This is a genomic window from Nocardiopsis salina YIM 90010, from assembly GCF_000341025.1.
In the GTDB taxonomy this organism is placed as follows: Bacteria; Actinomycetota; Actinomycetes; order Streptosporangiales; family Streptosporangiaceae; genus Nocardiopsis; species Nocardiopsis salina.
The window spans coordinates 1-49,801 of record NZ_ANBF01000087.1; the positions used below are offsets into that span (position 1 = coordinate 1).

The following is a 49,801-nucleotide window of genomic DNA, read 5'->3' on the forward strand; positions in this document are numbered from 1 at the left end:
GGGCGCGGGTGCACACCGCTGCCCGGCCACCGCAGTGGTGCGCGAACTCGTGCGTACTGCCATCGACACGGCCTTGGACCGCCTGCGCGGGCTCATGCTCTCCGTCGAGGCCGGGCACCTGCGACGCGGCCCCGACCCGGGTGTGTGCGGACCGGTCGAGCTCCCGGTGCGGTTCACCCCCACGGGCGAACCTGCGCCCGAACCCGCTCCCCAACCCGAACGCACCGGGGCCGTACGCCGGTGGGTGCGGCGCAAACGCAAACCGGTCCCGCGCGGGGCCCGCTACCAGGCACCGATGGCCGAGGACGGTGAACAGGGCGACACGACCGTGCCCGTGGCCCGCCCCCGACGCGCGGCACCGGCGGGCGCGGGCGCCCGCTACCGGGCGCCCTTCGCCCAGACCGAGCCGGAGCCGGACCCCTTGGAGCAGCTCCTGCGGGACTGGGGCCGCTGACCGCCGGGCCGGTCGGTCACCCGTCCGCGGCCACCACCAGGACCTCCAGTGTGCGGGGCCCGTGCACACCCTCGACGCGGTCCAGTTCGATGTCGCTGGTCGCCGAGGGGCCGCTGATCCAGGTCAGCGGACGGGTCGGCTCCAGCATCCGCACGGCCTCGGGCACCGCGTCCACGACCTGTTCGGCCCGGACCACACACAGGTGGTAGTCGGGCACCAGCGTCGTCGCACGCCGCCCCTGGTCGGGCTCGCCGTCGAGCACGATGGTTCCGGACTCCGCGACCGCCACCGCGCACCCGGTCACCGCCCCGTCGACACCGTCCAGCGCTTCCAACGGCAGCGGGTCCTCCCGGGAGTCGGGCACGCGCTCGACCCCGGTCTCGGCGAACCACCCATCGGGGGCGCCCGAGGGCACCACGACGCGCTGTGCCCCGCGCCTCTCCAACGCGGCGGCGACCTGCCCGGCCAGCTCCTCGGGCCGGACCCGGCGCACCAGCGCCTTGTAGTCGTCCAGCCGGTCCACGAGTACCTCCAGGGTGGGGCCCATGCCGTGGCTGTCCGCATAGGTGCGTTGCAGGGAACGCTCGGCGGGTTCGTCGGCGGGCACGTCCTGCAGGGCCGCGCGCACCCGGCCCAGCACACGCTCTCGTGCGGTCGTCAAGAGCGCTCCCCTCCTCGTTTCTTCCACCACCGGCGGAACGACTCCTCCGGGATCTCGGGCACCGAACGGGTGTCGGTCCAGTTCCCGGCCAGGCCCGGAAGGTGCTGGGGCACGGCCCCGCGCGCCAGGGAGGCGGCCCGCTGCGCTGCGTCCAGCGTGGCCGGGGACGACAGTGCGGCCTCCGCGCCGGCCATCATCGCCTTCTCACCCGTGTGCCCGGGCCCTTCCGCGACCTGTTCGCGCAGGTGCACCAGCACCTCGGGGATGTCGATGGCCACCGGGCACACCTCGTAACAAGCCCCGCACAGCGACGACGCGTACGGCAGGGCCTTGTCGACCTCCGAGGACATCCCCTGCAACTGGGGCGTGAGGATCGCGCCGATCGGGCCCGGATACACCGACCCGTAGGCGTGCCCGCCCGCACGTTCGTAGACCGGGCAGGCGTTGAGGCAGGCCGAGCAGCGGATGCACCGCAGCGCCTGGCGCCCCACCGTGTCTCCGAGCACGTCGGTGCGGCCGTTGTCCAACAGCACCAGGTGGAACTCCTGCGGCCCGTCTCCCGGGGTGATTCCGGTCCACATCGACGTGTAGGGGTTCATGCGCTCGCCGGTGGAGGAGCGCGGCAGCAGCTGCATGAACACCTCCAGGTCGTCGAAGGTCGGCACGATCTTCTCGATCCCGACCACGGAGATGAGCGTCTCGGGCAGCGTCAGGCACATGCGCCCGTTGCCCTCGGACTCCAGCACCACCAGTGTCCCGGAGTCGGCGACCACGAAGTTGGCTCCCGAGATCGCCGTGCGGGTGCTGAGGAACCGTTCGCGCAGGTGGACCCGGGCGGCCTCGGCGAGCGCACGCGGGTCGTCGGTCAGCCCCGGGGGAGCGGGAACGCCCCACTCGGCCATCTGCTGCAGGAAGATCTCCCGGATCTGGGCCCGCCCCAGGTGGATGGCGGGGACCAGGATGTGCGACGGGAGATCGTCGCCCAGCTGCACGATGAGCTCGGCCAGGTCGGTCTCGTAGGCGGTGATGCCGGCCCGCTCGAGCGCCTGGTTGAGCTCGATCTCCTGTGTGGCCATCGACTTGACCTTGACCACGTCGCTCTGCCCGGTCTCGTGCACCAGCCGGGTGACGATCTCGTTGGCCTCGGCAGCGTCGGAGGCCCAGTGCACCGTCCCGCCGGCCCGCTGCACCGAATCCTCGACCTGCTCCAGGTAGTGGTCCAGGTGGCGCAGGGTGTGTTCCTTGATCGCCGCGCCCTCGGAACGCAGCGCCGACCAGTCGTCGCCGAGCTCATCGACGACCTGGCCGCGCTTGTCGCGGATCGTGTGGGTGGCCTTGCGCAGGTTGTGGCGCAGTTGGGAGTCCTCGACGGCCGTGTGGGCGGCCTCGGGGAAGGGCGGGATGCCCAGGAACGTCGCACTCATCGGCGGGCCCCTTCCGTGGCTGGGGAGGCGGTCGGCGGGACGGCGGGAGCGCTCGTCTCGGTGTGGGCGAGGATCTCGGCGATGTGGGCGACGCGCATGCCCGAGCGCTGGCGCTCCAGGATCCCGCCCACGTGCATCAGGCAGGAGTTGTCGACCATGCACAGCACCTCGGCCCCGGTGTCGACGGCGTGGCGGGCCTTGTCCGCGCCCATGGCCGAGGACACGTCGCCGTTCTTGACCGAGAACGTGCCGCCGAACCCGCAGCACTCGGTGGCCTGTGCGACCTCCACCAGTTCGAGGCCGCGGACCGCGCGCAGCAGTCGGTGGGGCCGGTCGCCCAGCCCGAGCATGCGCAGCCCGTGGCAGGTGGGGTGATAGGCGACCCGGTGGGGGTAGTAGGCGCCCACGTCGGTCACGCCGAGCACGTCGACGAGGAGCTCGGTCAGGTCGTACACGCGCGGCGCCAGGTCGGCGACCTTGCGGGACAGGCGGCTGCCGCCNGAGGCGGAGGGGACCACCACCGCGTCGGCGTCGCCGAAGGTCTGCACGAAACGCACCGCCATCTTCGCGGCCGGGCGGCGGTAGCCGGTGTTGTAGTGCATCTGCCCGCAGCAGGTCTGCCCCTCCGGGAACACCACCTCGTGTCCCAGCCGCTCCAGCAGGTCCACCACGGCCCGCCCGGTTCCGGGGAACAGTGTGTCGTTGACACAGGTGATGAACAGTGCGATCCGCATGTCCCTCCTTCGTTCCACCCGTTGGTGGTCGGACCACTCTGGCACGCAGGTGAGGGAGGTGCAAGGTACCTGCTTTTCTCAGACAGATTCTGAGGTTTCACTGTGTGCAAGGGGAAAATTGGTATGATCTCTCAGGGAAGTGAGAAGCTGCCACGATGGGGCCCCGCCCCGGCCACCTGCCCGCCGACCACGCCTGGAGACCCCGTGACCGACCTCGACGCCCGGCGCACCCCTGTGACCCAGAGGGCCGTCGAGGAGATCAAGCGCCGGATCTCCGACGGTCGGTTCGGTCCCGGCGACCGCCTGCCCACCGAGCGCGACCTCGCCGCCGACCTGGGTGTCTCCCGTAGCTCCATGCGCGAGGCCATCCGTGCTCTCATCACCCTGGGTGTGCTGGAGTCGCGCCACGGAGCGGGGGTCTACGTCACGGCCCTACGCCCCTCGGACCTGTTGGAGACCTTCTCCGTCCTGGCCGAGGTCTCCCAGGGCGCCACTCTGCTGGAGGTCCTCCAGGTGCGCCGCATGCTCGAACCCGCCGCCACTGCCCTGGCCGCCGCCCGCGCCGATGACGCCCAGCTCGCCCACATCGGCACCCTGCTGGAGGACATCGACGGCGGGGACGGCACGGTCTCGGCCGACCTCGGCTTCCACCAGGCCATCGTCGCCGCCACCGGCAACGCCACCCTCGCCGCAGTCAACGACGGCCTCAGCTCCGCCAGCTTCCACACGCGCGTGTGGGCCGGGCACCGCCAGGCCGGGCTCACCGCCAAACTCCGCGAGGACCACCACCGCATCCACGAGGCCCTGCTCGCCCGGGACCCCGACGCAGCCCGCGCTGCCGCCACCGCGCACGTACTGCGCGTCGAGGACTGGCTGCGCACCGAGCTGCGGGGCCAGGCCGCACCAGGCGTCGAGAGTGCGGTCCGGGCCGACCGGGAACGGTAGCGGCCGGTCGGGCTCACTCCTGGCCGCGCACCCGGTCGGCGAACTCCTCTGCGCGCAGCAGCCGCGCCAGATCACCGCGGCGCGGCACCGGAGGGCGCTCCTCCTCCGGCTCGGGCGCGGGGTCGGGGACCTCACGCGGCAACTCGGCGTCTATGCCCAGCGACCCACGGTCCTCGATCTCGTCGATGCGGTGGTTCTCGGGCCGTTCTTCCAGGTACTCGGCCACCGCCGAGTCCTGGTCCGGTGCCCCGGCATCCATGACCGCGTCCACGTCGTCGATGTCCGTACGGCCGGGGTTCTCGGGATCGCGTCGTGCACTCACCGGCGCCCCCTCGCCATCGGTCCTACTACTGCATCATTCCCGGTCGGAGCGGTCGTTATCAGTCCTGGCGCGGGGCCTGACGCGCGCCTGCCAGTGCGGTGAATCGCACGCCCGGGGGCGAACCCGCACCACGGTGACCGGGGGTAAGCTTCGACCGCCGTCGAACCAATCGTCATGAACGGAATTCCACGAGCAGTGACCGTACGCGAAGGGGTCCGCAGGACCGTCGAGGCCTCCTGGTTCCAGTCCGTCGTCATCACGCTGATCCTCGTCAACGCCGTCATCCTCGGCTTGGAGACCTCGCCACGGATCATGGCCGAACACGGCGACAACCTGATGCGTGTCGACCGGGTCATCCTCGCCCTGTTCGTCACCGAGCTGGCGCTGCGGCTCTTCGCCCATCGCAGGCGCTTCTTCAAGGACCCCTGGAGCTGGTTCGACCTCATCGTCGTCGGTATCGCCCTGGTCCCGACCGGCGGCCCCTTCTCCGTGCTGCGTGTGCTCAGGGTGCTGCGCGTCCTGCGCCTGGTCACGGTCGTGCCCGCCCTGCGCCACGTCGTGGCAGGCCTCTTCCGCGCCCTGCCCGGCATGGCCTCCATCCTGGTGCTGGTCGTGCTGCTGCTCTACGTCTCGGCGGTCATCGGGACCAAGCTCTTCGGCGCCGACTCCCCGCAGCACTTCGGCGACCTCGGCACCTCGCTGTTCACGCTCTTCCAGATCTTCACCGCCGACGGCTGGGCCACCATCGCCGACGACGTCATGGCCCACCAGTCCTACGCGTGGATCTTCTTCGTCGTCTTCGTGCTGGTGTCCACGCTCATCGCCCTGAACCTCTTCATCGCGGTGGCGGTCGAGGCGCTCAACAAGACCGGCGACGACGAGCAGCCCAAGGCCGAACCGGTGCTCGGTCCCCGCAGTCCCCGGGGGCCGCGCGGGGACGACCACCAGGAACGCATCCTGGAGGAACTGCGTTCGCTGCGGACCGAGGTCGAAGCACTACGCAGCGAACGCGCTTCTGTGGAAAGCTAGGGTCTGTTCGGTGGGCGCCTTCCGTTGCTTCGACGAGTACTGCGCCGTCAGGCGTCCGTTCAGGGCGGTGGCGGGCGACGGGCGGGACAGTGGTGCTGTCGCAAGGCCGAAGAAGGAGTCGGACCGAGGGACGCGCCGTTGACCGATGAGAACGCAGCGAGAGTGCTGCTGGGGCGCCGCGCAGCAGGTAACCGGGTGCTCGCCGAACAGGCCCTGGGCGAGCCCACACCGTACGGACAGGAGCGACCGGATGTCCGCCAGCACACCCCTGCCCCGCGCCGAGGCCACCGGTGAGCGGGCCGAGGCCGCCATCGCACTGGACCGCCGCGACGAATGGAAGGCCCTGGGCGAGCACCGTTCCAGGTTCGACTCCACACGTCTGCGCGACCTCTTCGAATCCGACCCCGAACGCGTGGACCGCAACAGCCTGCGCGTGGGCGACCTGCACGTCGACCTGTCCAAGAACCTCGTCACCGACCGCACCTGGCAGCTGCTGGCCGACCTCGCCCGCGCGACCCGCGTCGCCGACCTGCGCGACGCCATGCTGCGCGGGGACCGCATCAACGTCACCGAGGACCGCGCGGTCCTGCACACCGCCCTGCGTGCCCCGAGCGAGGCCGTGATCCGCACCGACGGGCACGACGTCGTCCCCGAGGTCCACCGGGTCCTGGACCACATGGCCGGTTTCGCCGAACAGGTCCGCTCCCGCACATGGCTCGGGCGCACCGGACGTGCCGTCACGCGTGTGGTCAACATCGGCATCGGCGGATCCGACCTGGGCCCCGCCATGGCCTACGAGGCGCTGCGCCCCTACACCGACCGCGGGCTCGAGTTCCGGTTCGTCTCCAACGTCGACGGTGCCGACCTGCACGAGGCGCTCGTCGGCGCCGACCCCGCCACGACCCTGTTCGTGGTCGCCTCCAAGACCTTCACCACCCAGGAGACCATCGCCAACGCCACCGAGGCCAAGCGCTGGCTGCTGGACGCACTGGGCCACGAGGGCGACGACGAAGCCGTGGCCCGCCACTTCGTCGCGGTCTCCACCAACGCCGACGAGGTCTCCCGCTTCGGTATCGACACCTCCCACATGTTCGAGTTCTGGGACTGGGTGGGCGGACGATACTCCTACGACTCGGCGATCGGCCTCTCGCTCATGGTCGCCCTCGGGCCGGAACGCTTCCGCGAGATGCTCAGCGGGTTCCACCTCATGGACGAGCACTTCGCGACCGCGCCCCCCGAGACCAACCTGCCGTTCCTGCTGGGGATGCTGGGCGTCTGGTACGGCGGGTTCCACGACGCCCACAGTCACGCCGTGCTGCCCTACAGCCACCACATGGGGCGTTTCCCCGCCTACCTGCAGCAGCTCGACATGGAGTCCAACGGCAAGTCCGTCCAGCGCGACGGCCGGCCCGTGGGCTGGCACACCGGCCCCGTGGTCTGGGGCACCCCCGGAACCAACGGGCAGCACGCCTACTTCCAGCTCCTGCACCAGGGCACCCGCTTCGTGCCCGCCGACCTCATCGGGTTCGCCCGTCCCGGCCCCGACCTGCCCCACCACCTGCACGGCCAGCACGACCTGCTCATGGCCAACCTCTTCGCCCAGGGCCAGGCGCTGGCCTTCGGCCGCACCGCGGAGGAGGTCGCAGCCGAGGGGGTGCCGGCCCACCTGGTGCCGCACCGCACGTTCCCGGGCAACCGCCCCACCACCACGATCCTGGCCGAACAGCTCACCCCCGCCGTGCTCGGCCAGCTCGTCGCGCTCTACGAGCACAAGGTGTTCGTGCAGGGCGCCGTGTGGAACGTCAACTCCTTCGACCAGTGGGGGGTCCAGCTCGGCAAGGTGCTCGCCGAGCGTGTGGAACCCGCGCTCACCGACGGCGAGCAGGTTCCCGGCCTCGACGTCTCCACCGCCGCCCTCGTCGAGCAGTACCGGCGCATGCGCCACCGCGACTGAACTGCATCCCCGGGCGGGGCGTGCGCGAACACCTTTGCGCGGCCCGTCCGGGGCGGTTGATCTGAACACGTCATGCGCAACTGACATTGAGACCGACCGCCCGAGTGTGCGGGGCTCGCCGAAGGGGCTGGAGCCGACCCCGCTCGGGCCGCCACAGTTCTCAGCCCGTGGTGCGGTCTCGATGTCGGCGACACCCTCGCCCCAGCAGACCGCCGCCCACGGGCACCTGCGCATCGAGGCCCACCCCACGACGAAGGGTGGTCCCACACCGTGAATCCGCACACCACATCGACCCCCAGCGGCGCGGCCACGCTCAGCGCCCGCGACCTGTCCCGCGCCTACGGCACCCACGTGGTCCTGGACGGGATCGGCCTCGACGCGGCCCCCGGTCAGCGCCTGGGCGTGGTCGGGGAGAACGGTTCCGGAAAGTCCACGCTCCTGCGCCTGCTCGCCGGGGCCGAGGAGCCCGACTCCGGGAGTGTCGAACGCCCTGACGACACCGGGTTCCTGCACCAGGAACTGCCCTACGGTCCCGAGGCCACGCTCGGGGACGTCGTGGCAGACGCGCTCGTGCCCGCGCGCGAGGTCGAACAGCGCCTGACCCGCTGTGCCGAGGCGATGAACGACGGCCCCGGAGACGAACGAGTCCTGGCCGAGTACGCCGAGGTCCTGTCCGAGGCCGAGCGCCTCGAGGTCTGGGACGCCGACCGGCGCGCCGATCTCGTCGTGGCGGGCCTGGGCATCGACGGGCTGGGCGCCGACCGCACCGTGGAACGCATGTCCGGCGGCCAACGCGCCCGCCTGGCCCTGGCCGCCCTGCTCATCCGGCGTCCTCGTGCCCTGCTGTTGGACGAGCCCACCAACCACCTGGACGACGCTGCTCTGGAGTTCCTCGAGGGGTACCTGCGCGACCTGCCGAGCCTGGTGGTGCTGGCAAGCCACGACCGGGTCTTCCTGGACGCGGTCTGCACCGGTCTGGTCGACCTCGACCCCGCCGTGGACGGTCCCGTCTTCTACGGCGGTGCCTACTCCTACTACCTGCACGAGAAGAAGCTCGAGCGGGAGCGGTGGGAACGGCGCCACCAGGACGAGCAGGAACGGCTGAAGGCACTGCGGGAGTCCGTACGCACCACTGCGCGCAAGGTGGGACACAACCGTCCACCCAGGGACAACGAGAAGATGAGCTACGACGCCTCCGGGGAGCGGGTGGCCCAGCAGGTCTCGCGGCGGGTGCGCGACGCACGCGGGCGCCTGGAGGCGCTCGAACGCGACCAGGTGCGCAGACCTCCGCGCAGGCTCTCCTTCTCCGGACACCTGACCGCCCGGCCCGGAGCCGCAGGCGGCCAGGCGCTGATGCTCCGGGACGTGGAGCTGCCCGGTCGGCTGCGCTTGTCCCACCTGGATGTGCCCGCGGACGGGCGGCTGCTCGTGACCGGGCCGAACGGGGCCGGGAAGCCCACAAACAGTTTGTGACGTCAATGTTATGCAGGCAGGCATGTGGCTGATGCGACTTGGCCACCTGTATCCAGTGCCTTCGCGACGTGATCAGCCCCTGGGTCGAACTGGGGCATAGACGTCTGGGACGCATTGCTATGCACTAGCTCTAAGTGACACGCCATCAGTGGTCCGTGGCCCCGCTCGGCATCGCCAAGTCCTGTTCAGAGGTCTTGGCTGAACCCCGGTGCGGAGCCGCCGCTCCGCAGGGGCCTACCAGCCAAGATCGGAACGCAGCCGCTCCACCATGTCATGCCGCTCGTACCGTTTGAAGATGATCATCAGAACCTCTAGGGAATCTCGCTTCTCCTCATGGCTGAGGTCATTGATGAATTCAAGAAGAACTTTCGCAATCAAGGACCAAGATTGATTCGCGCCATGAAAGGTCAATCTGTTGATTAATGTTTCGATGTCCTCCAGGGTCTGACTATTCAGGCTCTGGGGGTCATTCATGAAACTATAAGCCAAAGCCATGCCAGGATCTTCGAGTACTTTTCGACGAAAATTAGCTATAAGTCTAAATTGGTCTTCTTGCTCCCTTTCGTCTTCTAATCTCTTAAGGCGGCTCTTCTCGAGCTCAAGCGCAGAAGCAAGCGAATCTGGGGATATATCCATACGCCCGCGCCCCCAGATGTGGCGCACACCGCCTTGCGCGAGGTCCCTCTCCATGCCCAGCGAATAATTGATCTTGTCTTCGACAGACTGGAAATCCTTGAGCGATTCGCCCTTGCAAAGTTTTTGTGCGCGATCTCGAACAAAACTGCGGACGACTGCCTCTGGGTTATAATGGCGCTGTGTACCACTGGAGGGTCTCCAAAGTGCTCGGATCTCCATCCGAAAGAACAGCCCAGGATCGATGCTTCGCAGATCGGATGCGACGAATAGCAGTTCCTGATTTCTGCGCTTCTCTCGCCACTCTCGAAGGATTTTAATCATAGGTCTTGTCGGCCGCAGGGGCAGCCTCCAAATGCCGGATTGGATCCAGCCCGGACGCTCGCTCGATAATGCGGTCCCTGACGCCTGCTCGGTCGTCGCTCACACTTGCGGGTGCCCAAACAAAGAGCATCCTGGTCAGGGCGGAAATTCTATTTCCTGTAACTTGCCCACTTGAGGCCGACGAACGGATTGATTCCTCGATTATCCTTGTGCATACCGCCTCGTCGATATTAGATATCAGAGCATTGCTCATCCACAAAGCGAAGGCCGTATCGATGTTCGTACGCCTTGGCTTCTTTTCTAGGGCTGCCTTCCAACCGGCGGCATAGAAGGACCATTCTCCAGTCTGTGCATCTTGAGAGTTTGCAGCCGTCCTGAATCCGTTCGTCACGCGAGCGATTGCAATAAAAGAACTGAGCCCTACTTCTCGACGGCTTGGATCATTTCCGGTGAGCCACTGCGTGATCGTATCCCGAATTCTGGGGCGAGTATGTTCCGCGCTCCAAAGTGTCTCGAAAGACTTCAACGACGCTTCTTTTACCTGCTGGTCAGGTGATTCTACCAAGTGGCCCAGTCGATAGATCATGACCCTGTCAAAGACGGTTCCAAGCGGCCCGCCGCAGGCATGAGCGATTACTGATTGCAGATGCACGTCATTCGTGTTAGTGCTTTTAGACCATGTCAACATTTTATCTCGAACTTGTCTTCCAATTTCAGGATCAAAGGCTGCGGCGGTCAGTAGGTCTTGTGCGCTATGCCTTAGGTTCTCATTGCTGGACCAAGCGAATAGTATCTTCTCCAGATCACCGATGTCGCGGCGCTGGGAGGACCATCGAAGAATGTAGTCACCCATGCGTTCAAATGTCTCGGAGTCGTAATTCCCACCCTTGTTCTTTGAGGTGTCGACCAGCCAGTTGATGAACTTTGGCCTAAGGTGCATACGATCCACCCAGAAGTACTCGATAATGGATCGAGCGTATCCGGATTTTGGAAAAGTAAGATAGTCTCCGTTCTTCAGAACTGCCTCTGAGATATCGACTAGCTCATAAATCCCTGGGCCACCCTGGCCGATGTCTTTCTCTTCTTGATCTTCACTTAGGAAGGAAGAAATATTCTGTGATTCACTATAGATTTCACCCGCTCGGCAACCGTCTAGTACTGCGGCAGCAAGAATGAAGTTGCGGCAATGCGGGGACTGGTTGGTTTTGTGCCATTTTAGGAGATCTTCAAGCCAGTTCCTTCTCGCCTGAACAGCATTCTCTACGCTCTCCGTGGGGAGTTCTATGTAATCAGATTCTTTCAGGGCGATAGAGTGTTCGTTTCGTATGTCGCTGGACCAGTCCACAATTTCCACTGGTGTCAGGCCAGAAAGCTCCTTTGTTATCTCCGAGTTGTTCGACCAGAGGTGTGCGTGATGTTGCTTTAGGGGCGACGTTCCAGATTGTAGGTGCCTAATCAGAACTTCCTTCGGCGGGGGCTCGGTGAGGGACGATTCAAGCTCCCGGCCTCCATTGCCAATCTTCTCCCAGAGGTCGGTTCGCGCAATAACGACGAGATAGGATCCAGCCTGCTTTAGGGCAGTCTTGGTTTCTTCATCTGCGATCGAACGGCCGAAGTCGATGGCTAGATCGGCATCTTCGCTCCGCAGGTCTAGTATCCAACCCGCTTGACGATCGCTCAATATATCGCTTACGTTGAATGGTTCCGTGGGCTCCCTGCGGACCTCGCGAAGTCGAATGTCGCTCAGTTGGTCAAGCAACCAAATCGCGGCGGTGTGGCGGCCTATTCCTCGAGCTCCAGTAAGAACGATAACTCGGTGAGACTTGAGAATCTCTAGGCACGACTCCGCTTGTGGATGTTGCACATAGACTGAAACACATTCGCTTACATAGCTATCTGATAGCTTGTGAGAGTCTAGGAGCCTACGCACTGTCTGGTTAAGTACTCCAATTACATCTCCATGGTTATCTCCTTCGATCTCTTGCGTGATTGAATTAGGGGGTCGGCGTATCCGTGGTCATCCTTTTTTGGTTGATTCTCGCTTCTATATTCCCGGCCCGTTTCGGCGGTCCCATTTGGGTCTTGGGTATTTTGTGTATTGGATGATACATCAATTGGAGACTCAAGAGCAGTCGAGTCGCTCACTTGGGGCCGAGGGGCCTCATTGTAAGGCTCGGGCAGTATAATCCTATTATCGCGGCTTCCTGTGCTGGAGTGGTTGTCATCGTACATGTTTTCTCCTTCTTCGAGAGTTGGCATCTATGAAATCTGAAACAGTCCTCTCATTCCATTTTCTTGAATTTTGCACCGATTATTTTTGCGCCTTTGTTCACGTTCTTCACGGTTTGGTTTACATGGGCATGCGCAGTCCCTTGAAATTCGTCCGCCTCTACTCCCGTCACTTCTCCTGATACGCGATCCATCTTCTGATCCACCACTGCCTGTGGTGTCGAAGCATGTTCCTCGCCAAAGGCGAACCTGTGATTGTGGACGGTTTCAAGTTCGTCTCGCAGTCGCCCCAGGGAACGCAGCAGCTGTTCATTATCTGATCTAATCAGCTCTGGATTGTTTGCGTACACCCCCAATGCGTCATCCAGGACTCTCAGTAGGTTCATTCGCTCATCGGTCAGAGCAGACTCGTCTACTTTGAGAGATGCGACATCTATCGAAGAACTCTCTGCGGACCTTTCGATATCCTTGCGTTCACTTGGAGAGAGTTTTCGATCCAATACGACTGCCAACCTCCCATAGAGAAAAGTGAAAGCCTGAGTCAGTGCGGACGTTGCGAGTGCAGGGAAACTGAGTTCATCGGACATCGCTGCGTTCTCCTAGTTCTTCTGAGGGGTCATGCGACACGGTCTAAATTAGCGCATCTTGACTAGTCTAAAAATGTTCTTTCGCCTGTATGGCCGCATGCGGCCACCGGTGAACCGGAGGACGGAAGACCAGTTTGTCTCTTCGTCAAGTGGGTAGACGGGGGCTTCTCTAATATTGGATTCAATTCGACCAGCCACCTCGCACCCACGCATCGGGGGTCTTAAAGCGCCGCTTGCGGATCTTCCAGACTGGCGTGGAAAAGCCCCAAAAGTAGAAAACCTACAATCAGTTTGTGACTCTGTTGTTAGGTGCAGGTCGTAGGTTCCTTCGGGTTTCTCCGCCCTACGCTGCGTCCAAGACTTCCCGCACTTCGGGCACGTCTCGGAAGGGCCTCAGGGATGCGCGCACGACCTGGGCTCGCTCGCTTGTGCGGTCGCTGCCAAGGTCCTCCGACATCTCCAACATCCGCCGTGCCACGTGTGCCGCCTGCTCAGGCTCGTTGGCGTCGGTGTAGGCCACAGCCAACCACGACAGGTAGAGCGCCATCTCTCGTGTATGCGTCGCGTCGTAGTGGGACAGCACGTCGTTGAGCAGTGGTACCGCTCGCAGCGGACGCCGGAGCTCCGTGTAGGCGCGCGCCTCCATGACCTGGAGTTCTCCGGCGTCCACCCAGTAGAGCCACGTCGGTTCGTCCTCTTCGCCGTGCTGGGACAAGGCTTCCTCTGCCTCGCCGAGCGCGAGCATGGTCGCGCGCGCGTCGCCTGCTTTGGTGCGGGCCCATGCCACCCGATCCCAGAACAGCGCGCGGGCGCGGGGCGGTGCCTGCGTGCCTGCTTCTGCTAGGGCGGCTTCGGCGAGCGCTACCCCGTCGGACACCCTGCCGATGTTCGACCATTGGTAGGCGAGGCATCCGGCGAGTTGTCCGGCCAGGGTTCCATCCCCGGCCTCCCGGGCGGCCGACAGCCCGAGGCGATACGTGCGCTCTGCCTTGTCGTGCTGGCCGGCGTCGGAAGCGATCCACCCGGCAATCTGTGCGAACTCACCTACGGCCGTTCGCAGGGACCTGCCCACAGCTTCCGTGTGTGTGCTCTCCCGGAGGAGTTGCACGGCAGAGTCCAGTTCACGGAACGCGGGAACGATCAGATCTTGCCCCGCTATGACGTCGTCGGCCAGCCTGAGCGCGTGCACGCGAGCGTGGAGGCGTTCCGCCGCTGTCCTGCCAACGTGGCGCCCTTGATGCGCTGATAGCTCCACTTCGGGTCGCTCTCCGGGCAGGAGCTCAGCGAGGGTCGGTGACGGCGCATCGGATGTGGCGAGGGCGCGTTCAAGCTCGTCTCGGTCCACAGCGAAGACGGTCGCGATGAAGGGCAGCCAGAACTTCGGTGCGCGGAGCCCACGCTCCCAGCGGTACACCTCCTGCCGGGTCACCGTGGCTCGGCCGGATACTTCGCATAGTGCTTCGGCAAGTCGCTGTTGCGACCAACCTCGCGACTTGCGATGCCGCTTGAGCATCTGGGGGAAGGTCTCGGGAGCCATGTCTCCATGGTGGCCTACAAATTGGCCTACAGGTAGGCCGATCCAGGATCAGTTGGCGCGGACAACAGTGGTTCTACGACAGACCCCGGCGAGTGCTGGCGGGCACTCCCGGGGCGTGGCCAACGCTGACTTGGAGCGCTGACATGAGAGACCATATCGCCGGATTGCTCAGGCAGATCACACGCACCATGTCCCCGCCGGGAGGCCGCCACCGACGCCGGACGCACACCTGCCCGAGCCTGTCCTCAGCACAGCAGTACGAGGGGCTCACGGCCCTTCTCGCTCTGGCAGAACCGGTCCCAACGCGCGCACCGCGCCCCTCCCGGCTTCGGCTCCGTCGTGCGCCGATCGCGCTGACACCCCCGACCGCACCCATCCTGATGGACGGCGCAGACTCACGCCGGTACCGGCTCGTCCGGCCCTCCTACGAGGACTGGGAGCGCCAGCATTCGCAGCATCTCGGGGAATGGGGGGAGCTGGCGGATCTCGTCCGTGTGGCGCTTTCCATGGGGATCGGCCGGTGATCTTCATGGAATACCGAGAACTGAGCAGCAAAGACGACCTGGACAGCTGGGCGCGCACCCGTGGTGTGCGTGTGCACATCGCAGATGAGACCTGGGAGTCCATCACCTACGCCGCGACCGCACCAACGAAGGACGGTGCCTGTGAGCAGTGTCGCTACCGCCAACGCTTCCCCCTCTCGTTGGCCCTGCGCCGTCGTGAACGCACGTTCATCGTGGATCTGTGCCACTCGGTAGGCGGGGCCGAATGCCACCACGTGCGCCCGGTCATTGCCGGTCTGAGTACTGCATCGGAGGCCGAAGCCAAGCGGCAAGCCGTCGTAGTGGCCAGTGCCAAGGTGCAGATGCAGCGGCAGGAGGTCTGCGGCGCCAAAGCCGAGAACATGACCGCCTGCACAGTGCAGCCCGCCGTCTCATGGAAGGGCTGAGACCACCGGGGCGGATCACCGGGCACCCACCTTCAACCCGAACGTGTGATTGAGCTGCGGACGTCTCCGCACACGAGCGCGCCACGTGTGCGTTCCCGCTATGGTCCGCATCGCTCGGAATGAATTGCCAAGCCCCGCACACCATCCGGTGTGCGGAATTCCGGCCCTGACCAGGGTTGGACTACTGCAAGTGAAAGGAACCAACGTATGCAGATGGCTTCTCCCTCGGCCGTGGAGTCCGAGGAGATGGTTGTCGATCTGGGTGACGCAGCCGACCTGACCCTCGGTGAGGGCCAGTCGGAAAACGAGGACAAGCGCAAGATCTACAACTAGCCGCTTCACTGATCACCGCAGAAGGGGTGCCCTCTCACGGGAGGGGGTGCCCCTTCGACCTTCGACAGGAGAAGGAAAGACGTGTTCGGAGGAACCAACCACCCGTCCCACAACAGAATCCCTCTGGGAGCACGACCCGTTCCGGGGGTTCCCTCGACATGGATGGACGACACAGAAGATCCGCCCCTGATGGCCGCAACAGAGACCGGAACTCTTGTCGTCGCAGGATTGTGTGCGGCCACACGCGAAGAGGTATCCCATGCGGTCCGCTCAGGTGTTCCCGATGATGTGGCATGGCGTTGGCCCGGCGCCTACATCGTCGTCCACGTCGAGAAAAAACACGTCACCCTGTGGACTAGCCTGGGTGCGCTTCCTGTCTATGTTCACCGCGTCCACGGTTACCTGTACTGGTCGACCAGCGCTCGGTTTCTGGCCTCCCTGGCCGGATCACTGGAATTGGGCATGGAAGAAGTAGCCAGATTTATCGACGGTTGCCCGATTACACATTCCCTATTCACGAATGTGGAACGACTGCCCGTGGGGCACCGCATCCGCATGTACCAAGAATCATGGTCGGCGACCCCGGTATGGAAACCTCGCCGCTCGCCTGTCCCCACGGCGCTGCGGCTTCGTCGGGCTCTGGAACAGGCTGTAGCCGCCCGCGTCGACCGATTTCCCACCCCTACGTGTGACTTCTCCGGAGGGCTCGACTCCACGACCCTGGGCCTTCTGGCCGCGCGCCGCCTGCACTCGCAGGAGCGCACCATCACGGCGACGACGCTCCACCCGAAGGGGATCACGACGGGCGGGGATCTGAGCTATGCACGCGAAGCCTTCCACACACCCGGTTTGGCCCATGCGTGGATTGGTCGCGACCACACCCACGCGCCCTACGGCGATCTGGCTTTGGTACCCACCGATGAGCCGCCCGTGAGCACGGTCTCTCTACCGAGCTTCCGTGATCACCTGCGATGGTTGGCTAACCACGGTTCCGGCGTCCATATGACGGGGGACGGGGGTGATGCTCTGCTGCTGACCCCTGCGGCGCACTTCTCGGAGATGGTCCGCGCGCGCCCTCTGAAAACCTTGGGAGCGGCCTCACGCTTTGCTCAGGTACGACATATGTCCCTGTGGCAGGCGTTCGGCCACGGCCGCAAAGTCCCACCCGCTGGCACCAGGTTGGAGCTGCCGAGCCGGACCCACCACACGATGGCCGCGACCCTGATCGACAGTGCGCGATCCGCGCGTGCTGATGTGGAGTTGGCCGCTGCCGTCGGGGTGCGCCTGGACAACCCGTTCTTCGACGCGCACGTCATCGATGCATACCTGTCGATGGGTGTGCGGGAGATGCCCGAGCCCGCCCGGTACAAGCCCGCACTCAAAGAGGCCATGGCCGACCTTCTGCCCCCGGCGTTGCTACGCAGGACGACCAAGGCCACCACCAGCGCCGACCACTATGACGGACTGCGCCGTGCCCTGCCACAGATCACGGAACTCGTTGACGGACACCTCGCCACACTGGGACTGATCGACCCCCGGGCCGTACAGGGTCGGTTGGGTGCGCTCGCGGTGGGCGCGGATGACCTGGGACCGGTTGAGCGCATCGTCTCCTTCGAGGCGTGGTGGAACGCGCTCACCCCGGTTGCCTGGAGGGAGACGGCTCATGGGCACACGTGAGCGTGCATGTCTGCTGGATCTGGGGTGGTTGTTGGTCGTGGACTACGAGAGCGGTCGGACCCGACTCATGTCCCCGACGGCGGCTCACACGTGGGCGCGCACCAGATCGGTACCTGCGGTTGAGCGGGTGGGGTGGTCACCGTCGCTGAGTACCCACGAGGTGCCGTTGGAAGGCGAGCCCTCACCGCGGGCCGGTGGGCGTGCCTTGATCACTGCGGCCCTGGGAGTGGTGCTGATGGTGATCGCTGCCAACGTGGGGGCGCGAAGGAAGCGGATGCGTCGGATGCTGGCCCTGCTGCGCTGGGCCTCCGCCTTGGCGCGGGATGGAGCTTCCATTCCGGAGGCTACCGAGGCCGTGAATGCGGTGCGGCGCTTCGGTTTTCTGCCCTGGCGCATGGCTTGCCTGGAAACATCGGTGGCCACGGTCATTGCCCTGGCCCTGCGGGGGCGGTCGGTGACCTGGCACCACGGGGTGCGCTGCGATCCGCTCGTGTTGCACGCCTGGGTCTCGGTCAACGGCATCCCGGTGGCCGAACCGTTGAGCACTCTGCGATGCACCACCCTTCTGACCATTGCTTCCAAGACGGATGAGGAACACCCATGAGTGAGGACACCCCGTGGATCTGGCTGCGCGGCGACGTCGCCGGACTCGGACCGATCCGAGACGATCTTCTGGAAACGTACTGGCGATTGGACCAGCAGATCAGCACCATCGTTGGTTACAACCGGCAGAGTCCGCAGCCCTTGCGCACCACCCGAGCGATCTTGATCGACGGTGGGAGCAGTGACGAGCCTCGATTCACCATCTACGACCTGACGCAGGCCGCCCCCGTCCCGGTAGGGGTCGCCAAGCTCGCCATGGACACCGCTCGGAGCAACGCCGAGTACATCGTCTCGATGGACCCGGAGCACCACGGGCGCGGGATCGGAACCGAGGCGACCCGCCTGGTGTTGGACTGGGCCTTTCACGTGGCGAACATGGCCTGTGTGTGGCTCACCGTGCTCGAACCCAACGCCGGGGCAATCCGCGCTTACGAGAAGGCGGGCTTTTCGCGGCAGGGCATTCGCCGCGACTCCAGCATGTGGCTCGGACAGAGGGTCAACGAGGTGTACATGGACGCCGTCCCGGCAGAGTTCCCGGGGCCGTCGATGGTCAAGCAAAAGTTCCAGTGATCGCCCTGGCGTTGAAGTATCGACCGGCGTGGTGATCTGGTCGGCGAAACACTCAAGGGTGGTGGGTTGCGTACGCAGCCCACCACCCTCTTTGTGTGCGCAGGTGGTCTCCGTTCGCAGCGCTGGTTCGCAACCAAGAGGCGAAGCGGCCCGCGCACACGACGTGTCTTGAGGTCCGGGGCTCGTACTTCTTCGTTGAACCCGCCTCTCGCAGCTCAGAGTCGGGCCCTCGACATCCATGGCTGATGTGGGTCGGTCGCGACGCTCGGCACGATCGAGTGATCCGTCGCTTCGGGGTGAGCGCTTTCGGGGCTCTCGATCCCCTGGATAGAGAGAGCCCCCGTAGCAGGGGTGGTGACATTCCTGCTCACCCGTCCGGGTGAGCGTAATCGGGGGTCTCGGCGCCATGGGTGGATAGGACCTCGATTCGCAAGGCAGGTGATGAACCCGGTGTCGCCTTCGTCGGCAAGCCACCATCCACGACTGAAACAGCTTCTTCGGTCAGCCGACCGGTCAGAGGTTCCCTCTGAGCCCGGGTTGGCGGTTCTGATCCGCTGGAGCCTGCTCACGCCCCGGCCCAGCGCAGCCCATACGCAGCCTCAGCCGATGATGTCCGCGACTTTCCTCCGTGAAGGAGGAGATACCAAATGATGCGGAGGAGCCCCCGGCGGGGCCATGCCGGCACAGAGCTGCTGCGGCTGGCACAACGGCTCACCGACCGCGACCGCTACATCCTCTCCCTCGTGGAACAGCACCGTGTGCTGACCACACCACAGATCACCCAAGCCTGTTTCGACCACCAGCACACAGCGGCCCAACGCTTGCGGGTGCTCGCTGGTCTGGGATTGCTGGCGCGTTTTCGTCCGCGGTTGGATCGCGGGTCGGCGCCCTGGCACTACGTGTTGGACAGCTACGGAGCGATGGTTCTGGCTGTGGAGCGCGGCCAGGACGCCGACCAACACCGGGTGCGCAGGGATCGGCAACTGGCGTTGGCTTCCAGCTCCCAACTGGGCCACCGGCTCGGCGCAGCTGGCTTCTTCACCGCGTTGATCGCCCATGCGCGCCGCAGTGAGGGCACCGCCGAACTGGTGGACAGCCACAACGAAGCCGCCCTCGACGATTGGGTGTCCAGCCTTGGTTGTCGCTCTATGGTCCGTCCGGACGGTGGCGGGCACTGGCGCGAGCACGGGCGCGCAACCGTCTTCGTGCTGGAGTGGGACACCGGCACCGAACCCCACCGGCGCCTGCAAAGCAAGCTGGAACGCTACGCCGCCTTCTATGCCGAGCTACGCAGCCTCATCGCCGGGGGCTGGAACGAGACGGTGCCGTGGGTGCTGTTCTCCTTCCCCGGCCACCAACGCGAGCTACAGGCCCGCAAAGCCCTGAGCGCCTACCCAGGGGCCCGTGACGTGCCCGTGGCCACCACGTGCCTGGTGGGCGACCAGAACCCCGCAGAACGCGTGTGGAGCGTTCTGCGTGACGGCGTGGCCTTCCGTCGCCGTCTCGGTGAGTTGGCCACACCAGGACAGGAAGCACCCGATGCGGAAGGAGAACGTCCGAGGCGGTGACGAGCGAACCCCGACACAGCGACCGCGAGGAAAGGACCCAGACCCAGAGCCCCGGTGACCGGGACGCCGACGCCATGGCGGAGCGATCCCAGCGAGAACGCGAAATCCAGCAGTGGGCAGAGCGGGTGGTCGATGCAATGCCGCCCCTGACCCCAGAACAGCGCGAACGCCTTGCCCTGCTGCTACGCACCACACGCTAACCACACGCAGGGCCGGGGTGAAGAACCCCGGCCCTGCCACTGCCGACTGCCGTGCCGCTCACCCGGCACCGGCATCCGTCGCGGTCGGATCAACGCGGTCGATACGGATACGGTCACTGCTGAAACGCCCCCCACGCCCGATCGGCAACAGCGTGATGGTGATTGGCAACAGCTTCAGGATCTCGCGCTTGCGCCCCAGCGGCAGACTGCGCCACAGGCGGCGGGCGTCGGTGGTGTAGGCGAACTCCGCCAACGGGCTCTGCGCGGCGCTGTCGGCCAGCTCGGCGCGGATCGCGCCCATGCGTTGCTCCAGCGTGGCCGTGATGGTCTCCAACTGCGTACCGTCGATACTTCCAGCGGCGAACCGTTGAGCGGCATCGACCTTGCGCTCATCCAGGATCCGCAGTTCCTCGCGCAGCGCACCCACGTCCACCTCGCGTGCGCCCGGGATCAGATCGGCCGCGTCAGCGCGCGAGAGCCGTGCGACCACGATCTCTTGTACGTGCTCGTCGACCATCGTGACCGGGTGCTGGGAGTGGTTCCTAGCGTGGCAGCGGTAGCAGGGCGTGCCCCGGGAGTTGTTGCGCACACTCACGCGCGCGCCGTCATCGCACACACCGCACCGGTAGATCAGCGACCCCAGCCACTTGGGGGTGTTGCCCGGCGTGTTCTTGCGTGCCGGGTTGGAGAACAAGGTGATCAGCGCTTGGCGCTTGTCTTCGTCGATGATGGGCTCATAGGCGTAGCGCCTGACGATGCGCCCGTGGTGGACGCGGTGGCCCGAGGTGCGGGGGCTGGTCAGGATCTGGCGCAGCGTCGCGGAGTTCCAACCGCCGTGGCGGCTCTGCTTACCGTTGCGTCTGAGCGAGCGGCCGTCGGTTTGGCTAACCGTCGGCACTTGGCGCTTGGCCAGATCACGGAGTACTTGAGCCAGGGGGACCCCGGCCAGGATGTCGTCGGCCCACGAGCGGATCTCGGCTGCTTCGGTGGGGTTGTGCTGGCTCATGTGCAGCACGGGGCGTTCTTCGTAGACGCGCTCCATGGCCGGTGCCTTGGGGTTGGTGCAGACCGAACGCACCCGCCCGGTGTCCACACCCCACCCGTAGGGGCGTACGCCCCCGCCGAAGTCGCCATTACGGGCTTGGCGCTTGCGTGCCAAGGCGATGCGATCGCCGCGTTCGTCGGACTCGCCCTGGCTCTTGAGCGTGTCGGACAAGAAGTCCTGGCGCCCGGCCGAACGGTTCAGGTTGTATTCGCCGCCCTTAGCGACCGAGAACAGGCGTACGCCGTGCGTACGCACCAGGCGCAAGAACTGGCTGGCCTGTTCGATGTCGCGGTGCAGCCGGTTCGCGTGCCAGAACGTCACCGACGCGATGGCTCCGCGTTCGATGTCGCGGCACAGCCGCTCGTACTCGGGGCGCTGCACGCCGCTGTAGGCAGAGACGTCGTTGTCGACGTAGCTGGCTGTGATCTCGCGGTCGAAGTCCTGGGCAAGCTCCACGTTCTCCTCATGCTGGGAGCCTTCCCCTTCGCCTCCGTGCGCACGGTCCATGGAGACCCGGCAGTAGTCCACATCCGCCTGCTCACCTGCCACCACGGTTCCTCCTCTCTGTCGCCCGCGTACCTTCCACGGTAGGAGCGGGGAGAGTCATAAACCAGTAGTCGCGAAGTCCACGCTCCTGTACACGCTGGCACGCCGCCTCACCCCGGCCTCCGGAAGGGTGAGCTGGGCGCGTTGCCACCGTCGCCCTGCTGGAACAGGAGGTGGAGTTCACCGATCCCGAACGCACACCGCGCTCGCTGTACGAGGCGCTCAACGCCGAGCGTCCCGATGCCACCGCGGCTCGTGGAGCTCGGGCTGGTCGCCCCGCCCGACCAGGACCGCCCGGTGGGCCTGCTCAGCGTGGGGCAGCGCCGCCGTCTGGCGCTGGCCATGCTCGTGGGCCGTGCGCCCGACGTCCTTCTGCTGGACGAGCCGACCAACCACCTGTCGCTGTCCCTGTCCGAGGAACTGGAGGAGGCCCTGGGGACAGCGCCCGGTGCGGTCGTGGTCGCCTCGCACGACCGGTGGCTGCGCCGCAACTGGGCAGGGGAGGAATTGCGCCTGGTCGGCGGCGCCGCCGACCGCTGACCGGTGCCGGCGCGGTCACTGGAAACCCCCTGTACGCCTCGTGCAAACTCTCGGTAGTCAATTGGTTTCCCAGAGTTGTAAGCGGGGGGCTACGGTACATGACCACGCCCATGGACGCGCCGGAGTCGTCCCGGAACGCCGCCCCCGAGTCCCTGGCCGCCGGGGGCCGGGGTGCGGCCGGACGGTCTCTGAAACAGATCGCCTGGCAGCGGTTCCGGCGTGACAAGGTCGGCATGGCCGGCGGGGTGGTCGTGCTCCTGCTCATCCTCGTGGCCCTGTTCGCGCCCCTGCTCGTGTCCTGGTTCGGGTATCCGCCGAACCAGTTCAACCAACAGCTCGTCGACCCCCTCACCGGGGGAGTGTTCCGGGATCCCGACCGCCCCGAACTGGGACTGGATCCCTGGGGCGGCATCAGCGCCCAGCACCTGCTCGGCGTCGAACCCGTCAACGGCCGCGACCTGTTCAGCCGCATCGTCTTCGGCGCCCGCACCTCGCTGCTCGTGGCCACCGTCGCGACCGTGGTGTGCGTGGTCATCGGGACGGTGCTCGGAGTCGTGGCCGGTTACTTCGGGGGCTGGATCGACACTGTCATCAGCCGGGCCATGGACATCTTCCTGGCTTTCCCCCTCCTGCTCTTCGCCATCGCCCTGGTCGGAGTCATCCCCGACGGCGCCTTCGGTCTGGAGGGCAACGAGCTGCGCATCGGGGTGCTGGTCTTCATCATCGGGTTCTTCAACTGGCCCTACATCGGCCGGATCGTGCGCGGGCAGACCCTCACCCTGCGCGAACGCGAGTTCGTGGAGGCCTCGCGCAGCCTCGGGGCCGGGAGCGGGCACATCGTCTTCCGGGAGATCCTGCCCAACCTGGTCACGCCGATCCTGGTGTACTCCACTCTGCTGATCCCCACCAACATCCTCTTCGAGGCCGCGCTGAGCTTCCTCGGTGTGGGCATCAACCCGCCCATGGCCACCTGGGGCGGCATGCTCGAGAACGCGCTGCAGTTCTACACGACTTCACCGCACTTCGTGATCATTCCGGGCCTGGCCATCTTCGTCACCGTGCTCGCCTTCAACCTGTTCGGCGACGGGCTCCGCGACGCCTTCGACCCCCGCTCCTCCGACTGACCGGCCGGCGACCCGCCCGAGCCTGCCGTGCCCGCACGGACCCGCAGCGAACCCGATCAGGAGGCAAGGTGAGTACCCACCACGTCACACGCGCGGCGCCGCGTCGAAGGCACGCCGTCCGGGGCCGGGGAACAGGGCCGCCGGCGGCTGCGAGCGCCCTGGTCGTCCTGCTGGCCGCCTGCGGTGGCGGCGGGCAAGCGCAGGGCGAGGGCGAGTTCAACGAGGGTGAGGACTCGGTGGTCAACGCCTCCGACGAGGCGGGCGGCACTCTCCGTTACGGGCTGGCCGCCGATTTCGACTCGCCCGACCCCGGCAACACCTATTACGCCTTCAGCTGGAACTTCAGCCGCTACTACGCGCGCACCCTGCTGACCTACGAGCAGGAGCCGGGGGAGGCCGGGACCGAGCTCGTGCCCGACATGGCCGAGGACATGCCCGAGTCCAACGACGACTCCACCGAGTGGACCGTGAACCTCAAGGAAGGCCTGGCCTTCGAGGACGGATCGCCGATCACCGCCGAGGACGTCAAGTACGCCATCGCGCGGTCCAATTTCGGTGACCAGGCCCTGCCCAACGGGCCCAAGTACTTCGTGGACCTGCTCGCCGACAGCGACGGCTACGAGGGCCCCTACGCGGCGGACGGCGGAGACGACCCCCTGGAGGGTTTCGGCGGTATCGAGACCCCGGACGACCACACGCTGGTCTTCCACCTCGACGAACCGTTCTCGGAGTTCCCCTACGTCCTCATCCAACCCCAGACCGCGCCGGTTCCGGCCGACGCCGACGAGGGTGAGCAGTACCAGAACCGCGTGATCTCCTCCGGCCCCTACAAGTTCGCCGAGGACTACCGGCCCGGTGTCGGCCTGAACCTGGAGCGCAACGAGGAGTGGGATGCCGGCACCGACGACGTCCGCCCCGCCCTGCCCGACCGCGTCGAGCTGGAGATCGGTGTCGAGCAGAACGAGATCGACCAGCGCCTGATCAACGGGGATCTCGACGTGGATCTGGCCGGCGTCGGCGTGGGCCCTGCGATGAAGGGCACACTCATCACCGACGAGAGCCGGCGTCCCAACGTGGACAACCCGCAGACCAGTACGTTGCGGTACTTCAACGTCAACACCGTCGTGGAGCCCTTGGACGACCCCGCCTGCCGCGAGGCGGTGATGTACGCCGCCGACCGCGACGCCCTGCAACGGGCCTGGGGCGGCGACACCGGGGGCGACATCGCCACGCAGGTGATGCCGCCCTCACTGCCGGGGTCGGACCAGAGCATCGACCTGTACCCGTCCGAGGACGACTCCGGTGACCTGGAAACGGCGCGGGAGAAGCTGGAGGAGTGCGGCGAGCCCGACGGGTTCAGCACCACCATCGGCACCCGCTCGGACCGGCCGACCGACGTCAGCTCCGCGGAAGCGCTGCAGCAGTCCCTGTCACGGGTGGGCATCGAGACCGAGATCCAGCAGTACCCGTCGGACTCGTACACCAACACACAGGCCGGTTCGCCCGACTTCGTGCACGACAACGACCTGGGGCTGACCGTCTACGGGTGGGCGCCGGACTGGGCCAGCGGTTACGGGTTCATGAGCAAGATCCTGGACGGAGATGCGATCCAGGAGGCCGGCAACTCCAACATCTCCGAGCTCGACGACCCGGAGATCAACGTCTGGTTCGACGAGGTGCAGACCCTCGACGATCCGGACGAGCGCTCGTCCCTCTACACGCAGATCGACGAGCGGGCGATGGAGCAGGCGGCGATCCTACCGATGGTCTTCGAGCGCATCGTCGTCTACCGCCCGCCGCATCTGACCAACGTCTACTATCACGCCGGTTACTCGATGTACGATTTCATGGCCCTGGGGACGACACGGGAGTAGACACACCGGTGGGCCGTCCTTTGCCCGGGCGTGGACCTGCTGTCCTCGACGCCGGGGCCGGAAGGGTTCGTCCGGGTAAAGCAAGGGCCCCGGTTCCTTGGCGGAACCGGGGCCGGCGGGTGTGGTCGATCGTGTATGAGCGGGGATCACACGGTCTGTGCCCGCCCGGGGGTGGGGTTCACCCCCTGGTGGTCTGTGCGGGGTTTACCAGAGGTACTCGACGATGGTCTCGGCGTCGTCCATCTGGTGGTGGTAGCGATCGGGGTAGGCCGAGCGCTGCACGTCCTGGGCGACGGTGCCCATCTCCTCGTCCTTCCAGCTCTCGTCGGGGAAGACGACCTCGAGCTCGTCGTAGAAGGCGTCGGTGGCCCACCCGGCGTCGAGCCGGTCGTCGGCCGAGCCGTAGTGGTCGCGCTGCTGGTAGAGGCCGACACTGTCGCGGTCGCCGCCGTCGTAGTTGTTCAGGTGGGTCTCGACGATGACGGTGGACATGGCGATGGCCGCGGCCTCCTGGTCCATGTCGCGGTCCTTGGAGGCCTCCACGACCTCGTTGGCACAGGTGGCGGTGCGCGCGTCCATGTCGCCGGCCATGTCCTGGGTCAACTCGTCGTTGAGGTCGTCGGCGGCCTCGTCGGCCGCCTCGGGGAAGTCGCCGTCGGCACCGTTGAGGTCCATGTCGACGGACATGCAGCCGTCGTTGTCCTCGTTGCTCTCGTCAGCGGCTGCGGTTCCGGGGCCGGCGAGGAGCAGGCCGCCGCTGAGCAGCACGCCCGATGTCGCAGTAAACACAAACTTCGGCATCGATTCGATAAAAGGCATGTGTGCAATGTAGGGCGTGACCCGGATTTTGTGGGTGGTTGGAACCACATCGGGCACGTGTGAAACACGACGCCGCACCCGAGCAACCATGCAGGGTGTTTTCGACGTCCGGGGGTTGAGGGGTTCACGTGGAACCGATCGAGCCGATGCTGGCCCGCACGGTCGAACACCTGCCGACCGGCGAGCGCCTGCTGTACGAACCCAAGTGGGACGGCTTCCGCGCCGTGGCCGGGACCGGGCCGGTGGAGATGTACTCCAGGAACGGGCGCCGCCTGCACACACGCTTTCCCGAGGTCGCCGAGGCCCTACGGGAGCAGTTGCCCACCGGGGTGGTGCTCGACGGCGAGATCATCCGTTGGTCCGACGACGGCCGCCTGGACTTCGGGGCCCTGTTGCGCAGGAACGGCGTCAGTTCCCGCCGCGCACGGCAACTGGCCCGCAGCGAACCCTGCCACTACGTCGTCTTCGACCTCCTGGCGCTGGCCGGACGCTCCCTGACCCACCGGTCCCTGGAGCACCGGCGTGCCGAACTCGAACGCCTCATGGAGCTGGTCGCCCAGCCGTCCCCGCTGACCCTGGGTTGGCAGACCGGCAACCCGGACGTGGCCCTGCAGTGGTGGCGGGAGATGCCGGCCGTCGGTGTCGAGGGCGTCATGGTCAAGGACGGCGGGCGTTCCTACCGCCCGGGCCGGCGCGACTGGCGCAAGTACAAACACCGGGTCACCACCGAGGCGATCGTCGGCGGCACCGTCGGTGAACCCGACCGGCCGCGCGCGCTGATCCTGGGGCGCACCGACCCCGAGACGGGGGAGCTGCACATCGCCGGCCGCACCCTGGACCTGACCGACGACCAGGCACACGAACTGGGTCCCTTCCTCACCAAGGCCGACCGCGGGGACCACCCGTGGCCCAAGACCCTGCCGCCCTCGTGGGGACAGACCGAACGGCAGCGCTACGTCCAGGTGGTTCCCGAGACGGTGGTGGAGATCTGCCCGGACACCGCGACGCTGGCCGGGCGCTGGCGGCACCTGGCCGAGTACGTTCGCCCCCGAACCGACCTGCGTCCGCGGGACGTGCCCGCCGGGCTCGAAGTGGACTGAGTCAGCCTGCGCGGTCCACGGCCTCGGCGAGCTCGTCCCGGCTCATCTTCGAACGGCCCTCGACACCGAGCTCCTTGGCCCGCGCCATGAGTTCCTTCTTCGTCGGGGCGCTCCTCTGCTCCGGGGCGCTGCTCTTGCCCGAGGACTGCTCCTGCGAACGCCGCGGGGCGGGCGCGCGCTGTGAACCCCCGGACTTCTTGCCGCCGCCCTTGCTGCCGCGCCGTTCCTGCAGCGACCGCCGCAGTGCGTCGTCCAGGGCCACGACCTTGCCCTGCTCCTCGGGCTCCTCGGGCTCGTAACTGATCGTGCTGCCCTTGGCCTTGGCCTCGATGAGCTCCTCGAGACGGCGCTCGTACTCGTCGGTGTACTGGGAGGGTTCCCAGTCGGCGGCCATCGCCTCGATGAGCTGCTCGGCCAGCTCCAGATCCTTGTCCTCGACCTCCCCCGACGGCGGGCGCATCACATCCTCGGGTTCGCGGATCTCGTCGGGCCAGTACAGAGTGGACGCGGTCAGTACCCCCTGCTGCGGGGTGATCAGCACCAGGTGCTCACGGCCGCGCATCACCATTCGCCCCAGCCCGGCGCGCCCGGACTCGGTCAGCGCCCGGCACAACAGTCGGTAGGGCTTGGCCGCACCCTTGTCCGGGCCGACGTAGTAGGTCGAGGCGTACCAGAGCGGGTCGATGCTCGCCGTCTCGACGAACCCCTCCACCTCGAGGGTCTTGGAGCGCACCGGTTGGATGCGTTCGAGCTCCTCGGGCTCGAGGACGACGTAGGAGTCCCGGTCCGACCCGTACTGGGCCCCCTTGACGATGTCGTCCTGGGACACGGGCTCACCGGTGCTCTCGTTGACCCGCTTGTACCGCACCCGGTCGGAGGTGCCCTTGACGAACTGGTGCGTCGTGGGGCCGTGCCGCTCCCTCGCGGAGTACAGCCGGGCCCCCATGCTGACCAGCCCGAAGCTCAGCGTCCCGGTCCAGACGGGGTTGGCCATCGGTATCACCCCTTCCTGCCCCAGTGTGGGACAGGCCCGACCAATCACCAGGTGGCCAGGTGCAAAACCTCGGCACACGTACGCGCGGGGGGAGCGAAGCGGCGCGTGCTCGTGATCGAGTAAATACTCTGCGTTACGTTCTGGTGGTGGAGGGGCCGCGTCGCGGGCGGGCCCCGCCCCCTCCGGCACCCGAGAGAGAAAGCGCGCCGTGCTGACCTACATCCTGCGCCGCCTCGGCGCCGGTCTGCTGCTGTTGGCCGTGGTCACCATGGTCACCTTCGCCATCTTCTACGTGGTGCCCCGCTTGGCCGGGCGCACCACCGAACAGCTGGCCACGATGTACGTCGGGCGCGCGCCCACCCCCGAGGCGATCCAGGCCACCATCGACCGCCTGGGGCTCGACCAGCCCATCGCCGTGCAGTTCTACGAGTTCGTGCGCGGCATCCTGTTCGGGGCCGAGTACCAGTTCGGGCGGGACACGGTCCAGTGCTCCGCACCCTGCTTCGGGTTCTCGTTCCAGACCTACCAGGAGGTCTTCCCCGAGATCGTCGCGCGCCTGCCGGTGACGGTCTCGCTCGCGGTCGGGGCCGGCATCATCTGGCTCGTGGGCGGGATCGCCGTCGGCGTGGTCTCCGCGGTGTGGAAGGGCAGCATCTTCGACCGGACCGCGATGGCCGTGGCCCTGGCCGGGGTCTCCCTGCCGATCTTCTTCACCGGTCTGCTCTCGCTGGCCTTCCTCGTGCACTCCTGGGGGCTCTTCGCCACCCCGATCTACGTGCCCTTCAGCGAGAACCCCCTGGGCTGGGCCGAAGGCATGGTGCTGCCCTGGCTGACCCTGGCGTTCCTGCACGCGGCGATGTATGCACGCCAGACCAGGGCGGGCATGCTCGAGACGCTCAGCGAGGACTACATCCGCACCGCGCGCGCCAAGGGGCTGAGTGAACGCAGGGTCGTGCTCAAACACGCCCTGAGGCCGACCCTCACCCCGATCGTGACCATCTTCGGCCTCGACCTGGGCCTGGTGCTGGGCGGCGCCGTACTGACCGAACAGGTCTTCTCCCTGAACGGGATCGGCCGCTACGCCGTGCAGGCCATCACCCAGAGCGATCTTCCGGTGATCCTCGGCGTGACCCTGTTCGGCGCCTTCTTCATCGTGGTCAGCAACCTGATCGTCGACCTCCTCTACCCGTTGATCGACCCCCGAGTGCGCGTCCACGGCTGACCGGCAACCACCAGAGAGGCCCACCATGAACAGATCGGACCCCGCTGACGCCCCCGTCGTCCGTGTCGACGACCTGCGGGTGAAATTCCCGACCCTGGACGGGCAGGTCCGGGCGGTGGAGGGCCTGTCCTTCGAGGTCCCGGTCGGCGGCGGCCTGGGCATCGTGGGTGAGTCGGGGTCGGGCAAGAGCGTGACCTCGCTGGCGATGATGGGTCTGCACCGGGGGACCCGGGCGGAGATCTCCGGTTCGATCGAGGTGGCGGGCCAGGACGTCAACACCGCCAGTGACAAGCAGTTGCGGGCGATGCGGGGCAACGACATCGCGATGGTCTTCCAGGACCCCATGCAGTCGCTGCACCCGCAGTTCACCGTCGGCAACCAGCTGGTGGAGGCCCTGCGCGTGCACCGCTCCGAGGTCTCCCGTGCGGACGCCCGCGCCAGGGCGGTGGAGTCGTTGGAGCGGGTGGGGATCCCGGAGCCGGCCAAGCGCATCAACTCCTACCCGCACGAGTTCTCGGGGGGTATGCGCCAGCGCGTGGTGATCGCGATGGGACTGATGTGCGATCCGAAGGTGCTGCTGGCCGACGAGCCGACCACGGCGTTGGACGTGACGGTGCAGGCCCAGGTGCTCGACCTGTTGGACAGCTTGCGCAGTGAGCTGGGCATGGCGTTGATCCTGGTCTCGCACGACCTGGCCGTGGTGGCCGGTTCGGTGGACGAGGTCGTGGTGATGCGCCACGGCGAAGCGGTCGAGCACGGGGACGTGCGCCGGGTGCTGGCCGAGCCGCAGCACGCCTACACTCGCGCGCTGTTGGACGCGGTTCCGCGGGTGGAGGTCTCCCGCGCCCAGCGGCGTGCCCAGGACCGCGCCGACCGTACCTACGGAGGCACCGCGCCCGGAACCGGGGACGACGCCGCCGCGGGTGGAACTGCACCCGGCAACGGGGCCCGCACCGCCCCCGTACCGCCGCCCGCCGGGGCCACGGCCTTCGGGCACACCCCGACGGCCGAGGGAGAACCCGCCCCGGAACCGGGCTCCGGGACCGAGGTGGCAGCCGTCTCCGGACCGGATGCCCCGACCCGGGACCGGGGCGNCTTCAAGGTGCGCGGCGGCCTGTGGGGGCGTTCCAGCGACTTCTGGGCGGTCAAGGGTGTGAGCTTCGACCTCCACCCCGGACAGACCCTGGGCCTGGTCGGGGAGTCGGGGTCGGGCAAGAGCACGCTGTCCCGGATGGTGATGCGGCTGCTGGAACCGACCGAGGGCACCGTGGAGTTCGAGGGCCGCGACATCACGCACCTGTCGGAGCGGGCGCTGCGTCCGCTGCGGCGCGACATCCAGATGGTCTTCCAGAACCCCTACTCCTCGCTCAACCCCCGGGTCACCGTGGGCGACGCCATCGGTACTGCGCTCAGGGTCCAGGGCGAACGCGACCGGACCACCATCCGCACGCGCGTCCGGGAGCTCCTCGACCGCGTCGGCCTGCAACCCGACCACTACAACCGGTTCCCGCACGCCTTCTCGGGCGGACAGCGCCAGCGCATCGCGATCGCGCGGGCGCTGATCCTCAAGCCGAAACTGATCATCTGCGACGAGCCGGTCTCGGCGCTGGACGTGTCCACCCAGGACCAGGTACTGCGGCTGCTGTCGGAACTGCAGGACGATTTCGGGCTGACCTACATTTTCGTCGCCCACGACCTGGCAGTCGTGCGCCAGGTCAGCGACCGGGTGGCCGTGATGCGCGAGGGCGAGATCGTGGAGATCGGCGACAGCGACACCGTCTACGAGAACCCGCGGAGCGAGTACACCCGGGAACTGCTCACCGCCGCACCCGTGCTCGACCCGGACGAGGCCCGCCGCCTGAGGGCCGAACGGGTGGCCGGGGCCGGTCCCGTCGGCGCCTGAGGCCGCGGCCGCGCGGCCGCGGTCCACGGGCGTCAGGGCGCCAGCCCCCGCAGCAGGGAACGCAGCCCGAACCGGAACCGCGCCGCCCACGCAGCCGCGTCCAGGGCCTCCTCGCCGTCCTCGTCGGAGTGGCGCACCTGGTGCACCACCGACCCGATGCAGTACGCGTGCAGGGCGTCGGCCGCCATCTCGATCTCCTCGCCCGACAGCCCCGCCTCGTCGAAGGCGTGCCGCATCAGTGCCCACGTCGTCGCGCTGTTGGGGGTGCGCGGCGCCCGGTGCGCCAGTAGCGACAGCGCACCCGAGTAGGTCAGCAGGCGTTCGCGGTAGGCCTCGGCCCACGAGGTCAGGCGCTGGTCCCAGGGGCGCTGGTCGGCCACCGCCCGTTCCTCGACCTCCGTCTGTTCCTCGCCCTCCTCGCCCACCTCGTCGTGGAAGGCGGCGCCGGTGGGCGGGGGAGAGGCGACGTAGGCGGCGATGGAGGTGAACAACTGCTCCTTGCCGAGGGGGAAGTGGTGGTAGATCGCCATCGCCTCCACCTCCAGGGCATCGCCCAGGCGGCGCATGGACAGCCCGCCCAGGCCTCGTCCGGCGATGATGTGCAGCGCCTCGATGAGGATGCGCTCACGGCTGAGTCCGGCGTAGTTCCTGCTCACGGTCTTCCTTTCGGGGTCTGCCCGACGAAACTGGCAGCTCGGGGTGGCCCGGGACGGTGCGACGCGCCGGTCACGGCATGCCCTCGACGGCGCTCACGAGCAGTGCTTCGAGGATCGGACCGTCGGTACCGGAACAGTGAGGGAGCGGGGTCCGGCACATACCGACACGTTCGGCGGCGCAGCGTGTGGAGGACGCGCCGACCCGTGTTCGGTGAACAGCCGCACGGCCGGCTCCGGGTCTCCCAGCGGGGCGGAGGCCGTCGTGGCGCGGGGGAGTGCGGCGGGGCGCCGACCATGGACGTCATGTCCCCATTGTGGCGGGCCGCAGCGAGGACGCCGACCGGTGGACCACCGTCGTCGCCTCCTGGTCCGCCTGATCGCCCCACCGCCGTCGCCGGGCCCGCCGGCCGTGGGGCTAGAGTGACTGTGACCGACAACACTCGGGCAACGGAGGACACAGATGTCACCGGTCAAGCAGGGCAGGGAACAGGCGATGCAGCGCCTGGCCGAGGACCAGGAACGGGCCGACCGGCTGCCCGACCTGCTCCGCTCGGTCTCCCGGGCCCAGAGCGCGCTGGAGGCCGCCCGTGAACAGAACGCCCCCGACGAGGAGGTGCGCCGCCACGGCCTGGAACTCGACACCGCCCTGACCGAGGCGATGCGGGCCGCCTACGCCAAGGAACGCACCCTCGTGGGCCCCAAGGGCTACACCGACCGCATCCACCGCCGCAAGCGTCTGGCCACCCCGGCCGTACGCCGTGCCACGGAGGAGGCCGAGGAACTGCTCACCGCACGCGAGGACCACCGCCTCCACGGCGTCCAGCGCATCCCCCGGCGCACGTTCTGACCCCGACGGGTCTGCACTGGACTGCTCCCCGGAAGCCGGACGGCGGGATCCGTCCCGTCCACCGGGGAGCAGTTGCATGAGAGACGACAACTCGCTCACCCGCCGAGGGCGGCCCTGAGCAACTCCTGCGCTGCGTGGGTGGGCGGGACCTGCCCCTGGCGCCAGACCGCGCCGAACTGCCGCCGGAACTCGACCTGGCGGACGTGCACGCGCACCAGCCGGTCCTGTTCGAGGTACCATGCGGCCGGGAGCCTGCTGATGACCGCCGGGGCCACATCGGCGGCTGCGGATTCCAGCACCGAGATGTTGCTCGAGAACTCGAGCGCGGGCTCCGAGAGGCTCGACCGTTCGACGCCGTGTTCCAGGAGTGCCGCCTGGACGACCGAGCGACAGCCCGACCCCTCCTCCCGAGTGACCAGCGGTGTCTTGGCCAGGGTCCACGGGCTGATGCGCCGCGTCCTGGCCCAGGGGTGTGCGGGGGAGACGTACACCGCGAGCTCGTCCGAGGCGACGAACGTGTAGCGCAGACCGGGCGGAGGCTCGTTCCCTTCGACGAATCCGATGTCGACCTCGGCATCGGCGACGAGCCGGACGACCTCGCGGGTGTTCGTCGCACGCGACCGCACGCTCCGCGGATCGTTGCCGTTGCCGATGTAGGCGCCGATCCACTGCGGCAGGAGGTACTCGGCGACCGTGAGACTGGAGGCGACACTGAGCTGGTCCTGCGCCGCGAGCATCGTCTCCAGAGCCGCGTCCAACTCGGTTGCCGCTTCCAGCACACCCCGGGCGAGCCCGAGCAGGGCGGTCCCGTCCTCGGTGAGCTGCGAGGACCGGGACGCGCGCACCACGAGCGACCGCCCCAGATGCTGTTCGAGCCTGCGCAGCCGCAGTGAGGCCGCCTGCTGGGTCACCCCGAGTTCCCCGGCGGCGAGGGTGATGGATCCCGTGCGCCCGATCGCCTCCAGGAGTTCGAGGGCGCGCAGATCCGGCATCTGATCGCTGAACACCTTTCCATTTTACGCACAACCACGGCTTGTGGCATGGCAATCACACGTTCGTGGTGGGCTCGGGGAAGCGGAGCTAACGTGAAAGGGAAATCCCATTCGAAAGCTCAGTCCCTGTTGGAGGGAATCATGGCAAAAATTGTTCTCGTCCTGTACCCGGACCCTGTTTCCGGGTTTCCGCCGGAGTATGCGCGGGACAGTGTCCCCGAGGTCTCCGCGTACCCGGGCGGAGCCACACTGCCCACGCCCAAGGGCCTCGGTTTCACCTCGGGTGAGCTGCTCGGGTCCGTGTCCGGCGCGCTCGGCCTCAAGGAATGGCTGGAGTCCGAGGGGCACACCGTCGTGGTCACCAGCGACAAGGAGGGATCCGAATCTGTTCTCGAGCGCGAACTTCCCGACGCCGACATCGTGGTCTCCCAGCCTTTCTGGCCCGCTTATCTCACGCCCGAGAGGATCGAAAAGGCAAAGAATCTGCACCTGGTCGTCACCGCCGGTATCGGGTCCGACCACACCGATCTCGACGCGGCCAACGCACGCGGGATCACCGTTGCGGAGGTCACCTACAGTAACAGCATCAGCGTCGCCGAACACACCGTCATGCAGGTTCTCGTTCTGGTGCGCGACTTCGTGAAGCAGCACCGGATCGCGGCCGAGGGCGGCTGGAACATCGCCGACGCCGTCGAGCGGTCCTACGACCTCGAGGGCATGCGCGTGGGAGTCTTCGCAGCGGGACGCATCGGCCGTGCGGTGATCGAGCGCCTTGCACCGTTCGGCGTGCAGCTGAGCTACGCCGACCGCTTCCGACTGCCCGCGGAGTACGAGGAGCGGTACGGCCTCACCTACTACGAGAGCATCGAGGACCTCGTGGCCGAGGTCGACGTGCTCACCGTGCACGCTCCACTCACCGCGCAGACCCAGGGCCTGCTCGACGACGAGCTCCTGGCGACGATGCCGCGCGGTTCCTACATCGTCAACCCCGCCCGGGGGGCCATCGCAGACCGGGACGCGGTCGTGCGCGCGCTCGAGTCCGGTCAGCTGGCCGGGTACGCCGGCGACGTCTGGGACCCGCAGCCCGCGCCGGCCGACCACCCGTGGCGGACGATGCCGAACAACGCCATGACCACCCACACCTCCGGCACATCGCTGTCCGGACAGGCGCGCTACGCGGCAGGGGCCCGGGAGATCCTCGAGGACTGGTTCGCCGGCAACCCGATCCGCCCCGAATACCTCATCGTCGAGGGCGGCTCCTACGCGGGCACCGGCGCTCACTCCTACGCCGAACAGTCCTGAGGCGACGGCCCTCAGGGATCCGCGGCGGGCACGGGCCGGACCGGCGATGGGCGGGGTGGGCGGGTCCGTGGGCCCGCCCTCCCCGCGCCGGTTCCGACGGCACGGCCGAGTCGGAGCCCCGCCCTTCCCGCCCCGACAGAGCCAGAGAGAACCGAGGACCCCTGGAGCGCTGGTGAACAGTTCCGAACGGTCGGCCGCCGGCTTGCGCGCAGTGCTCGGCCGGTGGGCCGCGCTCGTCAGACGCGGCACAGCCTCCCCGCAGCAACGGCCACCCTGGCACGTCATCACCGCGGCCTCGCTGGCCGGGGCGATGACGATCGGGGTGCTGGGCCTGACCGGTGACGTCGCGGGAACACCCGTCCTCGTCGCGGCGTTCGGCTCCTCGTGCGTCCTGGTCTTCCTGCTTCCCGACGGGCCGCTCTCGCAGCCCGTGGGCGTCATCGGGGGCCACTTCGTCTCCGCCCTCTGCGGCTTGGTCGTGCACACGCTCATGCCGGTCGAGTGGTGGAGCCTCGGGCTCTCGGTGGGCGCCGCGATGGCTGCGATGGCCGCACTGCGGATCGTGCACCCGCCCGCGGGCGCGACGCCCATCGCGATCATGCTGACCCACGGGGGCTGGGGATATCTGTTCACCCCGGTGCTGGCCGGCGCGGTGCTGCTGACGGTGTGCGCGCTGATCCACCGCGTCCTCATGCGGAGGTTCTCCGGTGATTGACCGGATCCGCTCCGACCGGCTCAGCCGGTGAAAACCCCCACCACGAGGTTGATCGCCACTGCCATGATCACCGTTCGGAAAACATACGAGAGCAGTCCGTGGCGGAACACCACGGACATGGTCCCTGGGTCCGTCACGGACATCCCACCGGGGATTCCGGAACTGATGCCGATGGAGAAGCTGAAATAGATGAACTCCCGGAAGGACGGTGCTGTGTCGATGGCGAAGTCGATCCCGCTCCGGTGGTCCCGGTCGTAGTACAGGTATGCGTAGTGGGTGGCGTACATGAGGTGCAGCCCGGACCAGAGCATGAACACGCTCATCAGAGCGACGAGGGCCGGCACGTAGCCCGCATCCGTCCCTCCCAGGACCAGCATCGCGACGGTCACGCCGATCCCGCACAGCCCTGCCACGGTGACACTGAGCTCGTCGAGGACGGGTCCGAAGGTCTCCCGCAAGGATTCCTCGCGCGTGGACTCCGCGTCCATGGGCCACAGGACAGCTGCCCCACTGACCGCGAACACCGCCGCCGTACCCGCGATCCCGACCAGCGCGCCGTGGGCGGTCTGGGCCCAGACGCCCGCCAGGAGTCCGCCGGCCACCCCGATGGAAAGCGATGCGGCCAGGCGGGACGTGGCACTGATCATGAGTCGTCGGAGTGTGAGCACGATCCTCCTCCGGTCGGAGACCACCCGGTGTGCGGAACTGGAGCCCATCCTGCCCCGTCCCGGTCGCACCGAGCGCGATGATCGGGCTCCGGGCAGGTCGCGCCGGTGCCGGGCGGCGCGCCGTGGCCGCGGTTGGCCTGTGCACAGGACCATCTCCCCGGCACCATGCCCCGGGCCGTCAGGGGCGTGCACGCGAAGGGGCCACCGGGAGCTGACGTCGAAGGAACCGGATGAAACGGAAGGACCGGTCGAGATGTCCCGGGCCGCCCCGCAGAACGCCATCCGGCCTCCCCGGGCCGCGGTGTTCGTCGGGCGTCCCCGGGGGCAGCCCCTCGGGAAGCACGACCGCGTCCCCGTTCTCCCCACAGCGTGACCGGAGAGCCGTTCTCCGTCCTGTCCGTGGACTTCCCCGAGTCCCGGCCCCCTCTCCTGCGACCGGACCGTCCGAGCACCGGGGTACCGCGCGTTCCCCCCGGAACGGGAACACACCGGCGCGCGGCACGGGGTAGTTTGGGTCTCGACCGGAGCAGGACAGACCCCCGCAGTCGACGGGGACGGGGCCACGGGCCCCTGTGGGGAGCGCGGTAGGAGATGGCGGATTTCATCCGCATTGATCCAACGTCGAAGGTTCCGCCCTACGAGCAGATCCGGGCGATCGTCGCGATCGCCGCGGCCAACGGGGAGCTCCCCGTGGGGTACCGACTACCGACGGTGCGGGCGCTGGCCGAACAGCTGTCGGTGGCCGTCAACACGGTCGCCCGTGCCTACCGGGAGCTCGAACAGGCCGGGGTCGTGGAGACCCGGGGCCGCTCGGGCACCTTCGTCGCGGCCTCCGGGGACGACCAGCGGGCCGAGGCCCTGGAAGCGGCCCGTGCTTACGCCGAGGTCATCCAGCGGGTCGGCCTCGACGAGGAGGAGGCCGTCCGCATCCTGCGCGCTGCCCTGGAGAGCTGAGCCGGAACTGCGTGTAACCGCCCCTGGGCCTGGGACAACGACGGATCCCGCGCCCGTCCGGTTGCATCGTGTCCGGAAGCGGCCCCGCCCCCTGCTCGGCGTCTGAGGTGCGCTGATCTCCCGCTAAGGTCGACCCGTGCCGCCTTCCCGTGCGCGGCACGTACGCGACCCCAGGGAGGTGCCCATGGCCAGGAGAGGCGGAGGATCCAGAGGAGGGGGACGGCGCGGCGGCGGTTCGCGCAGGAGCGGAGGTTCGCGGCGCAGCGGCGGGATCTCCCGCGCCGGCCGGTCCTTCGGTGGCCGCGGAGGCGGCGGCAAGTCCTTCGGCGGCGGAGGTTCGTCCGGGATCGGCGGGGCTTCCCGCAGCGGTGGCGCCCCTCGCCGCCGCACGTCCCCNGCACGCCCGGCAGCCGCGCCGGAGGTCCCGGGGTGGCCCGCGGCCCCGTTCCGGCACGGCCCCGGCGCCGCTGGTACGGCGGCCAGGGGGGCGGTTACGGGTGGGGCCGTCGGCGCCACTACCACCACGACCCCTACTACCACGGCGGCCATCCCCACCCGCCGCGCCGCAACCCCATCGGCGCCGTCATCGGCTGGGTCGCGGCCCTGTTCATCGGCATGGTCGCTCTGGTGATCATGTTCTTCGCCTTGTTGTTCTGACTCCGCACTGCTTCCCGCCCCGCACACCCCCGCGGGGCGCATCCCCCGGCGAAATCCCCCGCGTTGTACCCCAGACCCGTCCGGAAAGAGCACCCCACGTGTCGCACCTTCGCCTTCCCCGGCGCCCCCTCGCCCTCGTCGCGGTGGTGGCGCTCCCACTGGCGCTGACCTCCTGCACGAACGCCGAAGCACGGTCGGCGTGCCAGAACGTCGAGACCGAGATCGGTGAGATCGGGATGGCCGCCCAGGGCGTGTACCAGGACTACGTCGAGGACGGCATCGAACCCCAGGAACAGCACCTCGACATCCTGGATGTGCACTACGAGGACATGGTCGTGCTCGAGGAGAATCTGAGCGGGAACAAGCAGGAGACCGCCTTCGAGCGCACCGAAGCCGTCGCCTACCTCCTCGACGGCATCGACGAGCAGGACCCGTCGTTGGTCGCCGAGGGCGCCGACCGGATGGCCGAGACCGAGGAGGCCGTCCTGGACGCCTGCTGAGTCAGCGGCCGCGGCACACGAACGAGGGGGCGGGGTCCTGCGGGATCCCACTGCCTCGGCGTCGTTCCGGGCCCATGGCTCAGCGGCGCAGCCCCAGAACGGAGACGATGTAGAAGGCGATCATCCCGAGCCACACCAGTGGCAGTACGTCCGGCGGCCCCAGGGTCACCACGATCGCGGTGATCGGAACGCTCAGTCCCAGCGTCACCAGCGACAGCACGAGCCGCACGGTGTTGGAGGGCACCCCGACCTTGGGCCGGTCCTTGCGCAACTGCACCTCCACCTGGCGGCGCACCTTCTCGTCGATCGTGGAGTCCACGTTCTCGACCACGGATGCCGCCAGGGCCTCGTCGTACTCGGGTCCCAGCTCGCGGCCGGCCCGCAGGGCCGCGGCGAGTTCGTCCCTGCGCTGTGTGGAGGAGTGGTCGTCCATGCCCTCAATGGTCGCACCGCACCGTGGGTCGGAGCCCCGATCGCGGCGCGGATCAGGGAAGAGTCAGGGGACCCCTGGGGCCGGTGCGGCCGGTGGGCGCCGTCCGTCGCCCGGGTCGGCCACTGCACTGACGGCGTCGTTCGGGGGCGGTGGCGGTTGACGGGCCCTGACACACGTGGGGGCCGTCCCCGACGGGACGACCCCTACGTAGTGCTGCGGTCGCAGGCTCTCTAGCTCGCGAAGTCCAGGAGCTGCTGGGCCCGGCTCGGGTGCCGCAGCTTGGACAGCGACTGCTTCTCCAGCTGCCGGATGCGCTCACGGGTGAGCCCGAGGTGCTTGCCGATCTCGTCCAGCGTGCGCGGACGACCGTCCATGAGGCCGAAACGCAGGGACATGATCGTCGCCTCGCGCGGCTCGAGGTCCGACAGCGCATTGCGCAGCTGGTCGGCCATGAGCTGGCGGTCGACCACCTCGGAGGCCTCCGAGGCGTCCACGTCCTCGATGAGGTCGCCGATACGCGTCTCGCCGTCCTCGCCGATGGTGGAGTCGAGGCTGATGGGCTGGCGAGTAACGCGCAGCAGTTCCTCGATCTGCGTCGGTGTCTTGTCCAGCTCCAGTGCCAGCTCCTCGGGCGTGGGCTCGCGGCCCAGCGCCTGGTGCATGTCGCGCTCGAGACGGCTGACCTTGCTGAGCAGCTCGAGCACGTGCACGGGCAGGCGGATGGTGCGCGCCGAGTCGGCGAAACCGCGCTGGATGGCCTGGCGGATCCACCACATGGCGTAGGTGGAGAACTTGAAGCCCTTGGTGTAGTCGAACTTCTCGACCGCACGGATCAGCCCCAGGTTGCCCTCCTGGACCACGTCCAGCAGGGACATCCCGCGGTCGCTGTACTTCTTGGCCACCGACACGACCAGGCGCAGGTTGGCCTCGAGCATGTGCGACTTGGCGGTGCGCCCGTCCTCGGCCACCCACTCGAGCTCCTCGCGCTCGACCGGGGCCAGGTCGTAGGACTCGTCGATCTCGCCGTGCTGGCCCAGGCGGTACTCGGCGTAGAGCCCGGCCTCCACACGCTTGGCCAGGTCGACCTCCTGCTCGGCGGTGAGCAGCTGACGGCGACCGATCGCCTTCAGGTAGGTGTGGACCGAGTCGCCCATCGCAGGGGACTGGTCGTCGAGGTCGGCCTCAACGGAGTCCGGGTCGGGGTTGGTCTGGGTGTTCTCGGCCTTCTTGGCGCGCCGCGGCGAACGGGGCTTCCTCCGTGTGGAGGAGCCCTTGCGGGGCGCGACCTTGCCGGATGCGGCCTGGGGTGCCTCGTCGGTGTCGAGCACCGTGGCCATCAGAGTGTCTTCCAGCACGTCGTCCTCGGCGTCAGGGTCGGCCACCAGTGCGGAGTCGTCGCCGCTCTTGGAGAGGCGGACCCCGTTCTCGGTGAGTTCACGCAGGATGGTGCGGCCCTCGGAGGCGGATACTCCGGCCGCTGTGAAGGCTGTGCGCAGTTCGGAGAGGTACACCTGTCCCTGTGCACGGCCTCGGTTGATCAGGTCGGTCAGGGCCGCGTCGACGGTGATCTCCTCGGTCGGAGCGCTGCCGGCCGTCGCTTCGTGGTCCGTGTGGTCCGTCTCCTCCGAAGCGGTCATGCCAGTGCTTGTCATCCGGGCAACTCCCTCCCTTCCTCGGCGATTGGCACGCGGCGGAGGGTTCCCGCCGACTGGACGCGCCAATATGTCCAACGTGTCGGGGAGTCAAATGTTCCCTGTCTCGATTGCATATCGGCGAGAGTGGCATAAGTCACTGTGTCGTCAGTGGCCATTCGATCGCCGGAGCGGGTAGAGGGAACAGCCCTCGAGGGGTCGCGGCAGGACCGAGTGCCCCCGGGCCCGGGGGAGCGCACGGGGACGCGGACGGGTGGGCCGATGGCAGTAGCCAACCGCGGGCCTCCTTGGGACTGAGGGGCCGAAGGACCGGATACTCGGGTAGACGCGAACAAGCCTCCGGAAGTTCCCCGGACGCCCGCATCACCGCGCCGCCGGAGTGCTCCCGTTCCGTGTGCACCCCGACCGGGCCGACGTCCACACGCACTGGTTCCGGCCCCAGACTCCCACGGGTTGGGACCGCACCGGTAAACGCCGCTTCGTCCCCCGATCGTCCCCGGACGCCGCTCAGGCCTCCTGGAGGGCCCGGAGGTCCGGTTTGCCCGAGGCCAGGAGCGGGATCGACGCGCGCAGGTCGAGCTCGCGCGGGGCCGCGTACGAGGGCAGGTGTTCGCGCACCCATGCCCGCAACTGGTCCAGGGTCGGCGGGGCGCCGGGGTCGGCCGGGACGACCACTGCGCTCACCCGCTCGCCCCATTCCGGGTCGCGGCGTCCCACCACGACCGACTCGGCCACCGCGGGGTGGGCGCTCAGCAGGGTGTTGACCTGGCCGGGTACGACCTTGTGTCCGCCGGTGTTGATGACCTCGTCGACCCGGCCCAGTACAAGGAGGTGCCCGTCCTCGAACCGGCCCAGGTCCTGGGTGCGCAGCACACGCTGTCCGGCGGCGTCGCGGCCGAACGGGTCGGCACCCGGCTCGGCGTCCGCCGGGTACCGGTACCTGCTCGCCAGGACCGGCCCCGAGAGCACGATCCGTCCCGGGCCGCCCGGGTCGTCGGACTCCACCTCGGCGCCGACCCCGTCCAGGGGCACGCCGTCGTAGACACACCCGCCGCAGGTCTCGCTCATGCCGTAGGTGGTCACGACCCGGGCACCGGCCCCGCGGGCGCGCTCCAACAGCTCGGGTTCGGCCGCGGCCCCGCCGAGCAGGACCGTGCGGAAGCGGCTCACGTCCGCCCCGGCCGCGAGCAGGCGGCGCAGCTGCGTGGGGACCAGCGACACGTGCGGGGTCAGGCGCTCGGCTATCTCGGCCACCCGGTCGGTGTCGAAAACGGCGTGCACGGGATCGGCACCCGTCGCCAGCGCGCGGGTGATGACCTGCAGGCCCGAGATGTGCCCGGCCGGCAGTACACACAGCCAGGAATCCCCGGGGCGGGCACCGATACGCTCCACCGACGCCCGGGCCGACGCGAGCAGCGCGGCCGCGGACAGTTCCACACCCTTCGGAGCGCCGGTCGACCCGGAGGTCGTCACCACCAGTGCGGTGTCCTCGCCGACCGGGGCGCCGCCCTCCAACGGGGTCTCGCCCTCCGGGGTCAGCACCGAGGCGGGCCGCATGGCTACGATCAGCTCGCGCGCCCGGGCGTCGGGGGTCCCGGCCGGTACGGGGAGCAGGGCCGGGCCCTCGCCCTCCAGCGCCCGCGCGTACAGTGCGGTGACCCGCTCGGGGGACAATCCCACCGCCGCCCGCAGCGCGCGCCCTCCCGAGGACGCGCGGGAAGGGGCAGGGGACGGCTCGAAGCTCTGGCTAACCACGCACGCCAGGGTATGTGCGCTCCGGCCGCGCTCGTCTCCGGTGCCGTCGCGGGCCGGACGCGGGGGAGTCCCGTACGGGCTGGCAGAATGCGTAAAGTTGACGTTCGGGCGTACCGTGCATCCGATGCGCACCGCGCGTCCCCAGTGTCCCCGTGAGGAGAAGGCAGTAGCCGTGAGCAGCGTGATCGACTGGCAGCGGTCGGGCGAGTATTCCGACATCATCTACGAGACCGCGGAGGGCATCGCCAAGATCACGATCAACCGCCCCGAGCGGCACAACGCCTTCCGGCCCCAGACCCTCTTCGAGCTGCAGCAGGCCTTCAACATCGCACGCGACGACTCCGAGGTCGGTGTGATCATCTTCACCGGAGCCGGCGAGAAGGCGTTCTGCTCCGGCGGCGACCAGAAGATCCGCGGCGACGACGGCTACATGGGCGACGACGCGGTGGCCAAGCAGGGCATCGGCCGCCTCAACGTACTCGACCTGCAGGTGCAGATCCGCCGCCTGCCCAAGCCGGTCGTCTGCATGGTCGCCGGCTGGGCCATCGGNGACCTCACCATCGCCGCCGACAACGCCCGCTTCGGCCAGACCGGTCCCCAGGTCGGCTCCTTCGACGGCGGTTACGGTTCCTGGTTGCTCGCCGAGACCGTCGGACTGAAGAAGGCCCGCGAGATCTGGTACCTGTGCCGCCAGTACGACGCGCAGGAGGCCCGTGAGATGGGCATGGTCAACACCGTCGTTCCGCTCGCCGACCTCGAGAAGGAGACGGTCCAGTGGGCGCGCGAGATGCTCGACAAGTCCCCGCTGGCCCTGCGCATGGTCAAGGGCGCCATCAACGCCGTCAGCGACGGAGCCGCGGGCATGCAGCAGTTCGCCGGTGACGCCACGATGCTCTACTACATGAGCGAGGAGGCCCAGGAGGGCCGCGACGCGTTCAAGGAGAAGCGACGCCCCGAGTTCGACAAGTTCCCGCGCCGACCGTGAGCCGCCCGGCCCCGCCCCCGGCGGCCGACGCCTCCGGGGGACGTGCGTACGCGATCGGCCTGCGCAACCGGTTCCGAGGGATCACCGTGCGCGAGGGGCTCCTCGTGCACGGCCCCGTCGGCTGGGGTGAGTTCTCCCCCTTCCCCGAGTACGGGCCCGGAGAGAGTTCGCGCTGGTGGCAGGCGTGCGTCGAGGCCGCCCACACCGGTTGGCCCGAGCCGGTGCGCGCGAGCGTCCCGGTCAACGTGACCGTGCCCGCCGTCGGCCCCGAACGCGCGGCGCAGATCGTGGCGTCCGGGGGCTGCTGCACCGCCAAGGTCAAGGTCGCCGAGAAGGGCCAGGACCCCGCCGAGGACCTCGCCCGTGTCGAAGCCGTACGAGACGCCCTCGGCCCGGGCGGCCGGATCCGTGTGGACGCCAACGGAGCCTGGGACGCCGACACAGCAGTCGCCATGATCACCGAGCTCGACCGCTTCGGCCTGGAGTACGCGGAGCAGCCTTGCGCGAGCCTGGAGGACCTGGCCCGCGTCCGCCGCCGCGTCGACGTGCCCGTGGCCGCCGACGAGTCGATCCGCAAGGCCGAGGACCCCCTGAAGGTCCGCGCGGCCGAGGCCGCCGACGTGGTCGTACTCAAGGTCCAGCCCCTGGGCGGGGTCCGGTCGGCCCTGGAGGTCGCCGAGGCCTGTGGGCTGCCCGTGGTCGTCTCCAGCGCAGTGGAGACCTCCGTCGGGATCGCTGCCGGTGTGGCTCTGGCCGCCGCCCTGCCCGAACTGCCCTACGCGTGCGGGCTCGCGACGGTCCAGATGCTGACCGGCGACGTCACCGCCGACCCGCTGCTGCCCGTCGACGGTGCCCNGGTCGAGACCGGACCGGTCGGCTGGCGTGAGCGGGCAGAAGCCGCCAGGAAGGCGGGTCGGGACCGCTGAGGCGGCCCCCACAACGGGGACCGCACCAGATCACAGCCGGGTCGGCTCGCGCCGGGCCCGACGAGCGGGTTGACTGGCAATTGGTACACACCTTGACGAACGAAAGCGTTGTGGATGAATCCGTCTACCGCCCTGGCGCGGGTCCTCGTTGACGAACTGGCCCGCTGCGGCCTGACCGAGGCCGTCGTCGCGCCCGGGTCGCGTTCGACTCCGCTCGCGCTCGCCCTGGTCGCCCACGGTGACATCAGGGTGCACGTGCGTGTCGACGAGCGCTCGGCCTCGTTCCTGGCCCTGGGGCTGGCGCGGGCCTCCCGCACCCCCGTGGCCGTGGTCTGTACCTCCGGCACCGCCGCCGCCAACTTCCACCCGGCCGTCATGGAGGCCGACGAGTCCGGTGTACCGCTGCTGGTGCTCACCGCCGACCGGCCCCCGGAACTGCGCGGCACAGGCGCCAACCAGACCGCCGACCAGATCGGCCTGTACGGCGGCGCCGTGCGCATGTTCGCCGAGGTCGGTACGCCCGACCCGGTCCCGGGCACGGCCGCGTACTGGCGTTCGCTGACCGGGCGTGCCTGGGCCTCGGCCCGAGGCGGCCGCCCCGGGCCCGTGCACCTCAACGTGGCCTTCCGCGAACCGCTCACCCCCGACGAGGACGAGGGGCCGGAGTGGCCCGAACCCCTGGGCGGGCGCGACGGCGGGGGCCCTTGGACGGTCCGCCCGCAGCGCGCCCCCGAACCCGCGCCCTTCGAACTGCCCGACACCGAACGTGGCGTCATCGTGTGCGGCGACGGCGACTACGATCCCGTCCCCTTCCTCGCGCTGTCGGAGCTCACCGGGTGGCCGCTGCTGGCCGAACCCACCTCCAACGCCCGTCGCACGGGCGCCGTCTCCACCTACCGGCAGCTGCTGGCCTCGCCCCGCTTCGCCGCCGAGCACACGCCCGACCTCGTGGTGAGCGTGGGCCGACCCAACCTGTCCCGGCAGGTCCTGGCCTGCCTGCGGCGCGCACGCCGGCACGTCGTGGTCACTGCCGATGAGGTCGGAGACCCCTCCGCACGCCTTGCCAACTCCTTCTCCGACCCGGCCCGCACAGCCACCGACGTGGTCGCGGCCGTGGCCCCGCCCACCCGCGCGCAGCAGGACGGCCCCGCCGGGACCGCGTGGTCGCGTTCGTGGCAGCGGGCCGAGAACGCCGCCCGTGCAGCCGTGGACGGGGTCCTGGACGCCGAGGAAGCGCTCAGCGAACCCCGTCTGGCCCGCGACCTGGTTGCGCATCTCGCACCGGGGTCCCTGCTGTTCGCCGGCTCCAGCATGCCCATCCGCGACCTCGACTCGACCATGGCGGCCCGCTGCGGTCTGCGCCTGGTGGGCAACCGTGGGGTCAGCGGTATCGACGGCACCGTCTCCACAGCCGTGGGCGCCGCCCTGGCCCACGAGCGCGCGGGAGAGGGGCGCTCCTACGCGCTCCTGGGCGATCTGGCGATGGTCCACGACCAGAACGGGCTCGTGATCGGTCCCGGCGAACCCCGCCCCGATCTGGCCGTCGTGGTCGTGAACAACGACGGCGGTGGTATCTTCTCCGGTCTCGAACAGGCGGGACACCCCGATTTCGAGCGGGTCTTCGGAACCCCGCACGGGCTGTCCATGGAACGCATCGCCGCCGTGGCCGACCTGCCCTACACCCGCCTGGAGTGGGCCGGGGACCTGTCCAAGGCGCTCATGGGCGAGGGACTGCGCATCATCGAGGTGTGCACCTCGCGCGCGGCCGGCGCCGACCTGCGCCGCCGGCTCCAGATGGCCGTCGACGGGGCCCTCGACCTCCTCGTGTGAGCCTTCCGCCCCGTCCCGGGGCAGGGTCGGCCTGCGGGAAGATCGGTCGCCGGCGGCTCCGCGGTCGTTCCCGCGGGGTGCAGCGGAGTCGGCGCCGGAACGGTGGAGCGGGCCCGCCCCTGGGCGAGAGCCCGAACGTTCCTGAAGCGGCTCCGGGCGCGGCCTCTGGAAGTGGTCAGAGGGCTGGGCAAGGATCACTCCGGGGCCTACGGTGCGTGAGCTCGCAACGGTCCGGAGTGATGAGCACGAGTCGTGTGTGGGAGTTGTGTCCGCGTTCACCCGGGTTTCACCGAACCGAGTGGAGCTTCGGCCAAGGTCGTAGTCGGCCAGGCAGAGGTCCCCCTGCCCGTCAGCCTCCGTGCCCCACCGGAGCCCGTACCCGGTCGGGGCGTGGAGAGCCACGATCCACGAGGAGAACGAGTGCCCGAATCCGCGCCCCGTCGCCGACTGCTGCCCCTGTTCGCAGACGTCGGGGGCGGCCGTTCCCCCAAGACTTGCCAGTACCGGTGCGGCAACGCCTGTTTCCATCCCGCCCCCAACAAGAGTGACAACCCCTACTTCGGTGACATCTTCCGTGCGGTGCTGTCCCGCCGGACCGCCCTGCAGGGCGCTGCCGTCACCGGGGGTGCAGGCGCTCTGGGCCTCTCCTCGGCCGGGACGGCCGCCGCGAACGAGCGGGGCCCTTCGCCGCGGCCCACGTTCGAGGCCGTCCAACCCAACAACGACGACGCGGTGACGGTCCCGACCGGCTACGACCACCACGTCATCATCAGGTGGGGTGACCCGGTGCTGCCCGGCGCCCCCGAGTTCGACTTCGAGAACCAGACCGCCGAGGCCCAGGCCCAGCAGTTCGGCTACAACTGCGACTACGTCGGCTTCCACCAGCTCGACGACGACCACGGTCTGCTCTGGGTCAACCACGAGTACACCAACGAAGAGCTCATGTTCGCCGGTTACACCGACGGCAACGACGCCGACCCGGAGCAGATCAGGGTCGCCATCGCCGCGCACGGCGGGTCGATCCTCGAACTGGAGCGCCAGAGCGGCACCGGCGAGTGGCGCCTGGCCGGAGGCGACCGGCCCTTCAACCGCCGCATCACCGGCAACACCCCTTTCCGGATCTCCGGACCGGCCGCCGGACACGAGCTCCTGCGCACAGAGGCCGACCCGGAGGGCCACGAGGTCCTGGGCACGCTCAACAACTGCGCCGGCGGGTACACGCCCTGGGGCACCTTCCTGAGCGGCGAGGAGAACTGCGACCAGTACTTCGTCGGGGGCGACCAGGTCTCCGCGGAGGAACGCGAGGCCCTGGCCCGCTACTCCATCGAGGTCGAGGGCGACACCTACGTGGGCCGCCGCTTCGACCGTGTCGAGGAACGCTTCGACCTGGCCAAGCACCCCAACGAGGCCAACCGCTTCTACTGGGTCGTGGAGATCGACCCCACAGACCCCGAGTCCAAGCCGACCAAGCGCACCATGCTCGGCCGGTTCAAGCACGAGGGCGCCACGACCGCCATCACCTCCGACGGGCGCGTGGCCGTCTACATGGGTGACGACGAGCGTTTCGAGTACATCTACAAGTTCGTCAGCGCCAAGCAGTACGTGAAGGGCTCGCGCAAGCACAACATGAGCCTGCTCGACACCGGGACCCTCTACGTGGGCCGCCTGTCCGGCAACAGCCCCGAGGAGGAGATCGACGGGACCGGCACCCTGCCCAGCGACGGCGAGTTCGACGGCAAGGGCGAGTGGGTGCCGCTGGCCAGCAACACCGAGAGCTTCGTGGAGGGCTTCACCCTCGAGGAGGTGCTCATCCACACCCGGTCGGCCGCCGACGCGGTGGGGGCCACCAAGATGGACCGCCCCGAGGACTTCGAGCCCAGTCCGGTCACCGGCAAGGTCTACTGCTGCCTGACCAACAACGACGCCCGCGAGCCCGGCCAGGCCGACGAGCCCAATCCGCGCGGCCCCAACAAGCACGGCCACATCCTGGAGGTCGTCGAGGACGGCGAGGACGCCGGCGCGGAGTCCTTCACCTGGAACGTGCCGATCGTGTGCGGCGATCCCGAGGACGAGAGCACTTACTTCGCCGGCTACGACAAGTCGAAGGTCATGCCGGTCTCGGCACCCGACAACGTCACCTTCGACAAGGACGGCAATCTCTGGATCGCCACGGACGGCCAGCCTTCGGCGCTGGAGATCAACGACGGCCTGCACGTCGTCCCTGTGGAGGGGCGCTTCCGCGGCGAGCTGCGCACCTTCGCGACCGTCCCGGTCGAGGCCGAGTGCTGCGGCCCGCTCATCTCCGAGGACAACAAGACCGCCTTCCTCGCACCGCAGCACCCGGGTGAGAACGGCACCGTCGAGGAGCCCACCAGCACCTGGCCCGACGGCGACTTCCCGCGCCCGTCCGTGGTCTGCGTCTGGCACACCGGGGGGCGCGACGTCGGCGCGGCCTGACCGACCGCTCCACAGATCACCGGCATCGGCGTCCGTCGTGGGGGACCCCGGTGCCGGTTCGTGTGTGCGGCACTCCGCCGGCTCATACGGTCCTGCGCCGGACGCGTGCCTTCGCCGCCTCGTGGACCCCGCGCACCAGCTCCAGCAGGGTCGGCGTGGTGTCCGGACCCGGGTCGACCACCGCGATCCAGCCCTGGTGGATCGGGTGGGGCAGGAGGACGTCCTGCGCACCGAAGTCGTGTGCGCAACCCTGCTCGGGGCCTGCGACGAGCTCCGCGGCAGCCCTCTTGCCGACATGGATGTTGATGCGCCACCGACCCGGCGCGTCCAACCCGGACCCTGCGTCACCGGGGTAGTCCTTGGTCACGAACGTGGCGTAGGGCTGGCCGCCCGGGATCTGCCCGTCGGGTGCGTAGTAGAAGAAGTGGTCACCCCACGCGATCTCGGGGAACGCGCTGCCTTCGGTCGGGGCGAGTTCGAGGACACCGTCGAAGGAACGGACCGTGTCGAGGAGTTGCTGCATACTCATGGTTGAAGTGTGCGGTTGAAGTGCTGGTGGAGGGTTGGCCGGTGGCTCCCACGGATCCCCGCCCCGGGGAAGAGCTGACGACATCGGCGGTCGCTGCGGCCGCCGGATACTCCGTGCAGCAGGTCCGCGACCTCGAGGCTCGCGGAACCCTTCCACCCGCTCGCCGCGCGGCCAACGGCTACCGCATGTTCACCGGGGACCACGTGCGTGTGCTCCGCGCCTACCGTGACCTGGCCCTGGCGGTCGGGCCGGTACGTGCCCGCGGTGCGCTGCGCGAGGTCCGGACCCTCCCGGGGGACGAGGCGGTGGCTCTTCTCAGTTCCCTGCACGTCGGCCTGGTCCGGGAACGGCAGGAGGCTCTGGAGGCACGGGAGGCGCTGCTGGCGATCCGGGAGGAGGCCTTCGCCGAGTCAGCTCCGAGGAGCGAGGACACGATGACGATCAGCGAGCTCGCCGGGGCGCTCGGTGTGCGGACCTCGACCCTGCGCTTCTGGGAGAAGGAAGGGCTCGTCGTGCCCGAAAGGGTGGAGGGGCGTGCGGGCGCGGCACGGCGCTATCCGCTCGCGGCGG

The 49,801-nt window shown here is 68.3% G+C and carries 44 protein-coding genes and 3 pseudogenes; 29 read left to right on the forward strand and 18 right to left on the reverse strand.

The features are described 5' to 3' along the window. A pseudogene (locus D474_RS32215) lies at window positions 1-454 on the forward strand (cytochrome P450); the annotation flags it as partial. A 16-nt stretch (window positions 455-470) separates the two neighbouring features. Here the strand turns inward: D474_RS32215 and D474_RS0109680 are convergent. Genes D474_RS0109680 through D474_RS0109690 form a run of 3 tightly spaced genes read right to left on the reverse strand, consistent with a single transcriptional unit; the run spans window position 471 to window position 3,273 of the window. Further along, window positions 471-1,115 (reverse strand): LutC/YkgG family protein, encoded by a 645-nt coding sequence (locus D474_RS0109680; protein ID WP_026118335.1) that lies wholly within the window; start codon window positions 1,113-1,115, stop codon window positions 471-473. Beyond that, window positions 1,112-2,539, reverse strand: a complete 1,428-nt coding sequence (locus D474_RS0109685; RefSeq protein ID WP_017613383.1) for a lactate utilization protein B — start codon at window positions 2,537-2,539, stop codon at window positions 1,112-1,114. The genes D474_RS0109680 and D474_RS0109685 overlap by 4 nt, the downstream gene beginning before the upstream one ends. Further along, entirely contained in the window at window positions 2,536-3,273 is a 738-nt protein-coding gene (locus D474_RS0109690) for a (Fe-S)-binding protein (RefSeq protein ID WP_017613384.1), read from the reverse strand. The genes D474_RS0109685 and D474_RS0109690 overlap by 4 nt, the downstream gene beginning before the upstream one ends. Window positions 3,274-3,477: 204 nt before the next feature. Here D474_RS0109690 and D474_RS28160 point away from each other — a divergent pair, with 204 nt between their 5' ends. Then, window positions 3,478-4,218, forward strand: a complete 741-nt coding sequence (locus tag D474_RS28160; RefSeq protein ID WP_017613385.1) for a FadR/GntR family transcriptional regulator — start codon at window positions 3,478-3,480, stop codon at window positions 4,216-4,218. A 13-nt stretch (window positions 4,219-4,231) separates the two neighbouring features. On the opposite strand, the gene D474_RS0109700 is transcribed toward D474_RS28160, so the two are convergent. Further along, on the reverse strand, window positions 4,232-4,540 hold the full coding sequence (locus tag D474_RS0109700) for a hypothetical protein (protein WP_017613386.1): 309 nt from the start codon (window positions 4,538-4,540) through the stop codon (window positions 4,232-4,234). Between the two features lie 195 nt (window positions 4,541-4,735). Between D474_RS0109700 and D474_RS0109705 the strand changes: the two genes are divergently transcribed. The 3 genes and pseudogenes from D474_RS0109705 to D474_RS28165 form a co-directional block, all read left to right on the forward strand. Continuing rightward, the gene (locus D474_RS0109705) at window positions 4,736-5,569 is read left to right on the forward strand and encodes an ion transporter (RefSeq protein WP_017613387.1); all 834 of its coding nucleotides are present in this window, start codon (window positions 4,736-4,738) and stop codon (window positions 5,567-5,569) included. A gap of 250 nt (window positions 5,570-5,819) precedes the next feature. Beyond that, window positions 5,820-7,523: a glucose-6-phosphate isomerase gene (gene pgi / locus D474_RS0109710; RefSeq protein WP_017613388.1), complete on the forward strand. Its 1,704-nt coding sequence runs from the start codon at window positions 5,820-5,822 to the stop codon at window positions 7,521-7,523. Between the two features lie 270 nt (window positions 7,524-7,793). After that, window positions 7,794-8,984, forward strand: a pseudogene (locus tag D474_RS28165) (ATP-binding cassette domain-containing protein); the annotation flags it as partial. A gap of 246 nt (window positions 8,985-9,230) precedes the next feature. Here D474_RS28165 and D474_RS31675 read toward each other — a convergent pair. The 4 genes from D474_RS31675 to D474_RS0109730 all read right to left on the reverse strand — a co-directional run bounded on the left by D474_RS31675 (window position 9,231) and on the right by D474_RS0109730 (window position 14,306). Beyond that, window positions 9,231-9,953: a hypothetical protein gene (locus tag D474_RS31675; protein WP_152476713.1), complete on the reverse strand. Its 723-nt coding sequence runs from the start codon at window positions 9,951-9,953 to the stop codon at window positions 9,231-9,233. Next, window positions 9,946-11,712 (reverse strand): hypothetical protein, encoded by a 1,767-nt coding sequence (locus D474_RS31680; RefSeq protein ID WP_152476715.1) that lies wholly within the window; start codon window positions 11,710-11,712, stop codon window positions 9,946-9,948. Before D474_RS31680 ends, D474_RS31675 begins: the two co-directional genes overlap by 8 nt. A gap of 523 nt (window positions 11,713-12,235) precedes the next feature. Continuing rightward, window positions 12,236-12,769 carry a hypothetical protein gene (locus D474_RS31685; protein ID WP_152476717.1) on the reverse strand — a complete coding sequence of 178 codons (534 nt, stop codon included), beginning with the start codon at window positions 12,767-12,769 and terminating at the stop codon, window positions 12,236-12,238. A gap of 343 nt (window positions 12,770-13,112) precedes the next feature. Then, window positions 13,113-14,306, reverse strand: coding sequence for a helix-turn-helix transcriptional regulator (locus D474_RS0109730; RefSeq protein WP_026118336.1), 1,194 nt, complete (start codon window positions 14,304-14,306; stop codon window positions 13,113-13,115). Between the two features lie 520 nt (window positions 14,307-14,826). Here D474_RS0109730 and D474_RS0109740 point away from each other — a divergent pair. The 7 genes from D474_RS0109740 (at window position 14,827) to D474_RS0109770 (ending at window position 20,206) form a co-directional block, all read left to right on the forward strand. Continuing rightward, entirely contained in the window at window positions 14,827-15,255 is a 429-nt protein-coding gene (locus tag D474_RS0109740; protein ID WP_017613394.1) for a hypothetical protein, read from the forward strand. Between the two features lie 207 nt (window positions 15,256-15,462). Then, window positions 15,463-15,588 (forward strand): albusnodin family lasso peptide, encoded by a 126-nt coding sequence (locus D474_RS31690; protein WP_017613395.1) that lies wholly within the window; start codon window positions 15,463-15,465, stop codon window positions 15,586-15,588. An 81-nt stretch (window positions 15,589-15,669) separates the two neighbouring features. Beyond that, on the forward strand, window positions 15,670-17,265 hold the full coding sequence (locus tag D474_RS30945; RefSeq protein WP_152476719.1) for an albusnodin/ikarugamycin family macrolactam cyclase: 1,596 nt from the start codon (window positions 15,670-15,672) through the stop codon (window positions 17,263-17,265). A 67-nt stretch (window positions 17,266-17,332) separates the two neighbouring features. After that, entirely contained in the window at window positions 17,333-17,869 is a 537-nt protein-coding gene (locus tag D474_RS32220; RefSeq protein ID WP_275040782.1) for a lasso peptide biosynthesis B2 protein, read from the forward strand. Then, window positions 17,866-18,438: a GNAT family N-acetyltransferase gene (locus D474_RS0109760; RefSeq protein WP_017613398.1), complete on the forward strand. Its 573-nt coding sequence runs from the start codon at window positions 17,866-17,868 to the stop codon at window positions 18,436-18,438. Before D474_RS32220 ends, D474_RS0109760 begins: the two co-directional genes overlap by 4 nt. Before the next feature lie 647 nt (window positions 18,439-19,085). Then, window positions 19,086-20,006: a replication-relaxation family protein gene (locus D474_RS28175; protein WP_017613399.1), complete on the forward strand. Its 921-nt coding sequence runs from the start codon at window positions 19,086-19,088 to the stop codon at window positions 20,004-20,006. Continuing rightward, entirely contained in the window at window positions 20,003-20,206 is a 204-nt protein-coding gene (locus D474_RS0109770; protein WP_017613400.1) for a hypothetical protein, read from the forward strand. Before D474_RS28175 ends, D474_RS0109770 begins: the two co-directional genes overlap by 4 nt. Window positions 20,207-20,264: 58 nt before the next feature. On the opposite strand, the gene D474_RS0109775 is transcribed toward D474_RS0109770, so the two are convergent. Beyond that, window positions 20,265-21,800 carry a recombinase family protein gene (locus tag D474_RS0109775; RefSeq protein ID WP_152476721.1) on the reverse strand — a complete coding sequence of 512 codons (1,536 nt, stop codon included), beginning with the start codon at window positions 21,798-21,800 and terminating at the stop codon, window positions 20,265-20,267. Window positions 21,801-21,873: 73 nt separating this feature from the next. Here D474_RS0109775 and D474_RS0109780 point away from each other — a divergent pair. The 3 genes and pseudogenes from D474_RS0109780 to D474_RS0109790 all read left to right on the forward strand — a co-directional run. Next, window positions 21,874-22,337 (forward strand): annotated as a pseudogene (locus tag D474_RS0109780) (ATP-binding cassette domain-containing protein); the annotation flags it as partial. A gap of 98 nt (window positions 22,338-22,435) precedes the next feature. Beyond that, window positions 22,436-23,461 carry an ABC transporter permease gene (locus D474_RS0109785; RefSeq protein WP_026118338.1) on the forward strand — a complete coding sequence of 342 codons (1,026 nt, stop codon included), beginning with the start codon at window positions 22,436-22,438 and terminating at the stop codon, window positions 23,459-23,461. A 68-nt stretch (window positions 23,462-23,529) separates the two neighbouring features. Next, window positions 23,530-25,335 (forward strand): ABC transporter substrate-binding protein, encoded by a 1,806-nt coding sequence (locus D474_RS0109790; protein WP_017613404.1) that lies wholly within the window; start codon window positions 23,530-23,532, stop codon window positions 25,333-25,335. A gap of 204 nt (window positions 25,336-25,539) precedes the next feature. Here the strand turns inward: D474_RS0109790 and D474_RS0109795 are convergent, their stop codons facing one another. After that, the gene (locus D474_RS0109795) at window positions 25,540-26,154 is read right to left on the reverse strand and encodes a hypothetical protein (RefSeq protein WP_239647030.1); all 615 of its coding nucleotides are present in this window, start codon (window positions 26,152-26,154) and stop codon (window positions 25,540-25,542) included. A gap of 128 nt (window positions 26,155-26,282) precedes the next feature. Here D474_RS0109795 and D474_RS0109800 point away from each other — a divergent pair, with 128 nt between their 5' ends. Next, on the forward strand, window positions 26,283-27,254 hold the full coding sequence (locus tag D474_RS0109800; protein WP_017613406.1) for an ATP-dependent DNA ligase: 972 nt from the start codon (window positions 26,283-26,285) through the stop codon (window positions 27,252-27,254). Window position 27,255: 1 nt separating this feature from the next. On the opposite strand, the gene ku is transcribed toward D474_RS0109800, so the two are convergent. Then, window positions 27,256-28,248, reverse strand: coding sequence for a non-homologous end joining protein Ku (gene ku, locus D474_RS0109805; RefSeq protein WP_017613407.1), 993 nt, complete (start codon window positions 28,246-28,248; stop codon window positions 27,256-27,258). A 208-nt stretch (window positions 28,249-28,456) separates the two neighbouring features. Here ku and D474_RS0109810 point away from each other — a divergent pair, with 208 nt between their 5' ends. Both D474_RS0109810 and D474_RS0109815 read left to right on the forward strand, forming a co-directional pair. Beyond that, window positions 28,457-29,470 (forward strand): ABC transporter permease, encoded by a 1,014-nt coding sequence (locus tag D474_RS0109810; protein WP_017613408.1) that lies wholly within the window; start codon window positions 28,457-28,459, stop codon window positions 29,468-29,470. 25 nt (window positions 29,471-29,495) lie between these two features. Next, on the forward strand, window positions 29,496-31,373 hold the full coding sequence (locus tag D474_RS0109815) for an ABC transporter ATP-binding protein (protein WP_017613409.1): 1,878 nt from the start codon (window positions 29,496-29,498) through the stop codon (window positions 31,371-31,373). 32 nt (window positions 31,374-31,405) lie between these two features. On the opposite strand, the gene D474_RS0109820 is transcribed toward D474_RS0109815, so the two are convergent. Next, window positions 31,406-32,029 (reverse strand): TetR/AcrR family transcriptional regulator, encoded by a 624-nt coding sequence (locus D474_RS0109820; RefSeq protein ID WP_017613410.1) that lies wholly within the window; start codon window positions 32,027-32,029, stop codon window positions 31,406-31,408. A 460-nt stretch (window positions 32,030-32,489) separates the two neighbouring features. Between D474_RS0109820 and D474_RS0109825 the strand changes: the two genes are divergently transcribed. After that, window positions 32,490-32,876, forward strand: a complete 387-nt coding sequence (locus D474_RS0109825) for a hypothetical protein (RefSeq protein ID WP_017613411.1) — start codon at window positions 32,490-32,492, stop codon at window positions 32,874-32,876. Between the two features lie 95 nt (window positions 32,877-32,971). Here D474_RS0109825 and D474_RS0109830 read toward each other — a convergent pair whose 3' ends face one another. Next, window positions 32,972-33,883: a LysR family transcriptional regulator gene (locus D474_RS0109830; RefSeq protein ID WP_017613412.1), complete on the reverse strand. Its 912-nt coding sequence runs from the start codon at window positions 33,881-33,883 to the stop codon at window positions 32,972-32,974. A gap of 126 nt (window positions 33,884-34,009) precedes the next feature. On the opposite strand from D474_RS0109830, the gene D474_RS0109835 reads away from it, so the two are divergent. Then, window positions 34,010-35,170 carry an NAD-dependent formate dehydrogenase gene (locus tag D474_RS0109835; RefSeq protein WP_026118340.1) on the forward strand — a complete coding sequence of 387 codons (1,161 nt, stop codon included), beginning with the start codon at window positions 34,010-34,012 and terminating at the stop codon, window positions 35,168-35,170. Window positions 35,171-35,342: 172 nt separating this feature from the next. Beyond that, on the forward strand, window positions 35,343-35,885 hold the full coding sequence (locus D474_RS0109840) for an HPP family protein (RefSeq protein ID WP_017613414.1): 543 nt from the start codon (window positions 35,343-35,345) through the stop codon (window positions 35,883-35,885). 20 nt (window positions 35,886-35,905) lie between these two features. Here the strand turns inward: D474_RS0109840 and D474_RS0109845 are convergent, their stop codons facing one another. Next, window positions 35,906-36,601: a DUF1345 domain-containing protein gene (locus D474_RS0109845; protein WP_204367110.1), complete on the reverse strand. Its 696-nt coding sequence runs from the start codon at window positions 36,599-36,601 to the stop codon at window positions 35,906-35,908. A 543-nt stretch (window positions 36,602-37,144) separates the two neighbouring features. On the opposite strand from D474_RS0109845, the gene D474_RS0109850 reads away from it, so the two are divergent. From D474_RS0109850 to D474_RS0109860, 3 genes are all read left to right on the forward strand, one after another. Further along, window positions 37,145-37,507, forward strand: a complete 363-nt coding sequence (locus D474_RS0109850) for a GntR family transcriptional regulator (RefSeq protein ID WP_017613416.1) — start codon at window positions 37,145-37,147, stop codon at window positions 37,505-37,507. Between the two features lie 429 nt (window positions 37,508-37,936). After that, complete coding sequence (locus tag D474_RS0109855) at window positions 37,937-38,164, forward strand: hypothetical protein (protein WP_017613417.1); 228 nt, start codon at window positions 37,937-37,939, stop codon at window positions 38,162-38,164. A gap of 98 nt (window positions 38,165-38,262) precedes the next feature. After that, a complete protein-coding gene (locus tag D474_RS0109860; protein ID WP_017613418.1) occupies window positions 38,263-38,664 on the forward strand; it encodes a hypothetical protein in 402 nt (133 codons plus the stop codon). A gap of 79 nt (window positions 38,665-38,743) precedes the next feature. On the opposite strand, the gene D474_RS0109865 is transcribed toward D474_RS0109860, so the two are convergent. The 3 genes from D474_RS0109865 to D474_RS0109875 form a co-directional block, all read right to left on the reverse strand. Beyond that, window positions 38,744-39,097, reverse strand: coding sequence for a hypothetical protein (locus D474_RS0109865; protein ID WP_017613419.1), 354 nt, complete (start codon window positions 39,095-39,097; stop codon window positions 38,744-38,746). Between the two features lie 230 nt (window positions 39,098-39,327). After that, entirely contained in the window at window positions 39,328-40,749 is a 1,422-nt protein-coding gene (locus D474_RS0109870) for an RNA polymerase sigma factor (RefSeq protein ID WP_026118342.1), read from the reverse strand. 507 nt (window positions 40,750-41,256) lie between these two features. After that, the gene (locus D474_RS0109875) at window positions 41,257-42,423 is read right to left on the reverse strand and encodes an AMP-binding protein (RefSeq protein ID WP_017613421.1); all 1,167 of its coding nucleotides are present in this window, start codon (window positions 42,421-42,423) and stop codon (window positions 41,257-41,259) included. Window positions 42,424-42,676: 253 nt separating this feature from the next. Here D474_RS0109875 and menB point away from each other — a divergent pair, with 253 nt between their 5' ends. The 4 genes from menB to D474_RS0109895 all read left to right on the forward strand — a co-directional run bounded on the left by menB (window position 42,677) and on the right by D474_RS0109895 (window position 48,702). Further along, a complete protein-coding gene (gene menB / locus D474_RS0109880; protein ID WP_017613422.1) occupies window positions 42,677-43,489 on the forward strand; it encodes a 1,4-dihydroxy-2-naphthoyl-CoA synthase in 813 nt (270 codons plus the stop codon). Continuing rightward, on the forward strand, window positions 43,486-44,415 hold the full coding sequence (locus tag D474_RS0109885; protein ID WP_017613423.1) for an o-succinylbenzoate synthase: 930 nt from the start codon (window positions 43,486-43,488) through the stop codon (window positions 44,413-44,415). The genes menB and D474_RS0109885 overlap by 4 nt, the downstream gene beginning before the upstream one ends. Before the next feature lie 114 nt (window positions 44,416-44,529). Further along, a complete protein-coding gene (menD, locus tag D474_RS0109890; protein ID WP_017613424.1) occupies window positions 44,530-46,245 on the forward strand; it encodes a 2-succinyl-5-enolpyruvyl-6-hydroxy-3-cyclohexene-1-carboxylic-acid synthase in 1,716 nt (571 codons plus the stop codon). Between the two features lie 420 nt (window positions 46,246-46,665). Then, window positions 46,666-48,702, forward strand: a complete 2,037-nt coding sequence (locus D474_RS0109895; protein WP_017613425.1) for a PhoX family protein — start codon at window positions 46,666-46,668, stop codon at window positions 48,700-48,702. An 82-nt stretch (window positions 48,703-48,784) separates the two neighbouring features. On the opposite strand, the gene D474_RS0109900 is transcribed toward D474_RS0109895, so the two are convergent. After that, on the reverse strand, window positions 48,785-49,231 hold the full coding sequence (locus tag D474_RS0109900) for a DUF6194 family protein (RefSeq protein ID WP_040703260.1): 447 nt from the start codon (window positions 49,229-49,231) through the stop codon (window positions 48,785-48,787). A gap of 41 nt (window positions 49,232-49,272) precedes the next feature. On the opposite strand from D474_RS0109900, the gene D474_RS0109905 reads away from it, so the two are divergent. After that, the coding region (locus D474_RS0109905; RefSeq protein WP_040703269.1) for a MerR family transcriptional regulator at window positions 49,273-49,801 on the forward strand (529 nt) is incomplete at its 3' end.

Excerpts from the sequence above, each read along its gene's own strand:
- D474_RS0109685 (WP_017613383.1), bottom strand. The coding sequence starts at position 2,539 with ATGAGTGCGACGTTCCTGGGCATCCCGCCCTTCCCCGAGGCCGCCCAC.
- pgi (WP_017613388.1), top strand. The coding sequence starts at position 5,820 with ATGTCCGCCAGCACACCCCTGCCCCGCGCCGAGGCCACCGGTGAGCGG.
- D474_RS31675 (WP_152476713.1), bottom strand. The coding sequence starts at position 9,953 with ATGATTAAAATCCTTCGAGAGTGGCGAGAGAAGCGCAGAAATCAGGAA.
- D474_RS31685 (WP_152476717.1), bottom strand. The coding sequence starts at position 12,769 with ATGTCCGATGAACTCAGTTTCCCTGCACTCGCAACGTCCGCACTGACT.
- D474_RS0109730 (WP_026118336.1), bottom strand. The coding sequence starts at position 14,306 with ATGGCTCCCGAGACCTTCCCCCAGATGCTCAAGCGGCATCGCAAGTCG.
- D474_RS31690 (WP_017613395.1), top strand. The coding sequence starts at position 15,463 with ATGCAGATGGCTTCTCCCTCGGCCGTGGAGTCCGAGGAGATGGTTGTC.
- D474_RS32220 (WP_275040782.1), top strand. The coding sequence starts at position 17,333 with ATGTCCCCGACGGCGGCTCACACGTGGGCGCGCACCAGATCGGTACCT.
- D474_RS0109760 (WP_017613398.1), top strand. The coding sequence starts at position 17,866 with ATGAGTGAGGACACCCCGTGGATCTGGCTGCGCGGCGACGTCGCCGGA.
- D474_RS28175 (WP_017613399.1), top strand. The coding sequence starts at position 19,086 with ATGATGCGGAGGAGCCCCCGGCGGGGCCATGCCGGCACAGAGCTGCTG.
- D474_RS0109785 (WP_026118338.1), top strand. The coding sequence starts at position 22,436 with ATGACCACGCCCATGGACGCGCCGGAGTCGTCCCGGAACGCCGCCCCC.
- D474_RS0109795 (WP_239647030.1), bottom strand. The coding sequence starts at position 26,154 with ATGCCTTTTATCGAATCGATGCCGAAGTTTGTGTTTACTGCGACATCG.
- ku (WP_017613407.1), bottom strand. The coding sequence starts at position 28,248 with ATGGCCAACCCCGTCTGGACCGGGACGCTGAGCTTCGGGCTGGTCAGC.
- D474_RS0109825 (WP_017613411.1), top strand. The coding sequence starts at position 32,490 with ATGTCACCGGTCAAGCAGGGCAGGGAACAGGCGATGCAGCGCCTGGCC.
- D474_RS0109835 (WP_026118340.1), top strand. The coding sequence starts at position 34,010 with ATGGCAAAAATTGTTCTCGTCCTGTACCCGGACCCTGTTTCCGGGTTT.
- D474_RS0109845 (WP_204367110.1), bottom strand. The coding sequence starts at position 36,601 with ATGGGCTCCAGTTCCGCACACCGGGTGGTCTCCGACCGGAGGAGGATC.
- D474_RS0109850 (WP_017613416.1), top strand. The coding sequence starts at position 37,145 with ATGGCGGATTTCATCCGCATTGATCCAACGTCGAAGGTTCCGCCCTAC.
- D474_RS0109865 (WP_017613419.1), bottom strand. The coding sequence starts at position 39,097 with ATGGACGACCACTCCTCCACACAGCGCAGGGACGAACTCGCCGCGGCC.
- D474_RS0109870 (WP_026118342.1), bottom strand. The coding sequence starts at position 40,749 with ATGACAAGCACTGGCATGACCGCTTCGGAGGAGACGGACCACACGGAC.
- menD (WP_017613424.1), top strand. The coding sequence starts at position 44,530 with ATGAATCCGTCTACCGCCCTGGCGCGGGTCCTCGTTGACGAACTGGCC.
- D474_RS0109900 (WP_040703260.1), bottom strand. The coding sequence starts at position 49,231 with ATGAGTATGCAGCAACTCCTCGACACGGTCCGTTCCTTCGACGGTGTC.